The 41,681-nt window shown below is 60.2% G+C and carries 37 protein-coding genes and 1 pseudogene (1 of these 38 only partly in view); 14 read left to right on the top strand and 24 right to left on the bottom strand.

Translation table 11 applies throughout. The features are described 5' to 3' along the window. Positions 1–105 precede the first annotated feature (105 nt). From tauD to AC3WP4_RS14780, 7 genes are all read right to left on the bottom strand, one after another. Positions 106–948, bottom strand: coding sequence for a taurine dioxygenase (tauD, locus tag AC3WP4_RS14810; protein ID WP_102614996.1), 843 nt, complete (start codon positions 946–948; stop codon positions 106–108). A gap of 144 nt (positions 949–1,092) precedes the next feature. Then, positions 1,093–1,926 (bottom strand): taurine ABC transporter permease TauC, encoded by an 834-nt coding sequence (gene tauC / locus AC3WP4_RS14805; RefSeq protein WP_102614995.1) that lies wholly within the window; start codon positions 1,924–1,926, stop codon positions 1,093–1,095. Further along, a complete protein-coding gene (gene tauB, locus AC3WP4_RS14800; RefSeq protein ID WP_076029046.1) occupies positions 1,923–2,717 on the bottom strand; it encodes a taurine ABC transporter ATP-binding subunit in 795 nt (264 codons plus the stop codon). The genes tauC and tauB overlap by 4 nt, the downstream gene beginning before the upstream one ends. A gap of 15 nt (positions 2,718–2,732) precedes the next feature. Continuing rightward, positions 2,733–3,710 carry a taurine ABC transporter substrate-binding protein gene (gene tauA / locus AC3WP4_RS14795; protein ID WP_008149275.1) on the bottom strand — a complete coding sequence of 326 codons (978 nt, stop codon included), beginning with the start codon at positions 3,708–3,710 and terminating at the stop codon, positions 2,733–2,735. A gap of 273 nt (positions 3,711–3,983) precedes the next feature. Then, positions 3,984–5,567: a glutamate--cysteine ligase gene (gene gshA / locus AC3WP4_RS14790; RefSeq protein WP_102614994.1), complete on the bottom strand. Its 1,584-nt coding sequence runs from the start codon at positions 5,565–5,567 to the stop codon at positions 3,984–3,986. A gap of 306 nt (positions 5,568–5,873) precedes the next feature. Then, positions 5,874–6,257 carry a PaaI family thioesterase gene (locus AC3WP4_RS14785; RefSeq protein WP_007903088.1) on the bottom strand — a complete coding sequence of 128 codons (384 nt, stop codon included), beginning with the start codon at positions 6,255–6,257 and terminating at the stop codon, positions 5,874–5,876. Continuing rightward, on the bottom strand, positions 6,257–8,581 hold the full coding sequence (locus tag AC3WP4_RS14780; protein WP_074872553.1) for a Tex family protein: 2,325 nt from the start codon (positions 8,579–8,581) through the stop codon (positions 6,257–6,259). The genes AC3WP4_RS14785 and AC3WP4_RS14780 overlap by 1 nt, the downstream gene beginning before the upstream one ends. Positions 8,582–8,942: 361 nt before the next feature. On the opposite strand from AC3WP4_RS14780, the gene ompR reads away from it, so the two are divergent. Further along, the gene (ompR, locus tag AC3WP4_RS14775; RefSeq protein WP_008149284.1) at positions 8,943–9,683 is read left to right on the top strand and encodes an osmolarity response regulator transcription factor OmpR; all 741 of its coding nucleotides are present in this window, start codon (positions 8,943–8,945) and stop codon (positions 9,681–9,683) included. Between the two features lie 115 nt (positions 9,684–9,798). Beyond that, a complete protein-coding gene (locus AC3WP4_RS14770; RefSeq protein ID WP_074872555.1) occupies positions 9,799–11,112 on the top strand; it encodes an ATP-binding protein in 1,314 nt (437 codons plus the stop codon). Between the two features lie 126 nt (positions 11,113–11,238). Here the strand turns inward: AC3WP4_RS14770 and rimK are convergent, their stop codons facing one another. Further along, a complete protein-coding gene (gene rimK, locus AC3WP4_RS14765; protein WP_008149287.1) occupies positions 11,239–12,144 on the bottom strand; it encodes a 30S ribosomal protein S6--L-glutamate ligase in 906 nt (301 codons plus the stop codon). Further along, the gene (rimB, locus tag AC3WP4_RS14760) at positions 12,141–12,620 is read right to left on the bottom strand and encodes a retropepsin-like aspartic endopeptidase RimB (RefSeq protein ID WP_074872557.1); all 480 of its coding nucleotides are present in this window, start codon (positions 12,618–12,620) and stop codon (positions 12,141–12,143) included. Before rimB ends, rimK begins: the two co-directional genes overlap by 4 nt. Before the next feature lie 216 nt (positions 12,621–12,836). Here rimB and AC3WP4_RS14755 point away from each other — a divergent pair, with 216 nt between their 5' ends. Continuing rightward, the gene (locus AC3WP4_RS14755) at positions 12,837–13,244 is read left to right on the top strand and encodes an RNA-binding S4 domain-containing protein (protein ID WP_074872559.1); all 408 of its coding nucleotides are present in this window, start codon (positions 12,837–12,839) and stop codon (positions 13,242–13,244) included. Positions 13,245–13,331: 87 nt separating this feature from the next. Here AC3WP4_RS14755 and AC3WP4_RS14750 read toward each other — a convergent pair. Then, positions 13,332–13,566: pseudogene (locus AC3WP4_RS14750) on the bottom strand (hypothetical protein); the annotation flags it as partial. Positions 13,567–13,646: 80 nt separating this feature from the next. Between AC3WP4_RS14750 and hslO the strand changes: the two are divergent. Both hslO and AC3WP4_RS14740 read left to right on the top strand, forming a co-directional pair. Further along, entirely contained in the window at positions 13,647–14,549 is a 903-nt protein-coding gene (gene hslO / locus AC3WP4_RS14745) for an Hsp33 family molecular chaperone HslO (protein ID WP_074872561.1), read from the top strand. A gap of 182 nt (positions 14,550–14,731) precedes the next feature. Beyond that, positions 14,732–16,273, top strand: a complete 1,542-nt coding sequence (locus AC3WP4_RS14740; protein ID WP_074872562.1) for a phosphoenolpyruvate carboxykinase — start codon at positions 14,732–14,734, stop codon at positions 16,271–16,273. A gap of 129 nt (positions 16,274–16,402) precedes the next feature. Here the strand turns inward: AC3WP4_RS14740 and AC3WP4_RS14735 are convergent, their stop codons facing one another. The 5 genes from AC3WP4_RS14735 to AC3WP4_RS14715 form a co-directional block, all read right to left on the bottom strand. After that, complete coding sequence (locus AC3WP4_RS14735) at positions 16,403–16,768, bottom strand: DUF1493 family protein (protein ID WP_076029041.1); 366 nt, start codon at positions 16,766–16,768, stop codon at positions 16,403–16,405. Between the two features lie 238 nt (positions 16,769–17,006). Next, a complete protein-coding gene (locus AC3WP4_RS14730; protein WP_102614992.1) occupies positions 17,007–17,303 on the bottom strand; it encodes a hypothetical protein in 297 nt (98 codons plus the stop codon). Between the two features lie 382 nt (positions 17,304–17,685). Continuing rightward, entirely contained in the window at positions 17,686–18,813 is a 1,128-nt protein-coding gene (locus tag AC3WP4_RS14725; RefSeq protein ID WP_102614991.1) for a hypothetical protein, read from the bottom strand. Positions 18,814–18,912: 99 nt separating this feature from the next. Further along, on the bottom strand, positions 18,913–19,176 hold the full coding sequence (locus tag AC3WP4_RS14720) for a hypothetical protein (protein WP_074872576.1): 264 nt from the start codon (positions 19,174–19,176) through the stop codon (positions 18,913–18,915). A gap of 476 nt (positions 19,177–19,652) precedes the next feature. Beyond that, positions 19,653–20,750 carry a S8 family peptidase gene (locus tag AC3WP4_RS14715; RefSeq protein ID WP_102614990.1) on the bottom strand — a complete coding sequence of 366 codons (1,098 nt, stop codon included), beginning with the start codon at positions 20,748–20,750 and terminating at the stop codon, positions 19,653–19,655. 270 nt (positions 20,751–21,020) lie between these two features. On the opposite strand from AC3WP4_RS14715, the gene AC3WP4_RS14710 reads away from it, so the two are divergent. From AC3WP4_RS14710 to AC3WP4_RS14700, 3 genes are all read left to right on the top strand, one after another. Beyond that, on the top strand, positions 21,021–22,955 hold the full coding sequence (locus AC3WP4_RS14710) for a RecQ family ATP-dependent DNA helicase (protein ID WP_102614989.1): 1,935 nt from the start codon (positions 21,021–21,023) through the stop codon (positions 22,953–22,955). 222 nt (positions 22,956–23,177) lie between these two features. Continuing rightward, complete coding sequence (locus AC3WP4_RS14705; RefSeq protein WP_102614988.1) at positions 23,178–24,404, top strand: 3-hydroxyacyl-CoA dehydrogenase; 1,227 nt, start codon at positions 23,178–23,180, stop codon at positions 24,402–24,404. Between the two features lie 144 nt (positions 24,405–24,548). Next, positions 24,549–24,968 carry an acyl-CoA thioesterase gene (locus AC3WP4_RS14700; protein WP_074872585.1) on the top strand — a complete coding sequence of 140 codons (420 nt, stop codon included), beginning with the start codon at positions 24,549–24,551 and terminating at the stop codon, positions 24,966–24,968. A gap of 68 nt (positions 24,969–25,036) precedes the next feature. Here AC3WP4_RS14700 and AC3WP4_RS14695 read toward each other — a convergent pair whose 3' ends face one another. The 4 genes from AC3WP4_RS14695 to AC3WP4_RS14680 form a co-directional block, all read right to left on the bottom strand. Beyond that, positions 25,037–25,525 carry a glycine zipper domain-containing protein gene (locus tag AC3WP4_RS14695; RefSeq protein ID WP_074872587.1) on the bottom strand — a complete coding sequence of 163 codons (489 nt, stop codon included), beginning with the start codon at positions 25,523–25,525 and terminating at the stop codon, positions 25,037–25,039. Positions 25,526–25,786: 261 nt separating this feature from the next. Further along, a complete protein-coding gene (locus AC3WP4_RS14690) occupies positions 25,787–28,135 on the bottom strand; it encodes an FdhF/YdeP family oxidoreductase (protein ID WP_102614987.1) in 2,349 nt (782 codons plus the stop codon). Then, a complete protein-coding gene (gene fdhD, locus AC3WP4_RS14685) occupies positions 28,132–28,971 on the bottom strand; it encodes a formate dehydrogenase accessory sulfurtransferase FdhD (RefSeq protein ID WP_074872591.1) in 840 nt (279 codons plus the stop codon). The genes AC3WP4_RS14690 and fdhD overlap by 4 nt, the downstream gene beginning before the upstream one ends. Before the next feature lie 94 nt (positions 28,972–29,065). Beyond that, complete coding sequence (locus AC3WP4_RS14680; protein ID WP_076029030.1) at positions 29,066–29,953, bottom strand: LysR family transcriptional regulator; 888 nt, start codon at positions 29,951–29,953, stop codon at positions 29,066–29,068. 136 nt (positions 29,954–30,089) lie between these two features. Between AC3WP4_RS14680 and lysM the strand changes: the two genes are divergently transcribed. Next, positions 30,090–30,530 carry a peptidoglycan-binding protein LysM gene (gene lysM, locus AC3WP4_RS14675; protein ID WP_074872594.1) on the top strand — a complete coding sequence of 147 codons (441 nt, stop codon included), beginning with the start codon at positions 30,090–30,092 and terminating at the stop codon, positions 30,528–30,530. 127 nt (positions 30,531–30,657) lie between these two features. On the opposite strand, the gene yrfG is transcribed toward lysM, so the two are convergent. Continuing rightward, the gene (yrfG, locus tag AC3WP4_RS14670; RefSeq protein ID WP_074872596.1) at positions 30,658–31,320 is read right to left on the bottom strand and encodes a GMP/IMP nucleotidase; all 663 of its coding nucleotides are present in this window, start codon (positions 31,318–31,320) and stop codon (positions 30,658–30,660) included. A 90-nt stretch (positions 31,321–31,410) separates the two neighbouring features. On the opposite strand from yrfG, the gene nudE reads away from it, so the two are divergent. Then, positions 31,411–31,977 carry an ADP compounds hydrolase NudE gene (gene nudE, locus AC3WP4_RS14665; protein WP_008149334.1) on the top strand — a complete coding sequence of 189 codons (567 nt, stop codon included), beginning with the start codon at positions 31,411–31,413 and terminating at the stop codon, positions 31,975–31,977. Next, positions 31,974–32,801 carry a 3'(2'),5'-bisphosphate nucleotidase CysQ gene (cysQ, locus tag AC3WP4_RS14660; protein WP_074872599.1) on the top strand — a complete coding sequence of 276 codons (828 nt, stop codon included), beginning with the start codon at positions 31,974–31,976 and terminating at the stop codon, positions 32,799–32,801. The genes nudE and cysQ overlap by 4 nt, the downstream gene beginning before the upstream one ends. 110 nt (positions 32,802–32,911) lie before the next feature. On the opposite strand, the gene AC3WP4_RS14655 is transcribed toward cysQ, so the two are convergent. The 4 genes from AC3WP4_RS14655 to rfbC form a co-directional block, all read right to left on the bottom strand. Further along, a complete protein-coding gene (locus tag AC3WP4_RS14655) occupies positions 32,912–33,367 on the bottom strand; it encodes a YiiD C-terminal domain-containing protein (RefSeq protein ID WP_074872601.1) in 456 nt (151 codons plus the stop codon). A gap of 40 nt (positions 33,368–33,407) precedes the next feature. Then, positions 33,408–34,799 carry a sigma-54-dependent transcriptional regulator gene (locus tag AC3WP4_RS14650; RefSeq protein ID WP_074872602.1) on the bottom strand — a complete coding sequence of 464 codons (1,392 nt, stop codon included), beginning with the start codon at positions 34,797–34,799 and terminating at the stop codon, positions 33,408–33,410. After that, the gene (locus AC3WP4_RS14645) at positions 34,796–36,604 is read right to left on the bottom strand and encodes a sensor histidine kinase (RefSeq protein WP_074880443.1); all 1,809 of its coding nucleotides are present in this window, start codon (positions 36,602–36,604) and stop codon (positions 34,796–34,798) included. Before AC3WP4_RS14645 ends, AC3WP4_RS14650 begins: the two co-directional genes overlap by 4 nt. 104 nt (positions 36,605–36,708) lie before the next feature. Then, complete coding sequence (gene rfbC / locus AC3WP4_RS14640; RefSeq protein ID WP_102614986.1) at positions 36,709–37,254, bottom strand: dTDP-4-dehydrorhamnose 3,5-epimerase; 546 nt, start codon at positions 37,252–37,254, stop codon at positions 36,709–36,711. A gap of 193 nt (positions 37,255–37,447) precedes the next feature. On the opposite strand from rfbC, the gene AC3WP4_RS14635 reads away from it, so the two are divergent. From AC3WP4_RS14635 to aguA, 3 genes are all read left to right on the top strand, one after another. After that, on the top strand, positions 37,448–40,360 hold the full coding sequence (locus tag AC3WP4_RS14635; RefSeq protein WP_102614985.1) for an aminotransferase: 2,913 nt from the start codon (positions 37,448–37,450) through the stop codon (positions 40,358–40,360). 360 nt (positions 40,361–40,720) lie between these two features. Continuing rightward, the gene (aguB, locus tag AC3WP4_RS14630) at positions 40,721–41,599 is read left to right on the top strand and encodes an N-carbamoylputrescine amidase (protein ID WP_102614984.1); all 879 of its coding nucleotides are present in this window, start codon (positions 40,721–40,723) and stop codon (positions 41,597–41,599) included. Between the two features lie 5 nt (positions 41,600–41,604). Further along, positions 41,605–41,681, top strand: the beginning of a protein-coding gene (aguA, locus tag AC3WP4_RS14625; protein ID WP_102614983.1) for an agmatine deiminase. Its footprint extends 1,030 nt past the window's final position; the window shows 77 of its 1,107 coding nt (coding positions 1–77); the start codon lies at positions 41,605–41,607; the stop codon falls past the right edge of the window.

The following is a 41,681-nucleotide window of genomic DNA, read 5'->3' as shown; positions in this document are numbered from 1 at the left end:
GCGTGGGAATGCCTCAACGGACGCTCCGCGTTCGGCTCTTGATGGGACGCGGAGCGTCCCGGGCTGCATTCCCACGCGGAGCGTGGGAACGATCGGGTGATCGGATTACCGGAAAAACGGCACATCCCCCAACACCGTCGCCCGTTGCATCACCCGCCGCGCCGGCCGGTAGTCATCCACGGCGTAATGCTGTGTCACGCGGTTATCCCAGAACGCCACGTCGTCCTTCTGCCAACGCCAGCGGATGGTAAATTCCGGCCGTGTCGCGTGGGCAAACAGGAACTTCAGCATCACCTCGCTTTCGGTTTCCGACAGCTCATTGATCTTCGACGTGAAGCCTTCATTGACGAACAACGACCGGCGTCCGCTCACCGGATGAGTGCGGATCACCGGGTGGGACAGCGGCGGGTTTTTCCTGCGCGCTTCTTCCCACTGGGCCAAGGCTTCGGGTGTGGTGCCATAGCGTTCCAGCGGGAACGAACGAGTGAAATCGTGGGTGGCCGTCAGCCCTTCGAGCAAAGTTTTCATCGGCGCCGAAAGCGCTTCATACGCCGCGATACCGCTGGCCCACAACGTGTCGCCACCAAACTCCGGCAACAACTTGGCACTGAGTACCGCGCCCAGGGCCGGGGTCGGCAGGAAGGTAACGTCGGTGTGCCAGATCGCGTTGTCGCGCACGTCAGTGACGGCGGTATCAAGGATCAGCACTTCGGGCTGTTCCGGCACATTCGGGTAGATCGGGTGAATGTGCAGGTCGCCGAAATTGGCGGCGAAACGCGCCTGTTGCTGGGGCGTGATCGGCTGATCGCGGAAGAACAACACTTGATGTTCGAGCAGCGCCTGCTCGATGGCATCGCGCTGTTCCGGGTTCAGCGGTTGGCTGATGTCGACGCCACTGATGTGTGCGCCGAGGGCGTAGCTTAAGGGGACGATGGTCAGGTGGCTCATGGTCTTTCTCTTCAATTCGGGGCGCCGGGCTTTTGTAGGAGTGAGCCTGCTCGCGATAGCGCAGTGTCAGGCGACATGGCTGTGGCCGATACACCGCCATCGCGAGCAGGCTCACTCCCACAGGGTTATTCACATGATGATTTTTCAGTGAGCCTGGCCATGCCACGGCACCAGTTTGCGTTGCAGGGCGCGCAAGCCCATTTCCATGGCGAAGGCGATCAGCGCGATCACCAGAATCCCCAGCACCACCACATCGGTGACCAGGAACTGCGCGGCCGACTGCACCATGAAACCCAGACCGCTGGTGGCGGCGATCAATTCGGCGGCGACCAGCGTCGACCAACCCACACCCAGGCCAATCCGCACACCGGTCAAAATATCCGGCAGCGCACTCGGCAGAATCACATGGCGAATCAACTGCGCCCGGGTCGCGCCCAACGACTGCGCGGCGCGCAATTTTGCCGGGTCGACGGTACGCACGCCGGTCGCCGTAGCGATGGCGATCGGGGCGAAGATCGCGAGGTAGATCAGCAAGACTTTCGATAGCTCACCGATGCCGCACCAGATCACGATCAGCGGCAGATAAGCCAGCGGTGGAATAGGGCGGTAGAACTCGATCAGCGGATCGAGAATGCCGCGAGCAATGCGGTTGTGGCCGATGGCGATTCCAACGGGCACGGCGGTCAGCACCGCGAAGCCCAGGCCCAGACCGATTCGGCTGAGGCTCGCGCCAAGGTGCTGCCACAACGTTGAATCCATGTAGCCGGTGGTCACCAGCAGCCAGCCTTTTTGCAGCACGGCAGAGGGTGGCGGCAGGAACAGCGGTTCGATCATTCCAGTGGCGGTAACGGCCCACCAAATGGCCACGAGTGCGACCAGCGTCAGCAGGCTGATCCAGCGCGTGTTCAAACTGCGACGCAGCGGGATTACCGTCGAGCCCGGTTTCACCGTCGCGGCGGGAATTTCATAGCTGCTCATGCGCGCTCCTGCCGCTGGGCGGCGCTGCGTTGGGAGAACACTTTGGCGAGCACGTGTTCGCGGGTTTCGATAAAGCGCGGGTCGGACTTGATTGCCCGAGCGGACTCACCGGCGGCGTAACGCTGACCGAAATCCAGGCTCAGGCGTTCGACGATTTGCCCTGGATTCGGCGCCAGCAGAATCAGGTCCGTGGCGAGAAACACCGCTTCTTCGATGTCGTGAGTAATCAGAAAAACCGGTTTTGTGGTGCGCTGCCAGACTTGCAGCAACAGCTCCTGCATCTGTTCGCGGGTGAAGGCATCGAGGGCGCCGAAGGGTTCGTCCATCAGCAAAACCCGCGGATCAGCCGCCAGGGCACGGGCCAGGCCGACACGTTGCTTCTGCCCGCCTGAAAGCTGCCAGATCCGGCGGTTTTCGAAGCCGGAAAGGTCCACCAACGCGAGCATTTCCCGGGCGCGGAATTCACGTTTGTCTCGGGAAATGCCGGCCAGTTCCAGACCGAAACCGACGTTGGCCAGCACGTCCTGCCAGGGCAGCAGGGCATCGTCCTGGAACACCACGCCTCGTTCGGCGCTCGGGCCTTTGACTGGCACGCCATCAAGGGTGATGCGCCCGGCGCTGGGCTCGACGAAACCGGCAATCAGGTTCAACAGCGAAGTCTTGCCACTGCCGGACGGGCCGAGGGCGACCAGCAATTGCCGGGGCCCAAGGCTCAGGGAAATATCCGCCAGTACCGGTTCGGCGGCGCCGGGGTACTGTGCGCTGATGCGCTCCAGCTCAAGCAAAGCCATCGCAGTTAACTCCGATCAGTTGGTGATGTACTTGGCGCTGACGTACGGGGCGTAGTCCGGTAGCACGGCTTCAACCTTGCCTTGTTCTTTCAGGAACGCGGCGGTGTCGGTGATGGCCTTGGTGGTCGGCGCGCCGAGGGTGATCACCTGATCTGCCGCCAGCGGGAAGACGTTGCCTTGCAGCAGCAATGGAATGTCGCTGGCCTTGGCGCCGGAGAGTTTCACCAGTTTGTCGACGTTGGATTGATTGGCGAGCCAGGCTTTCGGGTCTTTGCGGTAGTCGGCGTAGGCATCGAGGGTCACTTTGGCGAACGCGGTGACGATTTCCGGGTGCTTCTCGGCGAAGTCTTTACGCACGATCCACGCATCGAAGGTCGGCGCGCCGAACTTGGCCAGTTCGCCGGAGGTGATCAGCACTTTGCCGTTTTCCTTGGCCACTCCGAGGGCTGGGTCCCACACGTAAGTGGCGTCGATGTCACCGCGTTTCCACGCGGCAATGATGGCTGGCGGGGCAAGGTTGAGGACGGTGACTTTCGAGGGGTCGATGTTCCAGTGCTTCAGCGCGGCCAACAGGCTGTAGTGGCCGGTGGAAACGAACGGCACAGCGATTTTCTTGCCGATCAGGTCCTGCGGGGTTTTGATCCCGGAACCGTCGCGGGCCACCAGGGCTTCAGCGGCGCCGATCTGCGTGGCGATGAGGAAGGTTTCTACCGGGACTTTGCGAGTGATTGCCGCCGTCAGGGGGCTGGAGCCGAGGTAGCCGATCTGCACGTCGCCGGAAGCGATGGCGGCGATGATGTCGGCGCCGTTGTCGAATTTGCGCCAGTCGATTTTGGCGTTGGTGGCTTTCTCGTACGCGCCGTCGGCCTGGGCGACTTTCGCCGGGTCTACGGTGGTCTGGTAGGCGACGGTGACGTCAGCCGCCTGGGCAAAGAAACTCACCGCAGCCAGAGACGCGGCGGCCAGGAGGCGAAGGGGGAAAGTCAGTTTCATTGAGAAGCTCCTTTTCAGACGACCGAGAGGCGGCGTGAAAAGAAGACTAAATGATCTAAGAATCCGAAAATAAATAACTTTTTCGAATGAGCTTATGAGCGGAAAATTCTAAGCAGGTACCCTGTGGCGAGGGGGCTTGCCCCCGTTGGACTGCGTAGCAGTCCCAAAACCGACACCCCCCATATTTCGGAAAAACCGAGTCGCCTGCATTACGACTGCTTCGCAGCCGGACGGGGGCAAGCCCCCTCGCCACAGGGGACTTGCACTGGGAGATTAGTTGCTGATCGCCAGAATGCTCGCCTGATACGACCCGACAAACACATCGAAATCGCCGACTTCGTTCTGCTCCAGCTCAATCTGCTCGGCCAGCGACGAACGCGCCCGCTCTTCAAATTTCGCCTGGTCCTCGCTTGAAAGCGGCTCGCTGCGGAAAAACTCCGCATGCACCTGGCTCTGACGCAGGGAGAACTGAGCAAAGCTCTCCTTGTGCTCAGCCATCGCCGCCAGCACCTGGGCCGATGGTGTCAGGGATGGATCCTTGACCTTGGCCAGTTGGGCATCCAGCGCCTTGCTATGCGCGTCGCCGCCATGACTCTGATCCAGCATCGCCGCCAGGGGTGCAATCTTCTCCAGCAACTCGCTGGCCCACTCTTTCAGGTCCACCGGATGGCCGTCGCGTTGCAGTTGCAGGCCCGGACGGCGACCTTCCTTGACCACGCTGAGGAAGTTCGAGGTCGCGTTGCTGCACGAGGTATTGGTCAGCAGCGGGCTATCGTTCAGCGCGCAATACAGCAGGAATGCGTCGAGGAACCGCGCCTCCGGCAGATCGATGCCCATCGGCAGGAACGGGTTGATGTCCAGGCAACGCACTTCGACGTACTGAATGCCGCGAGCCATCAGCGCCTGGATCGGCCGTTCGCCGGTATAGGTCACGCGTTTCGGGCGGATGTTGGAGTAGTACTCGTTTTCGATCTGCAGGATGTTGGTGTTGAGCTGAACCCACTCACCGTCCTGATGCGTGCCGATTTCGACGTAGGGCGCGTAAGGCGTGGCGACCGCTTTGCGCAGGCTGTCGGTGTAGCTCGCCAGATCGTTGTAGCAAGGGGTCAAGCCGGCCTGGGCGTTGCTCTGGTAACCCAGGTCACTCATGCGCAGGCTGGTGGCGTACGGCAGGTACAAGGTGTCCGGGTCGAGTTGTTCCAACTGGTGCGAACGACCGCGCAGGAAGCCGGCGTCCAGAGCAGGTGAAGCACCGAACAGGTACATCAGCAGCCAGCTGTAGCGGCGGAAATTACGGATCAGCGCGATGTAGGCCGACGACTGATAGTCGCGGTCGGTGCCGACAAAACCTTCAGCTTCTTTAAGCAGCGGCCAGAGCTTTTCCGGCAAGGAAAAGTTGTAGTGAATCCCGGCGATGCACTGCATGGTCTTGCCATAGCGCAGGGCCAGGCCCTTGCGGTAGACGTACTTGAGCTGACCGATGTTGGAGGTGCCGTAATAGGCAATCGGGATGTCTTCCTCGGCCGGCAATGGGCACGGCATCGATGGACTCCACAGGTACTCGTTGCCGAGCTTGCTGTAGGCAAAACGGTGAATGCTGTCGAGGCTCGCCAGGGTGTCCGCCGGGTCGGGCAGGGCGGGCGTGATGAACTCCAGCAGCGACTCGGAATAGTCGGTGGTGATTTGTTCGTTGGTCAGCGCGGAACCCAATGCTTCCGGGTGCGGCGTTTGCGCCAGGCGACCTTCACTGGTCACGCGCAGGCATTCACGTTCGATGCCGTGAAGGCACTGTTCGAGCAGAGAGAGGTTAGCGCGCTCGCCGAGCAGAGCCAGGCGGCGGTTGAGAAGTTCGCTCAAGTTGGATTCCTTCACGCGTCAGTCGCCCCAATATGGGGGTGGGCAAGACGGTCTACAAGGGTGAAGTTGAAACTGGCGTTTTCGCCTGGTTTTTGAGCAGCACAGACCTCATGCCATTCGGTAAGAACCGCGCAATTCCCTGTGGAAGCGACTTGTGGCGAGGGGGCTTGCCCCCGTTTGAGTGCGCAGCACTCACAAAATCTTGAAAATCCAGAGATTTTGGGTCTGCTTCGCAGCCCAACGGGGGCAAGCCCCCTCGCCACAGGATTCATTGCGCCGAAATTAACTCAAATTGATGGCATTCATCTACAGGACAGCGAACGTGCCTTGTGCTTTTGCGACGAGTTTGTCGCCTTGCATCACATCGGCTTCGACCACCAGCGTGCGGCGGCCCGGGTGGATCACCCGCGCCGTGCACATCACTTCACCGTCGGCGACGGCGCGAATGTAGTTGATCTTGCACTCGATGGTCGCGCTCTGCTGGTCAAAACCATGGGTGCTGGAACAGGCCAGCCCCATGGCAATGTCCACCAGGCTGAACAAGGCCCCGCCGTGCAGTTTGCCGCCGCGATTGCGCAGTTCTGGCGCAAGCCCCAGGGCGACTTGCGCCACCCCGGTTTCCAGGCTGTGCAAGCGACACCCCAGCAACTTGAAAAAAGCGCTTTCGGTCAGCCCGGCCGGGATCTCCATCAGCGTTTCTTCAACTGCTTGGCGTTGGCGAACAGCGAAGCCATGGCGTTGTTGGCCGGGGCCGCCGCCGTGGTTTCTTTACGCGGCGCGGTGTTCTGGGACTGGCGTGGCGCCGAACCCGGACGTGCACCACGGGCGCCGTCGATTTTCTCGCCCGGTGTGTCGCTCATGCGCATCGACAGGCCAACGCGTTTGCGCGGGATGTCGACTTCCATGACCTTCACCTTGACCACATCACCGGCCTTCACCGCTTCACGCGGATCCTTGATGAACTTCTCCGAAAGCGCAGAGATATGCACCAAACCGTCCTGATGCACGCCGATGTCGACGAAAGCACCGAAGTTGGTCACGTTGGTCACCACGCCTTCGAGGATCATCCCCAGCTCCAGGTCCTTGAGGTCTTCGACGCCTTCCTGGAACTCGGCAGTCTTGAACTCGGGACGTGGATCGCGGCCAGGTTTTTCCAGCTCTTGCAGGATGTCGGTGACCGTTGGCAGACCGAAGGTTTCGTCGGTGTACTTTTTCGGATCAAGACGCTTGAGGAAGCTGGCGTCGCCGATCAGCGAGCGAATGTCGCGGTCGGTCTCAGCAGCAATACGCTGGACCAACGGATAGGCTTCCGGGTGGACCGCAGACGAGTCCAGCGGGTTGTCACCGTTCATGACGCGCAGGAAGCCAGCGGCCTGTTCGAAGGTTTTCTCGCCCAGACGCGCGACTTTCTTCAACGCCGCACGGGTTTTGAACGCGCCGTGTTCGTCGCGGTGGCTGACGATGTTTTGCGCCAACGTTGCGTTGAGGCCGGAGATACGGGCCAGCAGCGCCACGGAGGCGGTGTTCACATCGACGCCCACAGCGTTCACGCAGTCTTCGACCACCGCGTCCAGGCCGCGTGCCAGTTTCAGCTGCGACACGTCGTGCTGGTACTGGCCGACGCCGATGGATTTCGGATCGATCTTCACCAGCTCAGCCAGTGGATCCTGCAGGCGACGGGCAATCGACACCGCGCCACGGATCGACACGTCGAGGTCCGGGAATTCCTTGGAGGCCAGTTCCGACGCCGAGTAAACCGATGCGCCGGCCTCGGAGACCATGACTTTGGTCATCTTCATGGCGGGGTATTTTTTGATCAGCTCAGCGGCCAGCTTGTCGGTTTCACGGCTGGCGGTGCCGTTGCCGATGGCGATCAGGTCCACGGCATGCTTGGCGCACAGGGCCGCCAGAATCGCGATGGTCTGGTCCCACTTGTTGTGCGGCACGTGCGGGTAAACCGTGGCGTGATCCAGCAGCTTGCCGGTGGAATCGACCACGGCCACCTTGCAACCGGTACGCAGGCCCGGGTCGAGACCCAATGTGGCGCGAGGACCAGCCGGCGCCGACAGCAGCAAGTCGTGCAGGTTATGGGCGAACACGTTGATCGCTTCGGTTTCTGCGCCGTCGCGCAGTTCGCCCAGCAGGTCGGTTTCGAGGTGGGTGTAGAGCTTGACCTTCCAGGTCCAACGCACCACTTCGCCCAGCCATTTGTCGGCGGCGCGGTTCTGGTTCTGGATGCCGAATTGCTGGCCGATCATGCCTTCGCACGGGTGCATGGCGCCCGGCAGTTCGTCGCCGACTTTCAGCGCCGAACTCAGAATGCCTTCGTTGCGGCCACGGAAAATCGCCAGCGCGCGGTGCGACGGCATGCTTTTGAGCGGTTCATCGTGTTCGAAGTAGTCGCGGAACTTGGCGCCTTCCTCTTCTTTGCCGGCGATGACGCGGGCGCTGAGGATGGCTTCCTGCTTGAGGTAGCTGCGCAGCTTGTCCAGCAGGCCGGCGTCTTCGGCGAAGCGTTCCATCAGGATGTACTTGGCGCCTTCGAGGGCGGCCTTGACATCGGCGACGCCTTTTTCGGCATCGACGAAGCGCGCGGCTTCAGCGTCTGGCGTCAGGGTCGGGTCGTTGAACAGGCCGTCGGCCAACTCGCCGAGGCCGGCTTCCAGGGCGATCTGGCCCTTGGTGCGGCGCTTCTGCTTGTACGGCAGGTACAAGTCTTCGAGGCGGGTCTTGGTGTCGGCGAGTTTGATGTCGCGTTCGAGTTGCGGGGTCAGTTTGCCCTGCTCTTGAATGCTGGCGAGGATGCTGATGCGCCGTTCGTCGAGTTCTCGCAGGTAGCGCAGACGCTCTTCCAGATGACGCAACTGGATGTCATCGAGGCTGCCGGTCACTTCTTTCCGGTAGCGGGCGATGAAAGGCACCGTGGAGCCTTCATCGAGTAGCGCGACGGCCGCTTCGACCTGTTGTGGGCGGACGCCGAGTTCCTCGGCGATGCGGCTGTTGATGCTGTCCATAAAACCACCTGACAAATTGTGAAAGCAGGCTCGCAGGCGCAGAGATAAGGCCTCGGCGAGTCTGGTTGAGCGGCCTGGCCTGCGCCGCTACCTGGATCAACAGGCATCCCGTTGACCCGTGAAATCGAACAATTACTGCCTGCGCCATGAAAATAAAAAACGGCTGCCTACAGTAATGATCAGACGTTGCCTGACACAAAAGGCCGCGCATTATAACCAGCGTTCTGTCATTCGGGGGCATCGCAGGCTGTAGGCATAAGGGCCGGATTTGTGGCGATGAAGGAAAAATCTGCTAACAATGCACACGGTGCGTATAACGGCAGCTACGCCATAATGCGCGCCGAGATCAAAGGAGCATCTAATGAGCAGCACTGCAAACATTGCTGAAGGCGAAAAAATTCTTATTGTTGACGACGATCCAGGGCTGAGCAGCCTGCTGGAACGTTTTTTCGTCAGCAAGGGCTACCGCGCCCGCGCCGTCCCGAACACGGAACAAATGGATCGCCTGCTGGCGCGTGAAGTGTTCAACCTGGTCGTCCTCGACCTGATGCTGCCCGGCGAAGACGGCTTGACCGCTTGCCGCCGCCTGCGCACCGCGAACAATCAGATTCCGATCATCATGCTGACCGCCAAGGGCGATGAGCTGAGCCGCATCAAGGGCCTGGAACTGGGCGCCGACGATTACCTGGCCAAGCCGTTCAACCCGGACGAGCTGATGGCTCGCGTCAAAGCGGTCCTGCGTCGCCAGTCGGCTCCGGTACCGGGCGCTCCGGGCAGCGAAGACGAAAGCGTGACCTTCGGTGACTACGAACTGTCCCTGGCGACCCGCGAGCTCAAGCGCGGCGACGAAGTGCACATGCTCACCACCGGTGAATTTGCGGTGCTCAAGGCGTTGGTCATGAACGCCCGTCAGCCACTGACCCGCGACAAGCTGATGAACCTGGCCCGTGGCCGCGAGTGGGACGCCCTGGAGCGCTCCATCGACGTACAGATTTCCCGCCTGCGCCGGATGATCGAGCCCGATCCGTCCAAGCCGCGTTACATCCAGACAGTCTGGGGCGTGGGTTACGTGTTCGTTCCGGATGGCGCCGCCACCAAGTGATCGGCGATTTGTAGGAGCGGGTCTTGCGGGCAACGGGTCAGATGACTTTGCTCGCAGACTCGCGATCCGCAATATGCGAGCATCGCTCGCTCCTGCAAGTGTGTAGCGGTTATCCATGAAAACCCCCGTTTGGTTCCCCCAGAGTTTCTTCTCCCGCACCCTTTGGCTGGTGCTGATCGTCGTGCTGTTCTCCAAGGCGCTGACCCTGGTTTATCTGTTGATGAACGAAGACGTGCTGGTGGACCGCCAATACAGCCACGGCGTCGCCCTGACGCTACGCGCCTATTGGGCGGCCGATGAAGAAAACCGCACGAAGATTGCCGATGCCGCGACCCTGATCCGGGTAGTCGGTGCTGGCGTGCCGGAAGGTGAGCAACACTGGCCTTACAGCGAGATCTATCAGCGGCAGATGCAGGCAGAGCTCGGTGCCGACACTGAAGTCCGATTGCGCATGCATTCGCCGCCGGCCCTGTGGGTTCGGGCGCCAAGCCTGGGTGATGGCTGGTTGAAAGTGCCGCTTTATCCGCATCCGTTGCGCGGCCAGAAAATCTGGAACGTACTCGGCTGGTTCCTCGCTATCGGCCTGCTGTCCACTGCCTCGGCGTGGATCTTCGTCAGCCAGCTCAATCAACCTTTGAAACGTCTGGTCTATGCCGCGAGGCAACTCGGCCAGGGCCGCAGTGTGCGTCTGCCGATCAGCGACACGCCAAGTGAAATGACCGAGGTTTACCGCGCCTTCAACCAGATGGCGGAAGACGTCGAGCAGGCCGGCCGCGAGCGCGAACTGATGCTCGCCGGGGTGTCGCACGACTTGCGCACGCCACTGACCCGTTTGCGGCTGTCCCTGGAGCTGATGGGCGACCACAGCGACCTGACGGACGACATGATCCGCGACATCGAAGACATGGACGCGATTCTCGACCAGTTCCTGGCGTTCATTCGCGATGGTCGTGACGAGTCGGTGGAAGAGGTGGACCTGAGTGATCTGGTGCGCGAAGTCGCGGCGCCATACAACCAGAACGAAGAGAAAGTGCGCCTGCGCCTGGAGCCGATCCAGCCGTTTCCATTGCGTCGGGTATCAATGAAGCGGCTGCTGAACAACCTGATTGGCAACGCCTTGCATCACGCGGGCAGCGGGGTTGAGGTGGCGGCTTATGTGTCCGGGGACACCAGCGCGCCGTATGTGGTGCTGAGTGTCATGGACCGTGGGGCGGGGATTGATCCGTCGGAGCTGGAGGCAATCTTCAACCCGTTTACGCGAGGTGATCGAGCCCGTGGCGGAAAGGGAACCGGGTTGGGGCTGGCGATCGTGAAGCGGATTGCTTCGATGCATGGCGGGAATGTTGAGTTGCGCAATCGGTCCGGTGGCGGGCTTGAAGCGCGGGTGCGGTTGCCGCTTGGGTTGATGCTGCCGCGGGATGCCGTCTAACCCGATCGTTCCCACGCTCTGCGTGGGAATGCCTCTTCGGACGCTCCGCGTTCGGCTCTGGAGGGGACGCGGAGCGTCCCGGGCTGCATTCCCACGCAGAGCGTGGGAACGATCACCGAGTCAGCTTCAGCCCTTGCCTTTGGTGCGCGTCATATTCGGCCCACCATTCTTCTCAAGATGCTCAATGATGATCCCCGCCACGTTCTTGCTGGTGGTGGTTTCAATCCCTTCAAGCCCCGGCGACGAATTCACTTCCATCACCAGCGGCCCGTGATTGGAACGCAGGATGTCCACACCCGCCACCGCCAACCCCATGACCTTCGCCGCGCGCAACGCCGTCATGCGTTCTTCCGGTGTGATCTTGATCAGGCTGGCACTGCCGCCGCGATGCAGGTTGGAGCGAAACTCCCCAGGCTTCGCTTGGCGTTTCATCGCCGCGATCACCTTGTCGCCCACCACGAAGCAGCGAATGTCCGCGCCGCCGGCTTCCTTGATGTATTCCTGAACCATGATGTTCTGCTTCAGGCCCATGAAGGCCTCGATCACCGACTCCGCCGCCGTCGCCGTTTCACACAGCACCACGCCGATGCCCTGGGTGCCTTCCAGCACCTTGATCACCAGCGGCGCGCCGTTAACCATCTCGATCAAGTCGGGAATGTCATCCGGGGAGTGCGCAAAACCGGTGACCGGCAAACCGATCCCCCGGCGTGACAGCAATTGCAGGGACCGCAGTTTGTCCCGCGAACGGGCGATGGCCACCGATTCATTGAGTGGAAACACGCCCATCATTTCGAACTGACGCAGCACCGCGCAGCCATAAAACGTCACCGACGCGCCGATCCGCGGGATCACCGCATCGAAACCCTCCAGCGGTTTGCCGCGGTAGTGGATCTGCGGCTTGTGGCTGGCGATGTTCATGTAGGCGCGCAAGGTGTCGATCACCACCATTTCATGGCCACGCTCGGTACCGGCTTCGACCAGACGACGAGTGGAATACAGACGCGGGTTCCGCGACAGCACAGCGATCTTCATGCAACACCTGTGGAGAAGGTAGATACCGGGAACACCGGCTTGTCTTGTACGTACTTGATGCCCGGATTGACCACCAACTGGCCGTCGATCAAGGCTTTGGAACCGAGTAACAGGCGATAACGCATGGACTTGCGGCAGGCGAGCGTGAATTCGACCCGCCAGACCCGATCACCGAGGGCCAGGGTGGTGCTGACCACATAACGCATCTGCGCGTGGCCGTTGGAGCTTTTGATGGTTTTCATCGTCACCAGTGGGGCTTCGCAGCGCCGGTGACGCAGTTGCACCACCGTGCCCAAGTGAGCAGTAAAGCGCACCCACTGTTCCCCGTCGCGCTCGAACGGTTCGATATCAGTGGCATGCAGGCTGGAGGTGCTGGCGCCGGTGTCGATTTTTGCGCGCAGGCCCGCGACTCCCAAGTCTGGGAGCGCCACCCACTCGCGCAGACCGACAACGGTCAAATGGTCAAATGTCTTCAAAGGTGCTCAACCGGTAGAAACCGCTCAGGCCGCACGCGGCCGAATTCGCGGTATTCACGCAGAATAATGGGTAAAAGGCGACAGATATCTACGGCCCGGATTTCCAGCCCTCAAGGGAGGCGCTGGAACGTGTGCATTGTAATCCGAGCCGGCGTAATTCATGGCACGACAGAAACGGTAGTACAGTTCAGCAATATTTCAGAATGAGGAAATTCCATGGCACAAAAAAGCGAAGAGGACGACAAAGTCCGTCTCGATAAATGGTTGTGGGCCGCGCGTTTTTATAAAACACGCGCCTTGGCCAAGGCGGCGATTGAAAGCGGCAAGGTGCATTGCCGGGGCGAGCGCTGCAAACCGGGCAAGGAACCACGAATCGGCGACGAGTTTCAGATTCGTACTGGGTTCGAAGAGCGCACGGTGGTGGTTCAGGCGCTGTCGATCGTACGCCGTGGCGCGCCAGAGGCTCAGGCGCTCTATGCCGAAACCGACGCCAGCATCGCCAAGCGCGAGGCGGCTGCGGCCATGCGCAAGTCAGGTGCGCTGGGCGTGAGCACTGATGGCAAACCGAGCAAGAAGCAGCGACGGGACTTGTTCAAGTTTCGTGGAAGCAGTAACGACGAGTAAGTCAGTTAACTTCTGTATTGCCTGTGAAGCAGCCTTCGTCGGATCGCCGCCCGGAGCCAGTTCGCTCCCACAGGTACGCGCAGTCCTGGGAGCGAGACTTGCAATTGCCCAACCGTGTAGCCATATCGGGTTAATCGCCGGCAGCGCGTTGGATGGGTGAAAGTGCCATTCGTCGAAAACCACCCACAGCTTCTGAGCCGTAGGCCATAACCAGAAAGCCAGCAGCGCCAGAAGCAAGAAATTGCATAAGCGCCCGGCATGCGTTCCACCTTGCTTGGAACAAACCCGGATTGTTCTTAAAATGCCGCTCACGGCTGAACATCGCGCACCAAAACGGTGCTGCAGAGACGCAATTTCTCGCTGTCAGAAATCATTTTGTCATTACCTCAGATACCCAGACCTATGACCGATCTACCGGATACCGACTACACCCAACGCTTCATCTTCGATGACAGCGACACCCGCGGCGAGCTGGTGGCGTTGGAGCGTAGCTACGCCGAAGTCCTCGCTAAACACCCGTACCCGGAGCCGGTTGCACAACTGCTCGGCGAACTGATGGCAGCAGCGTCGTTGTTGGTCGGCACCTTGAAGTTCGATGGCTTGCTGATTCTCCAGGCCCGTTCCGATGGCCCGATCCCGCTGCTGATGATCGAGTGCTCCAGCGAGCGCGAAATCCGTGGCCTGGCCCGATACGAAGCCGACCAGATCGCCCCCGACGCGACCCTCGCCGACCTGATGCCCAACGGCGTATTGGCATTGACCGTCGACCCGACCCAAGGCAAGCGTTACCAGGGCATCGTCGACCTCGATGGCGCAACCCTGTCGGAGTGCTTCACCAACTACTTCGTGATGTCGCAACAAGTCGGCACGCGTTTCTGGTTGTACGCCGATGGTCGTCGCGCCCGTGGCCTGCTGCTGCAGCAACTGCCTGCTGATCGGTTGAAAGACGAAGAAGAACGCGCCGCCAGCTGGCAGCACCTCACCGCGCTGGCCAGCACCCTGACCGCCGATGAATTGCTGAGCCTGGACAACGAAACCATCCTCCATCGTCTCTACCACGAAGAGCAGGTTCGTCTGTTCGATGTGCAGAAATTGCGCTTCCGTTGCAGCTGCTCGCGCGAACGTTCTGCCAATGCGCTGGTCAGTTTGGGTCTGGAAGATGCCCAGTCGCTCGTGATCGAACATGGCGGCAACATTGAGATCGACTGTCAGTTTTGCAACGAGCGCTACCTGTTCGATGCCGCCGATATCGCTCAATTATTCGCTGGAGCGGGTGTCGATACACCGTCAGATACCCGGCACTAAAACGGTTCAGCGCAGGTAAATTCACTGGTTTGTGCCGGAATAACGCCGTTCTGACGGGAGGGCCCTACTATTTTTGGGCTTTTCTGGCATAATCCGGCCCACTTTTTGTCGCGGTAGTAGTGCACGACTTTCTACTACAAAACGTTTGGAGCACACTCGGCCAATGGCCGACGGGGAATCTCATGACGCAAGCCAATAACGCCGTGTACACCGATCTGAGTGTTGATGATCTGGTAAAAGAAGCTCTGAGTCGCGGTGAGGGCGAGCTTGCCGATACCGGCGCGCTGGTTGTTCGCACCGGTCACCGCACCGGCCGCTCGCCAGTCGATCGTTTCATCGTTGACGAACCGTCCACCTCGGCTTCCATCGCCTGGGGCCCGATCAACCGCAAGTTCCCGGCCGACAAGTTCGATGCCCTGTGGGACCGTGTTGAAGCGTTCAACAACGCGCAAGATCATTTCGTTTCCCATGTGCATGTAGGTGCGTCCGAAGACCACTACCTGGCCGTGAAGATGACCACCCAGACTGCCTGGCAGAACCTGTTCGGCCGTTGCCTGTTCATCAACCCGCAAAAGTACAACCCGGCTGGCCGTGATGAGTGGCAAGTGCTCAACGTTGCCAACTTCGAGTGCGTGCCAGAGCGTGACGGCACCAACTCCGACGGTTGCGTGATCCTCAACTTCGCTCAGAAGAAAGTGCTGATCGCCGGCATGCGTTACGCCGGTGAAATGAAGAAAGCCATGTTCTCGGTGCAGAACTACCTGCTGCCGGCTGCCGACGTACTGCCAATGCACTGCGCCGCCAACATCGGCGAAGCGGGCGACGTGACCCTGTTCTTCGGTCTGTCCGGCACCGGCAAAACCACCCTGTCGGCCGATGAAAGCCGTTACCTGATCGGTGACGACGAGCACGGCTGGGGTGAAGGCGTTGTCTTCAACATCGAAGGCGGCTGCTACGCCAAATGCATCGACTTGTCCGAGAAGAACGAGCCGGTCATCTGGAAAGCCATCAAGCACGGCGCAGTCCTGGAAAACGTCGTTATCGACGACGCCAAGCACGCCGATTACACCGATGTCAGCCTGACCCAGAACAGCCGCGCCGCCTACCCGCTGGAGCACGTTGCCAAGCGCTCCGAGAAAAACCTCGGTGGCGAGCCAAACGCTGTGATCTTCCTGACCTGCGACCTGACCGGCGTGCTGCCGCCAGTGTCGATCCTCAGCGAAGAACAAGCGGCCTACCACTTCCTGTCCGGCTACACCGCACTGGTGGGCTCGACCGAAATGGGTTCTGGCAGCGGCATCAAATCGACCTTCTCCACCTGCTTCGGCGCACCGTTCTTCCCGCGTCCGGCTGGCGAATACGCAGAACTGCTGATCAAGCGCATCCGCGGCTTCGGCTCCAAGGTCTACCTGGTCAACACCGGCTGGACCGGCGGCGGCTACGGCGTCGGCAAACGCTTCAACATCCCGACCACTCGCGGCGTGATCGCAGCGATCCAGAGCGGCGCGTTGATCGGCGTTGAAACCGAGCACCTCGACACCATCAACCTCGACGTGCCACTGGCCGTACCGGGCGTTGAAACCGGCCTGTTGAACCCACGCAACACCTGGGCTGACAAGGCTGCTTACGATGAAGCGGCTAAAGCACTGGCTGGGTTGTTTGTTGAAAACTTCAAGAAGTTTGAAGTGAGCGACGCGATCAAGGCTGCTGGGCCTAAGCTGTAAGGCTTGGATTTAGCGAATGAAAAAGCCGCCCTTCGGGGCGGCTTTTTTGTGGGCGCTCGGTTTAACTGTCAAACGCACAACTGCCAATATTCCATCTGAATTGTCGCTAAACGACCAGAATAATGGCACTTATGCGTTGGGCTCGATGCCTTCCAATTTCTGCGTATCCCACCGTTGTAACTTGATCGCTTGGTAAATCATTCCAATGGTCAGCGGGGCCTTATCGCCGCGCCCCTTGGCCCGGCGCTTGAGGAATACGTCAAAGCCTTCGGGCTGGAAATACCGATAAGCGTCGTAGTCGATGAAGTCGATGGCGAATTGTTCTTCCAATGCTTCCATCAGATGCCGAGCGTCCGCACCGTCGCAACCCAGGTCGAAGTTGATCGAGGTGGTGAGGCTGATGGTTTTGCGTTCGGGCAGGCCGAGCTCTTCGTGCAGCAACTGCATGAGCAGGTGCATGGTTTGGTCGTCGGGGAAGTTGGGGGCGAGGTTCATTGCGAGGGTGTCCGGTTGGGCTTGGATGGATCTTATTGGTCGTCAGGCTTGTGGGGAAGGACGGGACAGCATTGCGGCGGTTTGTCTTGTTGGTATTTGGCGAGCACTTAGTTTGATCGTTCCCACGCTCTGCGTGGGAATGCAGCCCGGGACGCTCTGCGTCCATTTCGAGAGCTGGAACGCGGAGCGTCCCTTGAGGCATTCCCACGCCGAGCGTGGGAACGATCCTGGCTCGGTGTCAGGTTGGTGCTTTCCAGCCCATCATGCGTTGTTGGGCGACTTTCAGCAGGTCGCAGCCGTCCTGGGTCAACAGGTAGAGGGCGTGGGTGATGTGCGGGATGTCTTCCACGTCACCGTTTTTGAAGCATTGGCAATGTAGGGTTTTGAGCAGGTCGCCGGAGGCTCGGATTCGCTGGAGGGCGGCTTCGAGGATGTCTTGCGGGTTGGCTTCTGTGTCGATGATCAGGGGTGGGGAATCGGTGAGGTTTGTTTCGAGTGGGCGGTAGCGATCGGGGAACGGGTTCAATGTTTTCATTGTTTGTAGCCTCAAATGCATCAGCAATAACCCGCACTATCGTGACCAAGCGATAGGAGGCGGACTGTGTTCGGGTTGGTCAACCGATGAGGCTCACATCCCGGCACGCCCGAGGGCGTCCCAAACACAGCCACCATATAGCGTGCAGGCATTTGAAGTGCCGGCAGCATACAACGGACGCGTCGATATGAGCTATTCGGGTGACCAAGCCCGAGTCGCTGAATTAGCAGCGACAGCCCGACTATAGGTGTCAGCCGCCGGGCAGCGATAGACGATAAAGAGTCCCCGCTTGTAGGATCGGGCCGAACCTCGGCTAGGCCCTTTCTATCGGAATTTTCGCGACGAATGTTCTCGCGCTTTCCACCATCCCGCGCCCATCACCTCAACGAATATGTTGATACGAAGCGACATCCAGAAGGTTAGTGCTCAGCCCGGTCGCCGGCGCATAGATCGTGCCTTTCACTGCCGAGAACCTGACCCCATTACTGCCCAGCGAAACGTAACGCTCGCCCTGGTCCAGCTCGGTGAAGTAGGTGTACGAGTACTTTTCCATCGCTTTGTATTTCGCGGCGGCGCTGGCCATGGTGTTGTGGTGTTTCTGCAGGTCGGCCGCGCTCAGGTTGAGGATTTTGTTCAGCGGCACGCCCCAGCGCTTCAGGCACACTTCGGCAAAGTGGCGGACGATCAGGCCGGGTTCGGCCAGCACTTTAGGGCCGCTGACACCGTCTGCGGCGGCGTTGCCAACCAGCGTGCCATGGCGGCCGGGCATCGGGTAAATGTGGGTTCGGGTGCCGGTGGCCGTTTGCGGGATGACGCAGCTGAAGCCTTTGGAGCGCTCGTCTCGGGCGTAGAAACCGACGTATTCTTTTACGTTGGCATTCAGTTTTACTTTGTCTTCCTGAAAGTTACCGATGCCCGGTACCGGATCAATCGCAAAGATATTGACCGGGATGTTCTTCAGTGCGCTGTCCTTGAACATGGCATTGGCCAGCATATGGCAACTAATACCGCCGCGGCTCCAGCCTACCAAGTTGACCTGGGTTGGAATAACGCCGTCCTTGCGAAACGTTTTAATGATTTGTTCTTGCAGCTTCTGCTGGGTCACGCTGCGGTCGCCATAGTTATATTTACGCCACAGCCAGGAACCTTCGACGATCACGTCTTCGATTGGAATGCCTGCAGCCTTCAGGCGGTTGTATTCGGTCTCGGTGAGTTTTTCACGTTGCCAGTCACACTGGCCTTTGATGATGTTGATGGCGTGCTTGACGTTCTCCTCCCAGCCCTTGCCGAACAGCGTGCCGCTCAGGCCATAGTCCTTGGATTGAGTGAACAGTTCATCAGCTTGCAGGTTGCTGGTGCCGGGACCGTCGATCACGATCCATTCGGCAAACTCTCGGCCAGCATGATGGGAGGCGAGTGCCGAAACCAGTTCGCCATTCCAGTAAGTTGGGTTTTGATTGTCGAATTTGGTCGAGCCGGTACCGCAAAAGAAAATAGTTAATGTAGTCATTGTTGTGCTCTTGTTTGGTTTAAGAGCGTACAGGCTAGTTTGAGTTATTTAAATAATGAAGTGGTTAGTTGTTACCGTGGTTGTAGTGTGTTAGAGGTTTTAGTGCCCTATTCTTTGTTTGGCAACTTCCAGTAGTTCGCAACCATCCTGCGTTAATAAATAAAGAGCATTCACGATATGAGGAATGTCTTTAACGTCGGCTTGTTTGAAGCACAGACAATAAAGCGTTTCGAGCAAATCGCTGGCCGCGCGCAGACGTTGGTGCGCAGCGTCGAGGACGGCGCCGGTGCTGGCCGTGGTGTCGATGACGAGGACGGGCGTTTCGCTGTAGCTGGTTTTGAGGGGACGATAGCGGTCTTGCATTTAGGTCAGTCCTATAGGAATTCGGGCAATCTCGCCGGCAGGCCGACACCCTGATTTCAGCCGCGCCGCAGACTATAGAAGGGCACGGCGCCGTGCGGCAATACGGCTTCGATGGACAGGTTTTGTAGGGGTTTTATCTGCCTTTTCGGACCGAACCTACGTGTTTTCCGAGGTTTTTTATGCCCAAACCCTTAGACGGCAGATTTCCTACGGGGTTGTCAGGCGCAACCCATCAAACCTCTGTAGGGTGCGCGCCAGAATCAGTAGGACGTTTCCAAATGTCCGCCCAACGCTTATCACGAATTAGGTATGCAATGGCCTCGATTTTGTTGTTGTGGGCCGGGGCATGTGGTGCGGTGGATGCTGTAGATGTCACCGGCGAAATCAGCCCGGCCCATGCCATTTTGGCGAGCAAGAGCCAGGTGTTTCACGAGAAGGTGCTTAAAAGAGCAGCTATGGGTGACGGTGTTGGTGCCCTAGATGGGGGACGACAAATCTGATTGCCCTGTCGCACCGATCTCGGATTCCGGGATTGGGCGCGAGGCTGCGTCCAGGTCCATCAATCCTTGGCCGTAGGCTTCACTGTTTGCATAGATGCCGGTCCGGTTCGCGGTCGCCAGCAGGCGTTCGCGCACTTGCTGCGCGGTGAGCTCAGGATAGCGACTATGCAGTGCTGCCAGGGCACCGCTGACCAGCGCGACCGCAGGAGAGGTGCCGGCAGTTTGGGCGTATTGGCCATCCTTGTGGGTGGTCAGCAGACCTTGGTCGGCGCCCGAATCGCCGCCCGGTACGGCGATGCACCAGGCCGCAGCCACACCGCAGTAGTTGGATTTTGCATTGATGGCGCTGCCGTCGTTCTTCAGCGCAACCACCGCGATCCAGCCCATTTCCAGTTCAGGTATGGCGATCGGCAAACCGGGCTCGACCAGCGGCTCTCGTTTCAGTTCGTTACCGGTCGGGAACACAAATACCGCGCCGCCCCGGACCAGTTTTCGGGCGGTCACCAGCGACTCAGGCATGACCTGCTTATAACGGGCCTCATTGATCTCGGTCGCGGGAATGGCGTTGGCCCACGAATTATTGAAGATGCGCGTGCCCTTGTCGAAACCGGACTGCCAGGATTGCGCAATCTCACGGTCGAAGAAAAATGGCTCGTTGTCGTCACCGAAACGAAAGGGGATCAGTTGTGCATTGAACGCAACGCCATGCATGCCCTGACCATCCTTGTTGGCCGCCAGAATGCCAGCCATCTGGGTGCCGTGACCGATTCTGTCAACGGTACCGACCTGGTTCTCGACATGGTCAAAGCCCGGATCGCGGATTCTTCCCTGGAATTCCGCCAAGTTGCTATTCAGGCCTGAATCGACCAGTGCCACGGCCACGCCTTGACCGGTGCCACCGCGGGCGTAAAGGGTTGAAGCGTGAACGATCGCCAAACCCTTTTGGGCTCGATACTCCAGTGTTTCGAACGGGGCCGGATCGATGGGGGGCTGCGTGGGGGTTGTCAGGCATCCACTTAAGAGGAATGGCAACAAAAGCGCGAAGATAATTGAAAAACTGGGTATTTGAAGCATGGTCGTTCCTTCATGAGTATCCGCGTCCACCAGGCTTCCTGCCGTGATGAGCATTTTCGCGGATAGTGATTTTTCTCGAAGTTGAACCTTACCAGTGGAATGGAGCGGGGAATCAGCGGCAAAGTGCCTTGTATGTTTCAGCCTGTGGCGAAGGTTCGTCCCGATAGACGCTGTATCATCCCGTATCGTTTTGGTCCCCGACCTTTTCTCGACTCGCTGCGTTTGCCGGCTAGGCTTTGGGCTTCGCAGCGGTCAACGGAGTGACAGCTTATGCACAACACCCTGGAACAGGTTTTCGGTTATCCACAGTTTCGGCCCGGCCAGGAAGCGGCGATCAGCGCGGTGTTGGCCGGGCGTTCGGCGGCGGCGATTTTCCCCACCGGCTCGGGCAAGTCCCTGTGTTACCAATTGCCGGCCTTGCTGCTGCCGCACCTGACGCTGGTGGTCTCGCCGCTGCTGGCGTTGATGCAGGATCAACTGGCGTTCCTGCAGCGCCACGGCATTGCGGCGGGCAGTATCGATTCGGCCCAGAGCCGCGATGACGCCAGCGATGTGATGGCTCGGGCCAAGTCTGGCGAGCTGAAGATTTTGATGATCTCCGTGGAGCGCCTGAAGAACGAGCGTTTCCGCAATTTCCTGCAGCAAGTGCCCATCTCGTTGCTGGTGGTGGATGAGGCGCACTGCATCTCGGAATGGGGCCACAATTTCCGCCCCGATTACCTCAAGCTTCCCGACTATCAGCGCCAGTTCAACATCCCTCAGGCGCTGCTGCTGACCGCCACCGCAACACCCAAGGTGATCGCCGACATGGAGGCCAAGTTCGCCATTGCCGCCGACGATGTGGTGACCACCGGTTTCTATCGGCCAAACCTCAATCTGTTAGTGGAACCGGTGCGCGGTCAGGACAAACGCCGACGCCTTGTCGAATGGATGAGCGAACGTCCAGGCCAGCCGAGCATCGTTTACGTCACCTTGCAGAAAACCGCTGAGCACATCGCCGAACACCTGGGGCGCAACGGCATTCAAGCCGAGGCGTATCACGCCGGTTTGCCCCACGAACAACGGGAAGCCATTCAAAAGCGCTTTATGGGCGGGCGGTCCAATTGCATCGTCGCCACCATCGCGTTCGGCATGGGCATCGACAAGAGCGACATCCGCAACGTGGTGCATTTCGACCTGCCCAAATCGATCGAAAACTACAGTCAGGAAATCGGCCGCGCCGGGCGTGACGGGCAGCCGTCCGACTGCCTGGTATTGGCCAACCGCGACAGCCTCAATGTGCTGGAAAACTTCGTCTACGGCGATACGCCAGAGCTGGATGGCATCCGCCATGTGCTCGACGAGTTGCAAGCCGCCGCGCCCGAGGGGCAGTGGGAGTTTCTGTTGGGGCCGTTGTCGGACCAAAGCAACATCCGCCAACTGCCGCTCAAGACCTTGCTGGTGCAGTTGGAACTGCGCGCAATCATTGCACCGCGTTACGCCTATTACGCCGAATACCGCTTCAAATACTTGCAGGAACCCGAGGCTTTGCTGGCCCGCTTCGAGGGTGAGCGCAAGGATTTCGTCGCGGCGATCATCCAGACCTCGAGCCGCGCACGGACCTGGGCCACAGTGAATTTCGATGCGCTTTATGAACAGCATCAGGCCGAGCGTAATCGGGTGGTGAAGGCGCTGGATTATTTCCAGGAAAAGGGCTGGGTCGAGCTCGAAAGCAAGCAGATGACCGAGGTCTACAGCCTGCTGCAAACCGACTTTGATGCCCAAGCCTTGAGCGAAGAGTTGCACGCCTATTTCACCCGCCATGAGCAAACCGAGATCGCGCGGATTCACGCCATGCTGGATCTGTTCGCCACGGACCATTGCCTGGGTTATCGCCTGGCTGAGTATTTCGGCGATGAAAATGCGCCGCAGCAGTGCGGGCATTGTTCGGTGTGTCACGGGGATGTGGCGCGGTTGCCGACGCCACCGGAATTACCGGTGCTTGTGGATAAAAACTTCGAGGCGTTGTGCGGTGATTTTATCCACAGGCATGAACAGCACACCGGCAACGTTCCGTCTGCGGAGCGCGTGACGCGGTTTTTATGCGGCATCGGCGTGCCGCTGTTCACCAAGCTCAAGGCTCGCTCGATTCCCGGGTTTGCGGCGCTGGAAGATTATCCGTATGCCGAAGTCCGGACGTGGGCCGAGGCGCATTTGCCACGCTAGATCGTTCCCACGCTCTGCGTGGGAATGCAGCCCGGGACGCTCCGCGTCCCCTTCCAAAGCCGAACGCGGAGCGTCCGTTGAGGCGTTCCCACGCGCGGGGGAACGATCAGGTGGGCGGTCATCCATCCGCTGAATGTCGCTCATCACAGGAATAAATTTCAAAAACGCGCGGTGGCTGACTATGGTGAAGGCTGTCTTTGGATCGCCAACAAGAGAACAATCATGAGCCAGACACCGTTCACTATTCAGCGCGCTGCCGTCATTGGCGCAGGCACCATGGGCCGTGGCATCGTCATGTGCCTGGCCAACGCCGGCGTCCCGGTGCAATGGGTCGATAACAATCCACAGATGCTTGAACAGGCGCTGGCCACCGTGGCGGAAACCTACGCCCACAACGTGGCTCAGGGACGGATCGATCAGGCCGAGGCGGACGCACGCATTGCACGAGTAACGGCGGCTGCTGACTACGCGGCGGTCCGCGATGTCGATCTGGTGATCGAAGCGGTGTACGAAAACCTCGAACTCAAGCAGAAAATCTTCCGTGAACTGGACGGTCTGCTCAAACCCGAAGCCATTCTGGCCAGCAATACCTCGGCGCTGGATATCGATGCCATCGCTGCGGCTACTCGTCGTCCGCAACAGGTGTTGGGCCTGCACTTCTTCAGCCCGGCGCACATCATGAAACTGCTGGAAATCGTTCGCGGTGCACAGACTTCACCGGCTGTGCTTGAGGCCGCCCTGGCACTGGGCAAACGCATGGGCAAGGTCAGCGTGGTGTCGGGCAACTGCCATGGTTTCATCGGCAACCGCATGCTGCATCCGTATGTGCTCGAAGCGCGCAAGATGTTGCTCGAAGGCGCTTATCCACATCAGGTCGATGCGGCGCTGCAAGGTTTTGGTTTCGCCATGGGACCGTTCCGTATGTACGACGTGGTCGGCATCGATCTGGAGTGGCGCGCTCGGCAGTTAGCGGGTGAAGGGCAGGATGCGCCTGAGGTTCAGGTGGACAATCGTCTGTGCGAATTGGGTCGTTTCGGCCAGAAGAGTGGCAATGGCTATTACCACTATGAGCCGGGCAGTCGCCAGGCTGAGCACGATGTTGAAGTCGATGCGCTGGTGTTGCAGGTCAGCGAAGAACTAGGGTTCCAGCGCCGCGAGATAAGCCCCGAAGAGATTCTGGAGCGTTGCTTGCTGGCACTGGTCAATGAAGGGGCGAAGATCCTCCAGGAAGGGATTGCCGAATCGGCGCACGACATCGATCTGGTGTACCTCAATGGCTACGGCTTCCCGGCGGACAAGGGCGGGCCGATGGCGTGGGCGGATCAACAAGGGCTGGCGGATATTCACCAACGGTTGCTGGCACTTGAAACGAGGCAGGGCGATCAATGGAACCCGGCGCGGTTGATCGGGGAATTGGCGGCGGAGGGTAAAGGGTTTTCGGATCGGTAGACTCCACTACGGCTGATCGTCGTTCCCATGTTCTGCGTGGGAACGTCTCCATGGACGCTCTGCGTCCGCTCCTGAATGTGACGCAGAGCGTCACGGGCTGCATTCCCACGCAGAGCGTGGGAACGATCCTCAAGGCGAGAACCCATGACTCAACGCGCCACCTACCCGCACTTCCAGCCCATCACCACCCGCTGGCATGACAACGACGCCTATGGTCACGTCAACAACGTCACTTACTACAGCTTCTTCGACACAGCAGTGAACACCTACCTGATCGAAGTCGGGGGGCTGGATATCCATGACGGCGAAGTGGTGGGCTTTGTGGTGAGTTCGGCTTGCGATTACTTCGCGTCCATTGCCTTCCCTGACCGAATCGAAATCGGTTTGCGGGTGGGCAAGTTGGGCAACAGTTCGGTGCAATACGAATTGGCGGTGTTCAAGGCCGGGGAAGACGAAGCCTGCGCGGCAGGGCGCTTTGTGCATGTGTTTGTGGATCGGGCCTCTAATCAGCCGGTGGCGATTCCTGCCGGCTTGCGCGAGGCACTGCAGCGGTTGGTGGTTTGACGGGCAAAAAAAATCGCAGCCCTTGGGCTGCGATTTTTTGATCTACCGGTCAACGAGGTGATTCAACCTCAGTCGCGATAGCGATGTTTGTGCTTGCGATGACCATAGGCATGACCGCGCCCCGGATGGCCGTCGCGGTAGTAGCGACGATCACCATGGCCACCACGATAGGAACGACGATCATCATCATCGTCATCGCTCTTGTTGCCCATGTAGTTACCCAGCGCGCCACCGGCGCCGCCGCCTGCTGCGGAGCCGATCAGGCTGCCGGTGGTGCCGCCCACGCTGCGGCCGACCACGTTACCGCCTGCTGCGCCCAACGCACCGCCAATAGCGGCTTCGCCACGGCTGCGTTTGTCTGCGCCAACAGCACTACCACCCGCGCCGCCCAGGGCCGCGCCAATGGTGGAACCTGTATTGCCGCCTAATGACTGACCGACGACCGAGCCAAGAACCCCGCCCAATGCGCCGCCCACACCTGCTTCGGTGGTGCCGCCGGCAGAAGCGAAGCCACTGACCAGGCCAAGGGACAACAAGAGAATCGAGGAGAACTTCATAGAGGAACCTCAAGGGGATGACGGCGCGATCCTGAGGCCGTGTCATGGTCGTGACAATCGAAATCCGACGAGTAACACGACTTGAGCACATTTCTATAAGTTACTGTTTTTTAGTCGGAACTTAAGCGTTTTTCGCCGGTCTTTAACTACTTCGGACAGGCCGTTTTCATGCAAAACGGCCTTTTTTGTGGGCGTTTGGAAAGTGACTGATCTGGAATATTCGATTGATCGTTCCCACGCAGAGCGTGGGAACGATCAGGGTCAGGCCGACTTGGCCATGATGAGTCCAGTCTCACTCGCCGCTTCCAACCGGATCGCCACAAACTTCGACGTTGGCGTATGGCTGCCATCCCCAATGCTCTCCAGCGGCACCAGCGGATTCACTTCCGGGTAATAAGCCGCGGCTTGCCCGGCAGGGATATCAAACGCCAGCAGCGTAAAGCCCTTCACCCGACGCACGCGGCCATCGTCCCAGATCGAAACGATGTCAGCCTTCTGCCCTGGCTTGAACCCCAGCCGAATGATGTCGGCTTCGTTGACGAACAACACATCACGCTGACCTTTCACGCCGCGATAGCGGTCATCAAGCCCATAAATCGTGGTGTTGTACTGATCGTGAGAACGCATCGACTGCATGATCAGGTCCGGCAATACGCCGGTAGCGCGAGTGCGTTCGTGCACCAGGTCTTTGGGCAGGACGTTCGCACGGAAATTGGCGCGCCCCGACGCAGTGTTCCAGCGGCGCGCACCGGCGCTGTTGCCGAGGTAGAACCCGCCCGGGTTCTGGATCTTTTCGTTGAAGTCCTTGAAGCCCACCACGGTGTCGGCAATCAGGTCGCGGATGCGCCGGTAATCGGCCACCAGCCAGTTCCAGTCCACCGGTTGGCTGCCCAGGGTCGCGGCAGCGATGCCGGCAATGATCGCCGGCTCCGAGCGCATCTGGTTCGACAGCGGCTGCAACTGGCCGTTGGAGGCGTGAACCATGCTGAACGAGTCTTCGACGGTCACCGCTTGCGGGCCTTCGGTCTGGATGTCGATGTCGGTACGGCCCAGGCACGGCAGAATCAGCGCCTCTTTACCGTGGGCCAGATGGCTGCGGTTGAGCTTGGTACTGATTTGCACGGTGAGGTCGCAGTTGCTCAGGGCCTGGAAGGTCCGTGAGCTGTCCGGGGTGGCTTGGGCGAAGTTGCCGCCCAGGCCGATAAAGATTTTCGCGCGGCCATCGGCCATGGCATGGATCGCCTCGACCACGTTGTGACCGTTTTCACGCGGCACCTTGAACTTGAAGCGACGCTCCAATGAGTCGAGGAACGCCACCGGCGGACGCTCGTTGATGCCCATGGTCCGGTCGCCCTGCACGTTGCTGTGGCCGCGCACCGGGCACAGACCGGCGCCGGGCCGGCCGATATTGCCGCGCAACAACATCAGGTTGGCGATTTCCTGGATGGTCGCCACCGAATGACGATGCTGGGTGATGCCCATCGCCCAGCACATGATCACGTTCTTGCCTTTGGCGTACATCCGCGCCGCTTGCTCGATTTCAACCAGCGTCAGTCCGGATTGCTGGACGATCTGCTCCCACGAGGTGTCGTCGACGACGCCCAGGTATTCCAGCACGTTGACACTGTGTTCATTGAGGAAGTCGTGGTCGAAAACGGCAGGCTCACCCGCCTTCTGTGCGTCACGCTCCCACTGCAACAGAAACTTGGCCATGCCGCGCATGATCGCCATGTCGCCGCCCAATGCCGGACGGAAGTACGCGGTGTTGGTCGGCTTGTCGCCGTTGGTGAGCATTTCGATCGCGTGTTGCGGGTGCTGGAAACGTTCCAGGCCGCGCTCTTTCAACGGGTTGATGCAGACCACCTGAGCACCGCGTTTTACCGCTTCGCGCAACGGTTCGAGCATCCGTGGGTGGTTGGTGCCAGGGTTCTGACCCCAGACAAAAATCGCGTCGGCGTGTTCGAAGTCGTCGAAGGTGACGGTGCCTTTGCCGACGCCGACACTTTGCGCCATGGCCACACCGCTGGCCTCGTGGCACATGTTCGAGCAATCGGGGAAGTTATTGGTGCCATAGGCACGCACGAACAATTGATACAGGTACGCCGCTTCGTTGCTGGCGCGGCCGGAGGTGTAGAACTCGGCCTGATCCGGGCTCGACAGGCCCTGCAAATGTTTGGCGATCAAGGAGAACGCGGCGTCCCAACTGATCGGCTTGTAGCGATCGGTTTCGGCGTCATAGCTTAATGGCTCGGTCAGACGACCCTGATATTCCAGCCAGTAGTCGCTTTGATCCAGCAACGAACTGACGCTGTGTCTGGCAAAGAACGCACCGTCGACACGGCGCTTGGTCGCTTCCCAGTTCACTGCTTTGGCGCCGTTCTCGCAGAACGCCACCATGCCGGCTTCCTTGGAGTCGCCCCAGGCACAACCGGGGCAGTCGAACCCGCCGTTCTTGTTGGTTTTGAGCATCATGCGCAGGTTTTTCAGCGCGTTGTCGCTGGTCAACCAGGCGCGGGCAACGCTGGCCAGCGCGCCCCAGCCACCGGCTGGACCTTTGTAGGGCTTGTAACGCGGAACGGGTTTCTGGTCGGCTTGTTGATGTTGACTCACGCTGGGTTCTCCGTCGCGGGGCTGTAGACCCGCGGCGCATTTTTCTGCGGCAGGTGGATGAGATTGAGGTTGTGGCGACGGGCCCATTGCACGGCAAGGCCCGTGGGCGACGACAGGCTGACCAGGGTCTGGATACCTGCGCGCAACACTTTCTGGATCAATTCAAGGCTGCAACGGCTGGTGACAATCACCAGCCCGCCGGTGATCGGGATCTTCTGACGGATCAGTCCGCCAATCAGTTTGTCGAGGGCGTTGTGTCGGCCGATGTCTTCGCGACCCAGCAGCAATTGGCCCTGACTGTCCATGAACACGGCGGCGTGTACCGCGCCGGAATACTGGCCAAGAGGCTGGAACGCCCCGATGCGCTGACGCAAGCCATCGAGCCATTCGGCGGGCGGCAAGGGCGCGCCGGGCAACACCTTGAGATCGGGCAATGCCTGTTCCACCGCTTCCACGCCGCAAAGGCCGCAACCGCTGGTGCCAGCCATTTGCCGACGCTGTTGCTTGAGGTTCCAGAAGGCGCGGTTGGCGATGGTCACTTGCGCGTATTGCGCTGACCCCGAGCCGCTGAGTTGCAGGTCATAGATGTCGCAGGCGTCTTCGATGATGCCGCTGCCGAGGCTGAAGCCGACGATGAAGTCTTCAAGGTCCGTCGGCGTCACCAGCATGACCGCCTGACTGATGCCGTTATAAGCGATCGCCAACGCGACTTCTTCGGCCAGCGCGGTGCTGGCCGATTCCGTGTCTTGAAGGTCGCAGTAACTGTAGGTCTGGCTTGCGGCGGGCGCTGGCGTTTCGAGGGCTGGCGCCGCGCAGGCAGGGCGCTTGGCGTTCATGAGGTATCACCGAAGGGTTAGGCTGCCTTAAGCCTAGGCGCGTCAACTTGTCGCGTCTAATCGCTAATACTGATCTACCGATAGATGACGTCGATCAAGAGCTAGGCAGCGATTGCTGAAGTATCGCGAAACAGGCTTCCGCGAGCGCCGACCGCGGGGCGCTGCGACGCATGATCAGCCCCAGCCGGGCGAGGGTTTGTGCATTTTCGATAGGGTGCAGACGCAAATGATCGGTGAGTTTTTCCAGGCCGCCGTCCATTGGCATCACGGCGCAGCAGAATCCACCGTGCACCGCTTGTAACAATTGGTGGACGGCATCGGTTTGCAGCAACAGTTGCGGGGTGAGGCCGCGACTGTGGAAGTTGTGGTCGATGGACTGGCGAAAATGCATGCCGCTGGAAAGCATGCCCAGCGGCAGTTCGATCAGCGATTCCCAACTCAGCGGCGCCTCGCCGAAACTGAAGAAGCGCTGATCGTAGAGCAGGCCCATGCGGGTTTCGCTGAATGCCAGGGAATCGAAGCGTTCGCCGTCCAGTCGCTCCAGGTACGAAACGCCCAGATCCAGGCGATTGTTTGCCAGTTGTTCGAGGATCTGCTCGGAACTCAGCGCCGAGAGTTCGAAGCGCAGGTTCGGGTGTTCGGCGTGCAGGCGTTGCATCAGCGGCAGCGGATCGAAGCTCGACAACGGCACCACGCCCAGACGCAACGTACCGACCAGATTGCCGCGACAGGCCGCCGCCTCGGCCTGCAAGCCGTCGTAGGCCGCCAACACCGTGCGCGCCCACGCCAGCACCCGTTCACCCGGTGCGGTAAAACCTTCGAAGCGCTGACCGCGATTGACCAGCGGCAACTCGAGTTCTTCTTCGAGGCTGCGCAGGCGCATGGACAGGGTCGGCTGGGTGATGTGACAACGCGCGGCTGCCTGGCCGAAATGCCGGGTTTCGTCGAGGGCGATGAGGAATTTAAGTTGCTTGATGTCCATCTTCGCTCCAGGGCGCGGGAAGGCTTGGATTCTAGCGCTTGCGGGGAAGCGGCGTCATTGGTCGGGTTGGAACCGCAAGTGACGGCCTTGGGCTAGGCTTTTGCGTCTGGAACCCAAAACCCAAGGAGAGCGCACCATGAGTATTTTTAGCTTTGTGAAAGAAGCAGGCGAAAAACTTATCGATCTGCTGACGCCAGGCAACGCCAATGCCAGCGAGCAATTGAAGGAACACATCAGCAAAGTCGGCCTGGGTAACCCGAATGTGCAGGCGACGGTGGAGGGCGACAAAGTCACCTTGACCGGCGAAGTCGCCAGTCAGGAAGAGAAGGAAAAAATCCTGCTGGCGGTGGGCAATATTGCCGGTGTCGCTAGTGTGGATGACCAGATCACCGTAAAGGGCCCGGTTGCTCAGGCGGCGCGGTTCGTCACTGTGAAAAAGGGCGACACCCTCAGCGCGATTGCCAAGGCTGAGTACGGCGACGCCAACAAGTACAACAAGATCTTCGAGGCCAACAAGCCGATGCTGTCTCACCCGGACAAGATCTATCCGGGGCAGTCGTTGCGTATTCCTGAGTAACGCTAAGACCGTGTGATGGCCTTCGCGGGCAAGCCACGCTCCCACAGGATCTGTGTCGTTCACGATGGATGCGAACGACACAGATCCTGTGGGAGCGTGGCTTGCCCGCGATGCAGGCGACGCGGTCTCAGAGCCCGGCAATCAACTCCCGATAATCCCCCACCGCCGCAAACTCGGCCGTATCCTTCGGCCCTTTGCGGCTGTCCGGCTCGCTCACGGCCAACAAATGCGCCACCCCAAAATTCCGCGCACTGCGCAGGATCGGCAAGGTGTCGTCGATAAACAGGCTGCGCGCCGGATCAAAGCCGATGTCCGCCTGCAAGGCATCCCAGAATTGCGGGTTCTCCTTGGCAAAACCGTAATCGTGCGAGCTGATCAACCGCTCGAAATACGGCGCCAGTTCGATTCTTTCCAGCTTCAATGACAGCGAATCGCGGTGTGCATTGGTGATCAGCACCACGCGCTTGCCGGCCTGTTTGATGGCGGCCAGAAAGGTGTCCGCATCCGGACGAAGGGCAATCAAATGCGCGGTTTCCAGTTTCAGTTCGCGCACCGACAACTTGAGCTCGGCGCTCCAGAAATCCAGGCAATACCACTGCAACTGGCCGGCGTTGCGTTCGAACAACGGCTGCAATTCCATCTCGGCCATGGCCCGGCTCACCCCGTGCAATTCGGCGTAACGCTGGGGCAGGTGTTCCATCCAGAAATGGTTGTCGTAGTGCAGGTCCAGCAGCGTGCCGTCCATGTCCAGCAGAACGGTGTCGATGTCGCGCCAGGGCAGCAGGGACATAAAAAACTTCTCCAGCGGTAAAAAAGATATCCGACGTAAACAATCAGGATAGGCCGGGTATAGTAACGCGCTATCGCCAAGGAGCCGCTCATGCGCCAGAAACCCACCATCCTCGCCCGCGAGATCGTCGCCACCAGCCGTTTGTTTTGCGTCGAAGAGCTGAAGTTGCGCTTTTCCAATGGCGTAGAGCGCACGTATGAGCGACTGGTCGGCAAGGGCGCCGGCTATGGCGCGGTGATGATCGTGGCGATGCTGGATGCGGACCACGCCGTGCTGGTTGAAGAGTATTGCGGCGGCACCGATGAATACGAGTTGTCCTTGCCCAAAGGCTTGATCGAGCCGGGCGAAGACGTGCTGGCGGCGGCCGAGCGGGAGCTCAAGGAAGAGGCCGGGTACGGCGCGCGGCAATTGGAGCATTTGACTGAATTGTCGCTGTCGCCCGGTTACATGAGCCAGAAGATCCAAGTGGTGTTGGCCACTGATCTGTACGAAGAAAGCCTGGAAGGTGATGAGCCCGAGCCAATGGGCGTGGACAAAATCAACCTGCGTGAGTTGTCGGCCCTGGCCCAGAACCCGCGATTCACTGAGGGCCGTGCATTGGCAGCGCTGTATCTGGCCCGTGATCTACTGACTCAGCGTGGAGCATTCCAGCCATGATTTTCCCTCATCCGTTGATGGCGCCTGTTGTTGAACTGGCGCTGAAGGCTGGCGAAGCGATACTACCGTTCTGGCGCATCGGTACGGCTGTAACCGCCAAGGCTGACGATTCCCCGGTCACGGCCGCCGACATGGCCGCTCATCATGTGATCCTGGCCGGGCTGACGGCGCTGGACCCGAGCATCCCGGTGCTGTCCGAAGAAGACGCCAACATTCCCCAGAGCGTACGCGCCGGGTGGCAGCGTTGGTGGCTGGTGGACCCGCTGGACGGGACCAAGGAGTTCATCTCCGGCAGCGAAGAATTTACCGTCAACATCGCGCTGATCGAGCAGGGGCGTGTGGTGTTCGGCGTGGTGTCGATGCCGACCAACGGGCGCTTCTACGTCGGTGGTGCGGGTCTGGGCGCGTGGCGTGGCGACAAAGACGCGGCGCCTTCGCCGATTCAGGTTCGCGAGGTTCCTGCTGAAGGTGAAGCCTTTACGGTGGTCGCCAGTCGTCGGCATTCCAGCCCTGAACAAGAGCGCCTGCTGGCCGGGTTGAGCGACAGTCTGGGTGAACTGCAATTGGCTAATATCGGCAGTTCATTGAAGTTCTGTTTGTTGGCGGAAGGGGCGGCGGATTGTTATCCGCGGTTGGCGCCGACTTCGCAGTGGGACACGGCGGCGGCGCAAGGCGTGCTGGAAGGCGCGGGCGGTGAGGTGCTGGATTTGAGCGGTGCGCCGTTCAGTTATCCGGCGCGGGAATCGTTGTTGAATGAGTTTTTCCTGGCGCTGCCGGCCAAGGCTGCGTGGCGCGAAAAACTGCTGGAACTCGCCCGCCGTTAAGATCGTTCCCACGCTCCGCGTGGGAATGCAGCCCGTGACGCTCCGCGTCACTGGACGCGGAGCGTCCCTAGAGGCATTCCCACGCAGAGCGTGGGAACGATCACCGACGATCACCGGTGCAGCACGTACTGCCCCGTAAACTTCACCGCATCGTCATCACTGTCGGCATTGACGATCCGCGATTGCAGCGTCAACCGCGCCCGTCCATACCGCCGATACATCGCCAAAAACTTCTTCCACACCGCCGCACTCGGCGCATGGCAAATCGCTGTCGCGTCCATGGTCACCGGCAGCGGATAGCTGATCTGTCCTTCCTGAATCACGATGTGCCCGCCTTCAACCCCTTCTTCATGCAAGCGCAAATGCAGCCAGCCCCAACCGGCCAGCACGGCGCCACAATACAGGCTGCCGCCGAACATGGTGCTTTTGTGATTGACGTTGGCCTCCAGCGGCAAGTGCAGGCGCAGTTGCTGGTCGTGCCAATCGAGCACTTTGAGGCCCATATCCCGCGTCAGGGGGATGTCGCGATGGAGGACTGATTCCAGATGACGGCTGTCGCGGCTCATGCACGGATCTCTTGTTTGAAGATGATGATTTGACGGTAGCTCAATCGGCTTCGTCGGTGTGGCTGCTGCCACCGTCGGCGAAGTTCAGCCCGTGTTTGCGCAGTTTGTCGTGCAAGGTCTTGCGTGGGATGCCAAGGGCCTCAGCGAGGCTGCGCACCGAGCTGTGAGAGCGCGCCAGTTCGGCGGCGATCAAGCTCTTCTCGAAATTTTCCACTTGTTCGCTGAGACCGCCGCTGACCAGCTCGACCGTCATGCCGGCAGCGCCATCGGCGGCGCTATTGTCCAGGGCCAGTTCCAGGCCCAGGGCAAAGCGTTCGGCCGCGTTTTGCAATTCCCGCACGTTGCCCGGCCAGGTGTGGCGCAGCAGCAGGGCGCGTTGTCCCGGTTGCAATTCGTGGGGTGGCAGACCGTGGCGAGCGCTCGCTTCATCGGCGAAATACTGAAACAGCATCAGCGCATCTTCGCCGCGCTCGCGCAGCGGCGGAATACGCAGCGGCGCAACGTTCAGGCGGTAATACAAGTCGGCACGGAAGCGGCCCTGATCGGCGGATTGACGCAGGTCTTCCTTGGTCGCCGCGATGATGCGGATGTCCAGCGGGATCAGCTGATTACCGCCCAAGCGCTCGACGACCCGTTCTTGCAGCAGCCGCAGCAATTTCACCTGCACATCCAGGCTCATGCTTTCGATTTCATCGAGGAACAACGTGCCGCCATTGGCGAATTCGAACTTGCCGATGCGACGCTTTTGCGCGCCGGTAAAGGCGCCTGGCTCGTGACCGAACAGCTCGCTTTCTACCACCGACTCGGCCAGGGCGCCGGCATTGATCGCCACGAACGGACCGTTGCGACGGCTCGACAGATCGTGCAAGGCGCGGGCGACAACTTCTTTGCCGGCGCCGGTTTCGCCAAGGATCAGCACATCGGCCTTGGTCGCCGCCAATGCACCGATCTGCTCGCGCAGGCGCAGCATCGGCGCCGATTGCCCGACCAGTCGGGCGCTCAGCGCATTGCGATCGCTCAGGGCCAGACGCAGGCTGCGGTTGTCCAGCACCAGACGGCGCAGGTCCAGGGCGCGGCGCACGCTGTCGAGCAGGGCGTCGCTGGCAAAGGGTTTTTCCAGAAAGTCATAAGCCCCGGCGCGCATGGCCTGCACCGCCAGCGGCACATCGCCGTGACCGGTGATCAACAGCACTGGCAGTTCCGGGTCCTGGGCATGCAGTTCAGTCAGCAGTTCAAGACCGTCCATGCCCGGCATGCGGATGTCACTGACCACCACGCCGGGCCAGTCGCGTTCCAGTTGCGCGGCCAGGCCCTTGGCTTCAGCGAGCGGCAGGATTTTCAGACCGGCGAGGTCCAGGGTCTGGCTCAGGGCTTGGCGCAGGTGCGGATCGTCGTCGATCAGCACGACCTGGATGCGGTTGTCGATGGTCATGCACTTCGGTCCTCGGACGGTTGCAGGTTCACACCCGGCGCGCCTGCACGCAGCTTCAGGGTAATCAGGGCGCCGCCTTCCTTGTGGTTGGCGAACGACAGTTCACCGCCGAAGGCGCGCATCAGGGTTTCGCAAATTGCCAGCCCTAGCCCGAGCCCCTGAGTGCGGGTCTTGGTGGTGTAGAAGGGCTCGCTGGCGCGGCCAAGTGCCTCCAGGCAGAACCCGGGGCCATTGTCGCGAATGTACAGGTTGACGCCGTCGGCAGTGGATTGGGCACTCAACCAGAGCTTACGCGGCGGGCCTTTTTCCGTCAGGGCGTCCAAGGCGTTGGCCAGCAGATTGCCGAGCACCTGACGCAGACGGGTTTCCCCGGCCTCGACCCACAGGGTGGCGGCCGGCAAGTCGCGGATCAGCTCGACTTCCATGCTGCGTCGACGCTTGGCCAGCAGCGCCAGCGCATCGTCCAGCGCCGGTTGCAGGGCGACGCTTTCCGGGGCGTGGCGATCGCGTCGGGCGAAGGCGCGCAAGTGGGCGATGATCGACGCCATGCGCCCGGTCAGGTCGCTGATCAGCTTGAGGTTGCCCCGCGCTTCGTCGGTGCGCTGATGATCGAGCAGCACCTCGGCGTTTTCTGCGTAGCTGCGGATCGCCGCCAGCGGTTGATTCAATTCGTGGCTGATGCTCGCCGACATGGTGCCAAGGGCCGACAGTTTGCCGGCCTGCACCAGATCATCCTGAGCGCGAACCAGTTCTTGCTGGGCGTGTTCGCGTTCCAGCACTTCCTGTTTCAGTCGACGGTTGAGGCCTTCGAGGTCGCTGGTCCGCTCGGCTACCCGGCCTTCCAGCTCGCGACGGGCCTTGGCTTCGAAAGCGATTCGATCAAGGTAATGACGACGGCGCTGCATCATCAGCCCCAGCAGCAACATCAACACCAACAACGCCGCGCCGCCGATGGCGACGACCGTGCGTACCGGGCGATCGATCAAGGTGCGTGGGGCCAGGATGCTGACGTTCCAACCGGTTTCTGCGATGGGCTGGGTTTGCGTCAGCCAGGCGTTGGGGTTGAGCCGCAATGGTTTGGGATCACGGGTGGGATAAGGTTGAATCGCCGTAATCGCCTTGCGTTCTTCTTCGCCCAACGGGCGGGTCGAGCGGAATCGCCACTCGGGCCGCGACGTGAGAATGACCACGCCGTTATGGTCGGTCACCAGCAGTTGTTCCGGGGTTTTGCCCCAGAGGCTTTCGGTGTGGTCCAGGTCGACCTTGACCACCAGCACGCCGATGATCTTTTCGCCACTACGCACGGCGGCGGCGAAGAAATAGCCGCGTTTGGCCGAGGTTGTGCCCAAACCGAAAAAACGCCCGAGCCGCCCGGCCATGGCTTCGCTGAAGTACGGCCGAAAGGAAAAATTACGCCCGACGAAACTGTCGTGTTTGTCCCAGTTGGACGCGGCCAGGGTCTTGCCCGTGGTGTCCATCAGGTACATGACTTCGGCGCCGGTCTGGGCGCTGATGTTTTTCAGCAAGCGATTGGCGTTGCCTTGGGTGACGCCATCGTCGGGCGCGCCGAGGACCGCTCGCAGGGCCGGCAGATCGCCGAGGATCTGCGGCAACACTTCATAGCGGTGCAGGGTGCCCAGCAGGTTGGCGACGTAAAGGTCGAGGGTTTGACGGTTCTGCCCGGCCAGTTCGCTGCGGTAGTAACGCTCGGCCAGATGTTCCAGCGGCCACAGCAATGGCGCCAGGCACAGCGCGAGCAGGGCCAGGCTGCGCCAGCGGGGTCTGCGGGGGAGGGTCGGAGTCATGAGCATCGAGCGCCTGTGGGTACAGGCGCATTATGCCTAGGCTTGCGGGCGCAGTCTGCGCGCCGTGTCGGGCACGCCTGTGCGGCGAAGATTCAGACGGTGTTTCAGGAAAAAACGTCAGCGTCCTTGAAGAACGCGGCGGCCTGATCTTTGCCAGACAGTTGTGGTGCTTCGTCCAGTTGCCAATCGATGGCCAGGTCCGGATCGTCCCAGCGAATGCAGCGCTCGGCGGATGGGGTGTAATAGTCGGTAGTTTTGTAGAGGAATTCGGCGAACTCGCTCAGCACCACAAAACCATGGGCGAAGCCTTCCGGGACCCACATTTGACGATGGTTCGTGGCAGACAGACGCACGGCCACCCATTTGCCGAAATGTGGCGAGCTGCGGCGAATGTCCACCGCCACGTCGAGGACTTCGCCCGTTGTGACGCGAACCAGTTTGCCCTGGGTGTTTTCCAGTTGGTAATGCAGACCGCGCAATACGCCTTTTTGCGAGCGGGAATGGTTGTCCTGAACGAAATTCGTCTCCAGGCCAGTCGCCTCTTTGAAAGCCCTGGCATTGAAGCTTTCATAGAAGAAACCGCGTTCGTCACCAAATACCTTGGGTTCGATGATCAGAACGCCAGGCAGGTCGGTGGTGACTACATTCATGGGGTTTCTCCAGCAATAGGCGTTAAAGGGCGACATTCTTGCGCAAAGTGGCGGCCGGTGCGAGGGGGGTGATTTCTTTGCTGATTCATCCACTGATCCGAGCCTCAGGAAGGGGGCAGGCTGGGGAGGGGGGTTGCGTATCACCCAAAGCAGTGGCGATATAGGCGCCTAATAAAATTTCAGGGGTCGTTGTATGCCACTTGCCACGTTGATTCATCGCGCCAGTTTGCCCAGCCCGCAAGTGACTGCGGAGCAAGCGCTTGAGCTGCTGAAGGAACATTTCGGCCTGAGTGGAAGGTTACAGGCCCTCGGCAGCCAGCAGGATCTTAACTATCGGGTCGACAGCGACCAGGGGCGTTTTGTCCTGAAAATCTGCCGTGGCGATTACTCGGCGCAGGAGCTGCACGCCCAGCACGCAGGGCTCAAGCATTTGGCGGAACACCCAGATGTGCACGTACCACGAGTGATTCCCGCCAAAAACGGTGAAGACCTTCTCACCCTGGACGTCGGCGGCCAAGCGGTGCATGTGCGTCTGCTCGATTACATCGAAGGCCAGTCGCTCACGCACCTGGATCATCTGCCCGGTCCAGTGGTGGCCGGTTTTGGTCGGCTCTGCGGTGAAATGGACCTGGCGCTGGCCGGTTTCGACCATCCGGGCCTTGAGCGCACGCTTCAATGGGACGCCCGCCACGCCAGCGCGCTGATCGCGCATTTGCTGCCGGTCATCAACGACGACCAGCAACGCGGGTTGATCGCCGATGTGGCCGAACAGGCCGAGCGTCATTTGCAGCCGCTTGTGGATAAGTTGCCGGTGCAGGCCATTCACATGGATATCACCGACGACAACGTGGTGTGGCAGCGAGATTCGCAACGCCAGTGGCAACTGCAGGGGGTGATCGATTTCGGCGACCTGGTTCGTACCTGGCGTATCACTGATCTGTCGGTAACCTGCGCGGCGCTGCTGCACCACGCTGATGGTGATCCGTTTTACATTTTGCCGGCGGTTCAGGCCTATCACGCGGTCAATCCGCTCACCCATGAAGAGCTCCTGGCGCTCTGGCCGCTGATCGTCGCCCGCGCGGCGGTGTTGGTGCTCAGCGGCGAACAGCAGGTCAGCATCGATCCGGGCAACGAATACAGCCGCGACAACCTCAGCCACGAATGGGAAATTTTCCGCGTTGCCACCTCGGTGCCGTTGGCGTTGATGGAAGCGGCGATCCTCACTGCCGTCGGCCAGAACCTGCCGAGCATCGGCAGCGAAGGTTTCGCGCCGCTGCTGCCGAGCCTGGTGGGGCGTGAGTTTGCGTTGATCGATTTGGGCGTGCTCAGTCCGCACTTCGAGGCCGGCAACTGGGAGCAGGAGGGGATCGATCAGCGTCTGCTGACCGAAGCTGCCGTGGCTCATGGTCTGGCGGCCAGTCGTTACGGGCAATATCGCTTGTCCCGCACCCGCCCGGACTGCGCCACTGAACCCGACACGTGTCCATTGCACGTCGAATTGCGCGTGCCCCACGGCACGGCGGTCGAATCGCCGTTCGCCGGGGTGGTGCATCAGCCTGCGGCGGGTGTGCTGCAACTGGACGGTCCGCAGTTGAGCGTGCGTCTATGGGGCGTAACGCCGTCGCTGCATACGGGCGCTGCGCTGGTCAAAGGCCAGGTGCTGGGTTCGGTCAGCGGGCCGTTGATCGTGCAGTTGTGCCGCGGCGCTTCGTTCACGGCGCCGTTGTTTTGCACGCCGTCTCGCGCAGCGGCCTGGCAAGCGTTGTGCCCGTCACCGGCGATGCTGCTGGGGCTGGCCTGTGACGCCGAAGAGGAGCTCGATTCGCAGACCTTGCTGGCGCGCCGTGACGCCAGTTTCGCCCGCACGCAGAAACACTATTACGTCGACCCGCCGCGCATCGAACGCGGCTGGCGCAATCACCTGATCGACATGCAAGGCCGTTCCTACCTCGACATGCTCAACAACGTCGCGGTGCTTGGCCACGGTCATCCGCGCATGGCCGCGGTCGCCAGTCGTCAGTGGTCGCTGCTCAATACCAACTCGCGGTTCAACTACGCGGCGGTGGCCGAGTTCTCCGAACGTTTGCTGAAACTGTCGCCGGATTCCATGGACCGGGTGTTCCTGGTCAACAGCGGCAGCGAGGCCAATGACCTGGCAATTCGCCTGGCCTGGGCCTACAGCGGTGGTCGCGACATGCTCAGCGTGCTGGAGGCCTATCACGGCTGGACAGTGGGCGCGGACGCGGTCTCGACCTCGATCGCCGACAACCCGAAGGCTTTGAGCAGCCGTCCGGACTGGGTGCATCCGGTCACCGCGCCGAACACCTATCGCGGCGAGTTCCGTGGCCCGGATAGCGCCCCGGACTACGTGCGCAGCGTCGAACACAACCTGGCGAAAATTGCCGAGCAGAAGCGCCAACTGGCCGGTTTCATCTGCGAACCGGTGTACGGCAATGCCGGCGGTATCTCGTTGCCGCCAGGGTATTTGAAGCAGGTTTATGCGCTGGTTCGTGCTCAGGGCGGCGTTTGTATCGCCGACGAAGTGCAGGTCGGTTATGGCCGCATGGGCAACTTTTTCTGGGGGTTCGAAGAGCAGGGCGTGGTGCCGGACATCATCACCATGGCCAAAGGCATGGGCAACGGCCAGCCGCTGGGCGCAGTGATCACCCGTCGGGAAATCGCCGAAGCGCTGGAGGCCGAGGGTTACTTCTTCTCGTCGGCCGGCGGCAGCCCGGTCAGTTGCCAGATCGGCATGGCGGTGCTGGATGTGATGGAGCAAGAAAAGCTCTGGGAAAACGCTCAGGTCGTGGGCGGGTATTTCAAGGAACGGCTTGAAGCGCTGATCGATATTCATCCGCTGGTGGGCGCGGTGCATGGTTCCGGCTTCTATCTGGGCGTCGAGTTGATCCGCAATCGCGAAACCCTGGAACCGGCGACCGAAGAAACCACGGCGCTGTGTGACCGATTGCGCGAGCTGGGGATTTTCATGCAACCGACGGGCGATTACCTGAACGTCCTCAAGATCAAACCGCCGATGGTGACCTCGCGCCGGAGCGTGGACTTCTTCGTGGACATGCTCTCCAAAGTCCTGGACGAGGGGCTGTAGACTCTGATCGTTCCCACGCTGGGAATGATCAGTAAGGGTCTCGCTGAGGGTCTGTAAACACACATCCCTGTGGGAGTGAGCCTGCTCGCGATTGGGCAGGATCAGTCGACATCCATGTTGAATGTTCGACCGCAATCGCGAGCAGGCTCACTCCCACATTGGTACGGTGAAAACTCGATAGATATCGGCCTATCTGCAAAAAAATATGACAAAAGGTTTGTTGGTTGCTTTAAAAGCCGATTTTTATCGGTTATAAAGTCACCGCTGCTCCGGTGTGGCCTCACCACGCCTGGTGCTTCCCATTTCTGTCATCGGTCGATTGCCACACTCGACCCTCAAGCATTGCCCCGGAGATGATTCATGAGCCGTATCGTTACCGTTGCTGCCACCCAGATGGCCTGTTCCTGGGACCTTGAAGCCAACATCGAGACCGCTGAGCGGCTGGTCCGTGAGGCCGCGGCGCAAGGCGCGCAGATCATCCTGATCCAGGAACTGTTCGAGGCTCCGTACTTTTGCCAGAAGCCAAACCCGGATTACCTGCAGTTGGCCACGACCGTTGAAGAGAACGTCGCCATCAAGCACTTCCAGAAAGTCGCCAAAGAACTGCAAGTGGTTCTGCCGATCAGCTTCTACGAACTGGCAGGCCGTGCGCGTTTCAACAGCATCGCGATCATCGATGCCGACGGCAGCAACCTCGGGATTTATCGTAAAAGCCATATCCCGGACGGCCCTGGCTACCACGAAAAGTACTACTTCAACCCGGGCGATACCGGCTTCAAAGTCTGGAACACCCGTTACGCGAAAATCGGCGTGGGCATCTGCTGGGACCAGTGGTTCCCGGAATGCGCCCGCAGCATGGCGTTGCTCGGCGCGGAAATTCTGTTCTACCCGACCGCGATCGGCAGCGAGCCACACGACAAGAGCATTTCGTCCCGCGATCACTGGCAGCGCGTGCAACAAGGTCATGCCGGCGCCAACCTGATGCCGCTGATCGCCAGCAACCGCATCGGCAACGAAGAGCAGGACGGCTACGACATTACCTTCTACGGTTCGTCGTTCATCGCCAACCAGTTCGGCGAGAAGGTTCAAGAACTCAACGAAACCGAGGAAGGCGTACTGGTTCAGAGCTTCGACCTGGACGAACTGGAACACATCCGCAGCGCTTGGGGCTCGTTCCGTGATCGTCGCCCGAACCTGTATGGCACACTGAAAACCCTCGACGGTTCCCTGGAGTCCTGATTGTCATGACCACTTTGCACAGCACGCCTCGCGCCGATGGCTTTTACATGCCCGCCGAATGGGCGCCGCAAACCCAGACCTG

The organism is Pseudomonas sp. FW305-20 (assembly GCF_058788075.1).
Note: the sequence above shows the minus strand (reverse complement) of the source record. Positions and strands in the feature narration are given on the sequence as shown.

Bases quoted from the DNA above. Each gene is read 5' to 3' on its own strand.
- fdhD (WP_074872591.1), bottom strand. From the start codon at position 28,971: ATGAACGCCAAGCGCCCTGCCTGCGCGGCGCCAGCCCTCGAAACGCCA.
- nudE (WP_008149334.1), top strand. From the start codon at position 31,411: ATGCGCCAGAAACCCACCATCCTCGCCCGCGAGATCGTCGCCACCAGC.
- AC3WP4_RS14740 (WP_074872562.1), top strand. From the start codon at position 14,732: ATGACGCAAGCCAATAACGCCGTGTACACCGATCTGAGTGTTGATGAT.
- AC3WP4_RS14695 (WP_074872587.1), bottom strand. From the start codon at position 25,525: ATGAAGTTCTCCTCGATTCTCTTGTTGTCCCTTGGCCTGGTCAGTGGC.
- ompR (WP_008149284.1), top strand. From the start codon at position 8,943: ATGAGCAGCACTGCAAACATTGCTGAAGGCGAAAAAATTCTTATTGTT.
- tauC (WP_102614995.1), bottom strand. From the start codon at position 1,926: ATGAGCAGCTATGAAATTCCCGCCGCGACGGTGAAACCGGGCTCGACG.
- hslO (WP_074872561.1), top strand. From the start codon at position 13,647: ATGACCGATCTACCGGATACCGACTACACCCAACGCTTCATCTTCGAT.
- AC3WP4_RS14715 (WP_102614990.1), bottom strand. From the start codon at position 20,750: ATGCTTCAAATACCCAGTTTTTCAATTATCTTCGCGCTTTTGTTGCCA.
- AC3WP4_RS14700 (WP_074872585.1), top strand. From the start codon at position 24,549: ATGACTCAACGCGCCACCTACCCGCACTTCCAGCCCATCACCACCCGC.
- AC3WP4_RS14770 (WP_074872555.1), top strand. From the start codon at position 9,799: ATGAAAACCCCCGTTTGGTTCCCCCAGAGTTTCTTCTCCCGCACCCTT.
- AC3WP4_RS14730 (WP_102614992.1), bottom strand. From the start codon at position 17,303: ATGAAAACATTGAACCCGTTCCCCGATCGCTACCGCCCACTCGAAACA.
- rimK (WP_008149287.1), bottom strand. From the start codon at position 12,144: ATGAAGATCGCTGTGCTGTCGCGGAACCCGCGTCTGTATTCCACTCGT.
- AC3WP4_RS14645 (WP_074880443.1), bottom strand. From the start codon at position 36,604: ATGACTCCGACCCTCCCCCGCAGACCCCGCTGGCGCAGCCTGGCCCTG.
- tauD (WP_102614996.1), bottom strand. From the start codon at position 948: ATGAGCCACCTGACCATCGTCCCCTTAAGCTACGCCCTCGGCGCACAC.
- AC3WP4_RS14725 (WP_102614991.1), bottom strand. From the start codon at position 18,813: ATGACTACATTAACTATTTTCTTTTGCGGTACCGGCTCGACCAAATTC.
- aguB (WP_102614984.1), top strand. From the start codon at position 40,721: ATGAGCCGTATCGTTACCGTTGCTGCCACCCAGATGGCCTGTTCCTGG.
- tauA (WP_008149275.1), bottom strand. From the start codon at position 3,710: ATGAAACTGACTTTCCCCCTTCGCCTCCTGGCCGCCGCGTCTCTGGCT.
- AC3WP4_RS14650 (WP_074872602.1), bottom strand. From the start codon at position 34,799: ATGACCATCGACAACCGCATCCAGGTCGTGCTGATCGACGACGATCCG.
- AC3WP4_RS14635 (WP_102614985.1), top strand. From the start codon at position 37,448: ATGCCACTTGCCACGTTGATTCATCGCGCCAGTTTGCCCAGCCCGCAA.
- AC3WP4_RS14720 (WP_074872576.1), bottom strand. From the start codon at position 19,176: ATGCAAGACCGCTATCGTCCCCTCAAAACCAGCTACAGCGAAACGCCC.
- AC3WP4_RS14705 (WP_102614988.1), top strand. From the start codon at position 23,178: ATGAGCCAGACACCGTTCACTATTCAGCGCGCTGCCGTCATTGGCGCA.
- AC3WP4_RS14755 (WP_074872559.1), top strand. From the start codon at position 12,837: ATGGCACAAAAAAGCGAAGAGGACGACAAAGTCCGTCTCGATAAATGG.
- yrfG (WP_074872596.1), bottom strand. From the start codon at position 31,320: ATGTCCCTGCTGCCCTGGCGCGACATCGACACCGTTCTGCTGGACATG.
- AC3WP4_RS14655 (WP_074872601.1), bottom strand. From the start codon at position 33,367: ATGAGCCGCGACAGCCGTCATCTGGAATCAGTCCTCCATCGCGACATC.
- AC3WP4_RS14780 (WP_074872553.1), bottom strand. From the start codon at position 8,581: ATGGACAGCATCAACAGCCGCATCGCCGAGGAACTCGGCGTCCGCCCA.
- AC3WP4_RS14735 (WP_076029041.1), bottom strand. From the start codon at position 16,768: ATGAACCTCGCCCCCAACTTCCCCGACGACCAAACCATGCACCTGCTC.
- AC3WP4_RS14785 (WP_007903088.1), bottom strand. From the start codon at position 6,257: ATGGAGATCCCGGCCGGGCTGACCGAAAGCGCTTTTTTCAAGTTGCTG.
- tauB (WP_076029046.1), bottom strand. From the start codon at position 2,717: ATGGCTTTGCTTGAGCTGGAGCGCATCAGCGCACAGTACCCCGGCGCC.
- cysQ (WP_074872599.1), top strand. From the start codon at position 31,974: ATGATTTTCCCTCATCCGTTGATGGCGCCTGTTGTTGAACTGGCGCTG.
- lysM (WP_074872594.1), top strand. From the start codon at position 30,090: ATGAGTATTTTTAGCTTTGTGAAAGAAGCAGGCGAAAAACTTATCGAT.
- rfbC (WP_102614986.1), bottom strand. From the start codon at position 37,254: ATGAATGTAGTCACCACCGACCTGCCTGGCGTTCTGATCATCGAACCC.
- AC3WP4_RS14710 (WP_102614989.1), top strand. From the start codon at position 21,021: ATGCACAACACCCTGGAACAGGTTTTCGGTTATCCACAGTTTCGGCCC.
- AC3WP4_RS14680 (WP_076029030.1), bottom strand. From the start codon at position 29,953: ATGGACATCAAGCAACTTAAATTCCTCATCGCCCTCGACGAAACCCGG.